This is a genomic window from Cellulomonas aerilata (assembly GCF_007991755.1).
Taxonomy (GTDB): Bacteria; Actinomycetota; Actinomycetes; order Actinomycetales; family Cellulomonadaceae; genus Pengzhenrongella; species Pengzhenrongella aerilata.
In genome coordinates, this window is record NZ_BJYY01000021.1 from 113,949 (window position 1) to 170,411 (window position 56,463).

The following is a 56,463-nucleotide window of genomic DNA, read 5'->3' on the forward strand; positions in this document are numbered from 1 at the left end:
CGCGGCACCCGCCCCCGACGGCACGGAGCGGACCGACCAGTGGGCCGCGGTGGAGGACGCCGGACGCCTGCGGGACGCGCTCGGGGTGGCGCTGCCGGTCGGCGTCCCGGAGGTCTTCACCGAGATCGTGCCCGACCCGCTCGGCGACCTGGTGCGACGGCACGCCCGGACGCACGGCCCGTTCCCCGCCGCCCAGGTCGCCGCCCGGTTCGGCATCGGTGTGGCGGTGGTGACCGACGTGCTGCGCCGCCTGGAGTCGTCCGGGGTGCTGGTGTCCGGACGGCTGCGCCCCGAGGTGCTCGGGGGCAGCGGCGAGGAGTACTGCGACACCGAGGTGCTGCGCACCCTTCGCCGGCGCTCCCTGGCCGCGCTGCGGGCCGAGGTCGAGCCGGTCGACCAGCGCGCCCTGGGCGTGTTCCTGCCCCGCTGGCAGGGCGTGGGCCGGCTGCGCGGCGTCGAGGGGCTCGCGCGGGCGATCGAGCAGCTCGCGGGCAGCGTCGTGCCGGCGTCCGCGCTGGAGTCGCTGGTGCTGCCGGCCCGGGTCGTGGACTACTCCCCCGCGATGCTGGACGAGCTGACGGCCGCCGGTGAGGTGGTCTGGGCCGGCCACGGCGAGCTCGCCGCGCACGACGGGCAGGTCAGCCTGCACCCCACCACCACGGCGGACCTCACGCTCCCGCCCGTCCCCGGCCTCGAGCCCGGGGGCCCGGTGGACACCCCGGAGCACCACGCCGTCCTGGCCGTGCTGGCCGACGGCGGCGCGTTCTTCCTGCCCGCCGTCGCCGCTCGGGTGGCCGACCACCTGCGGGCCGAGGCGCTGCTCGCCGGCGAGGACCCCGACACGGTGGTGACCCCGAGCCAGAGCCGGCTCGCCGGGGTGGTGTGGGACCTGGTGTGGGCCGGTCACCTGACGAACGACGGCCTGACCCCGCTGCGGGCGCGGCTGGCGGCCGGTGGCCCTCGCGGGTCCGGGACGGCGCACCGGGCCAAGGTCGCGGCACCACGGGCCCGCCCGTTCGCGCGCGGGACCCGGCTGGGTCTGCGGCCGGGGCTGGGACGCCCGACGTCCGCGGCGGCCGGCGGGTCCGGCGGGTCCGGCATGTCCGGCATGGTGTCGATCGCGGGCAACGAGGCCGGTGGCCGCTGGTCGCTGCTGCCCGCACGCGAGACCGACCCCACCGTGCGCGCGCACGCGCTGGCCGCGCAGCTGCTCGACCGGCACGGCGTCCTGACGCGTGCCGTCGCCCCGGCCGAGGGCATCGCCGGCCAGTTCGGGCTCGTCTACAAGGTGCTCGCCGCGCTCGAGCAGGCCGGCCAGGTCCGCCGCGGCTACTTCGTCGAGCACCTCGGCGGGTCCCAGTTCGCGCTGCCGGGGGCGGTGGACCAGCTGCGCGCGGACGCCAAGGAGGCATCCACCGACGCCGACGACGGTGGCGTGGACCTCGACGGTCCGGCGCTCGGCGGCCGTGCGCCCGGCGTCCCGATCGTGCTCGCCGCCACCGACCCGGCCAACCCCTACGGTGCCGCGCTGGCCTGGCCGACCGTGCCGCCACCGCCCGGCGCGGACGGGCGTGCCGCGTCGGGCGCGCCCGGCCGGCTGCCCGGCGACGCCGCCGCGGCGGCCGTCGCCGCGGGAGCCGCCGGCGACGGGGCACCCGGGACGCCCGTCCCCGCGACCGCCGACGGCGGCCGGCACCGGCCGGGCCGCAAGGCCGGGTCCGTCGTCGTGCTGGTGTCCGGGGCGCTCGTCCTCTACGTCGAGCGCGGAGGTCGGACGGTCCTGTCGTTCACGCACGACCCGGAGCCGCTGACCATCGCCGCCCGAGGGCTCGCCGACGCCGTCCGGGCGGGACGGCTCGGGCGCACCGCGATCCAGCGGGGGAACGGCACCGAGCTCCTCGGGGAGCTGCAGAGCCCGCTCGGGCGCGCGCTGGTCGGCGCCGGGTTCGCCCCGACGCCGCGCGGGCTGCGGCTGCGGAGCGCGTCGTGAGGGGGTGCGCCGGTGCCTGAGGGCGACACCGTGCGTCGCAGCGCGTCGAAGCTCGACCAGGCGCTGACCGGCCGGGTGCTCGAGCGGGCCGAGCTCCGCTGGCCGTCGGCCGTCGGCGTCGACCTCACCGGGCGCACCGTCCTGGCCACGGTGTCCTACGGGAAGCACCTGCTCACCCGGTTCGACGACGGCCGGACGCTGCACACGCACCTGCGCATGGAGGGGTCCTGGGCGATCGCCCGCACCGGCGCCCCGGGGGCCCGTGGCCGCGGGCCGTACATCCGTGCGGTCCTCGGCAACGCCGTCTGGACCGCGCTCGGCGACCGGCTGGGCATGCTCGACGTGGTGGACACCCGCGAGGAGCACACCGTCATCGGCCACCTCGGGCCGGACATCCTCGACGACGCGTTCCCGACCGAGGGCCTGCCGGAGGCGCTGCGGCGCTGGGCGGTGCGCGGGTCCATGCCGGTGGCCGAGGTCCTGCTCGACCAGACCGTGGTGGCGGGGATCGGCACCATCTGGACCGCCGAGCCGCTGTTCCTGCTGCGGCAGTGGCCGTGGACCCCCGCGGACGAGCTCGAGGACCCCGCCGGGCTGCTGCTCGCCATCCGCAAGCTGATGGTCCGCTCCGTGCTGTCGACGAAGCCGCCGGGTCAGACGGTCGACGGCGGGCGTGGCGAGACGAGCTACGTGCACAGCCGGATCGGTCGGCCGTGCCGCCGTTGCGGGACCCCGATCGAGCGCGGCACCGTCCGCAAGCCGCCGCAGGAGCGGCCGGTCTTCTACTGCCCGCGCTGCCAGGCGCCGCGCTGACCGGAGGCCGGACGGTGACGCGCCGGAGAGACGCCCACCAAAGGCCGGACCGTGACCGCCGGAGGGACGCCCACCGACGGCAGGGCACCGACCGTCGAGGACGCCGCCGGTAGGACGCCCACCGGCGAGGACCCCCACCGGCACGGACGCCGACCGCCGAGGACCCCCACCGGCACGGACGCCGACCGCGCGAGGACGCCCACCACCGACGGGCGGACCGAGCACCCACCGGACGCACGAATGCCGCGTCAGCCGGTGGCTGTCGCGGCGTCCCGCAAGAAGAAGGGTGACGACCGAGCGTGCCCGGCCGTCGTGGTGACAATCAGCCCGTCGGGGCCAGCTCGCCTCGTCCGCGCGCCCAGCCGAGCCCGGTGTCGTCGACCGGGCCCACCGACGTCGCGAGGTCGGCCGGGACGGTGTCGGGGATCAGCAGACCCTCGGCGACGGCGACCCGGTCGCTGACCTCACGCAGCACGAGCGACAGCGGGACGGCGAGGGCGTCGCAGATGCTGCCGAGCAGCTCCGACGACGCCTCCTTCTGACCACGCTCCACCTCGCTGAGGTAGCCCAGGGACACCCGGGCGGCCGAGGACACCTCGCGCAGGGTGCGCCCCTGTCGCTGGCGGGCATCCCGCAGCACGTCCCCGATCTCGCGGCGCAGTACCACCATCTGGCGTCCCCCTCCCGAGTCCCGCGCGGTCGTCGACCGCTGCTCCTGCGTAGCCACCTGGGGCGGTCGACCGGCGACCGCCGCGTTCACGCTTCCCCTGCTGGGGAGATTCCTACCGTACCCCGGAGCGACCAACCTGCCCTGCGGAGGCCCGCTCACGGGCCGGATGTTCTGCACACTTCACCCAACGTCACCCTGATGCCGGGTGTTCCCCACCGACGGCTCCAGAAACCACCAGGTTCGTCGCGCAGGCGAGCACGGCGCGGCAGGCACCGGCGCGCACCGCAGCGCGGTCGCCCGGCAGCCGCAGCGACTCCACCCGGACGGCGTCCGGGGTCACGACGGCGACGTGGACCTCACCGGCGCGATGACCGTCCTGGCTGCCCGGTCCCGCGACACCGGTGGTCGCGAGGCCCACCTCGGCCCCGAGCCGCCGGCGCACCCCGCGGGCCATGGCCTCGGCGACGTCGGGGTCGACCGGCCCCCGGGCGGCGAGGAGCGCCCCGTCGACGCCGAGCAGCGAGGCCTTGAGATCCGTCGCGTAGGCGACGACGCCGCCCCGCAGCACCCGGGAGGCACCGGGCACGTCGACGACCTCCGCGGCGACCATGCCGCCGGTCAGGGACTCGGCCACCGCCACCGTCCACCCCCGGTCGGCGAGCGCCCGGACGAGCACGGCGGCCGCGCCCTCCACTCCGTCCGCTGCCGCGCTCTCCGCGTCGGCCGCGCCGTCCGTCCCGAGCCGGGGACCGGGACGCGCAGAGCCGGACGAGGAGTCAGGCACGCCCGGCGTGACGCAGGCCGGCGGCCTGCCGGACGTAGTCGGCGCCGGTCACCAGTGTCACCAGCACCGCGGCGGCCATGGTGGCCACGGCGACGAGTCGCACGATGCCGGGCAGGTGGTCCAGCGGCAGCAGGAACAGCGAGATCGCCACCGCCTGCAGCACGGTCTTGAGCTTGCCGCCGCGCGAGGCCGCGATCACGCCGTAGCGCAGGACGACGAACCGCAGCGCGGTGACACCCAGCTCGCGGGCCAGGATGACGACGGTGACCCACCAGGGCAGCTCGCCCAGCATGGACAGGCCGATGAGGCCGGCCCCGATGAGGGCCTTGTCGGCGATCGGGTCGAGCATCTTGCCCAGGTCGGTGACGAGGTTGTCGCGTCGCGCGAGGTAGCCGTCCAGCCTGTCGGTGCTCGCGGCCAGCACGAAGATCGCCGTGGCGACCAGTCGCCAGGTGACCGACTCGCCGTCGGCGGCGAGGAGCGCGACCACGAAGAACGGGACGAGCGCGATCCGCGCGATCGTCACCGCGTTCGCGACGTTCCAGGGCGAGGGAGGAGCTTCGGTCACCACCCGACCAGCCTAGGGCTCCGGTGCGGCACCGCCCGTCGAGACGCCCCCGGATCGCCGATGGACCGTTTCACCGCCGGTCACACGGAGGTCACCCGCCGACCACCTCCGGGACACCCACCGACACCCACCGACCCGGCGGCGCCGCCCGGGCCGGCGGCCGCACGGACCACCGCACGACCACCGCACGACCGCCTCAGCGACCGCCCCAGCCGGGGCCCTCGTCGGCGTCGGCGTCGTCGTGGTAGTCCTCCGCGACCGGCGGCATCGAGTCGCCGATCACGTCGTCGTCGTCGGCCGCCGGCGGCTCGCCACGCAGCATCGCGAGCGTGCCCGGCAGGTCGTCCGGCTGGACCAGCACCTCGCGGGCCTTGGACCCCTCGGAGGGGCCGACGATCTCGCGGGACTCCAGCAGGTCCATCAGACGCCCGGCCTTGGCGAAGCCGACCCGCAGCTTGCGCTGCAGCATCGAGGTCGACCCGAACTGCGTGGTGACCACGAGCTCGGCGGCCTGCAGCAGCAGGTCCAGGTCGTCGCCGATGTCCTCGTCGACGGCCTTCTTCTCCACCGTCGGGGTGACGTCCTTGCGGTACACCGGCTTGAGCTGGGTCTTGACGTGCTCGACGACGGCGTGGATCTCGCTCTCGGACACCCACGCACCCTGGGTCCGCATGGGCTTGGACGCGCCCATCGGCAGGAACAGGGCGTCACCCTGGCCGATCAGCTTCTCCGCGCCCGGCTGGTCCAGGACGACGCGGGAGTCCGTGAGCGAGGACGTCGCGAACGCCAGGCGCGAGGGCACGTTCGCCTTGATCAGGCCGGTGACCACGTCGACCGAGGGCCGCTGCGTCGCCAGGACGAGGTGGATCCCGGCCGCGCGCGCGAGCTGGGTGATCCGCTGGATGGAGGCCTCGACGTCACGCGGGGCGACCATCATGAGGTCGGCGAGCTCGTCGACGATGACCAGCAGGTACGGGTACGGCGCGATCTTGCGCTCGCTGCCGGGCAGGGGGTGGACCTTGCCCGCGCGCACCGCGACGTTGAAGTCGTCGATGTGCTTGAACCCGAACATCGCCAGGTCGTCGTAGCGCGCCTCCATCTCGCGCACGACCCACTCCAGGGCCTCGGCGGCCTTCTTGGGGTTGGTGATGATCGGCGTGATGAGGTGCGGGATGCCCTCGTAGATCGTCAGCTCGACGCGCTTGGGGTCCACGAGCACCATGCGGACCTCGTCCGGGGTGGAGCGCATGAGGATCGAGACGATCATCGAGTTCACGAAGCTGGACTTGCCCGCACCGGTGGCACCGGCGACGAGCAGGTGCGGCATCTTGGCGAGGTTCGCCACGACGTAGCCGCCCTCGACGTCCTTGCCCACGCCGATGACCATCGGGTGCTCGGTGCGCCGGGCGGCCGACGACCGCAGCACGTCGCCCAGGGAGACGGTCTCGCGGTCGGTGTTGGGGATCTCGATGCCGATCGCCGACTTGCCGGGGATCGGGGACAGGATCCGGACGTCCGCGCTGGCCACCGCGTAGGCGATGTTCTTGCTGAGCGCCGTGACGCGCTCGACCTTGACCGCAGGGCCGAGCTCGACCTCGTAGCGGGTGACCGTCGGGCCGCGCATGAAGCCGGTGACCTGCGCGTCGATCTCGAACTGGTCCAGGACCGTCGTGAGCGCCTCGACGACCCGGTCGTTCGCGGCGGACCGCACCTTGTGCGGGGCACCCTTGGCGAGCACCTCGTCCGACGGCAGCGAGTAGACGACGTCGCCCTCGAGCATGGGCTGCTCGCCGCGCGGCACGCCCGTCGTCGGCGGGGCGGGCAGGTCGCGGGGGTCCGCGTGGCCGACGGCGGCGACGACGGCCGTGGGCGCGGTCGCGGCTGCGTCGGGGGCGTCGGGGGCGACGGCGCGGCTGCCGGGTGTCGTGGCGGCGGGCTCGTCGGCGTCGGCGGCGTCCTCCGGCGGCGCGACGATGGCCGCCCGCTCGAACGCCTCGTCCGCCTCGTACTGCGCCAGCAGGGCGGCGGCCTCCGCGGCCTCGGCCTCCTGCTGCCGCTTGCGCTCGCTGCGGCGCGGGCCGCGCTTGCGGGGCTCCGGCTCCTCGGGCAGCGCGGTGTGGCCGGCGTTGATGACCAGGGGTGCGTCGTCGTCGTCCGCGGCGTCGGGACGCTCGTGGCCGCCGGTGAGCTTGTGGTACGCGCCGGCCAGGCGCGGTCCGATCATGTGCACCGGCGTCGCGGTGATGACCAGCAGGCCGAAGAACGCCAGCATGAGCAGCAGCGGCACCGCCACCCACGGCGTCAGCGCGCTGGCCAGCGGCGTGGCGGTGAGGTAGCCGATGATCCCGCCGGCCTCGCGCAGGGCGGCGAAGCCGTCGGCGGGCGCCGGCAGCCCGGCGGAGAGGTGGACCAGCGCGCACACGGCCACGCCGAGCGCGGCGATCCCGATGGTGACGCGCGAGTTCTCCTGCGCGCGCTCGGGGTGCCGCATGACGCGCACCGCCAGCCCGAGCAGGACCAGCGGGATCACGACGCCGACCCGGCCGAAGGTGCCGGCGACCACGGCGTGGATGACGGTCCCGGCGGTGCCCGCCAGCCCCCACCACTCGCGGGCGGCGACGATCACCGCGAGCGCGAGCAGGGTGAAGCCGATGCCGTCCCGGCGCAGCGCCGGGTCCAGGTCGCGGGCACCGTGCCCGACGCGGCGAGCCGTCCCACCGACCACGTGCGCACATCCCATCCACAGACCGCGGACCATGCGCACGGGCAGCGCCGGGCGCGGCGGCGGCGGGGTCGGGGTCGCCTTGCTGGACCGGCCGGGGGGTCGCGAGGAGCCTCCGCCCGGCGTGCCGCGCGGGGACGAGGCCCGGGGCCGCCCAGCGGCGTCGGACCGGCCGGGAGAGGACGTGCTGGTGGCCATAGTGGCCTCAACGTAGCGGCCCGTCGTGCGGACGCGACCGGCGACACCCCGGCCCGGCACCGTGGCCGCCGTCTCACCCGGCAGCGAGGAGCCCCAGCCCGAGCGTCACGACGGCGGCGGCGAGCACCACGGCTCCCGCCACGAGGAGGGCGATCCAGCGGTTGGGCCGGTCCCGTCCCGCGCCCATGGCCGAGAGGAAGAAGCCCGCGGGCATGAGGATCGCCGCCACGAGCACGCCGGTGCGGGCGAACCAGCCGACGAGCCCGGTCAGGCCGGCGGCCTCGGAGAGCAGCAGGCACACCAGGCCCAGCGTCACCAGGACGCCGGCGTGCGCGTGCCCGGCCCGGTAGAACCGCCGCTGGAAGTCCGTGGCCGGGACCGCGCCGGTGACCACGCGCAGCATGAACGCTCCCCCGGACTCGATCGCCACGACGGTCAGCAGCACCACGCCCGCGGTCGTGCGGGCGGCATCGGTCAGCTCGAGCACGGGGCACCTCGTCCGGTCGGGAAAGTTCTGGAACACTGTTATAGAACACCGTTACCACTGGGCCGGTCAAGCCCTAGACTCCCCGCATGCCACGTCCCCGGGTGCACGACGACGCCCTGCGCACCCGCCTGCTGCAGGAGGCGTCCCGCGTCATCGCGGAGGACGGTCCCGCACGCCTGACCGTGCGGGACGTCGCCGCGCGCGCCGGGACGTCGGCGTCCGCGGTGTACGCGCTGTTCGGAGGTCGCGACGAGCTCGTCGCGGCGGTCGGCGCCGAGGCGTTCCGCCGGTTCGCGGCGCACCTGGGGTCGGCCGGGCGCACGGACGACCCGGTCGCCGACCTGCTCGCGCTCGGGCTCGCCTACCGCACGAGCGCGCTGGCGGACCCGCACTTCTACCGGGTCATGTTCGGCACCGGCGGCGTCGGGGCACGGACGGCGTCGGGCCCGCCGGTGACGGCCCGGCCGACGTACGTGGCGCTGCGCGACGCCGTCGCGCGCGTGCTCCGGGACGGCGGCGCCCCGGACGCCGCGGCCGACGAGGCCGCGGCGGCACCGGCCCTCGCGCTGTGGGGACTGGCCCACGGGCTCGTCGAGCTCGAGCTCGGCGGGCTGCTGCCGGGCTCACCGGACGAGCGCGCGCAGCGCTACGAGGCGGCGCTCCGGGCCGTCGGGGCCGGCGTCCTGGCGCCGTCCTGACCGTACAGGTCAGGCCTCGACGACCACCGGCATGATCATCGGCCGTCGCCGCAGCCGGGTGTTGACCCACCGCCCGACGACGCGGCGCACGACCTGCTGCAGCTGGTGGGTGTCCGCGCCGCCGCCGTGGGCGGCCTCCTCGAGCGTCGTGGTGATCTGCGGGAGGATGTCCTCGAACACCGCGTCGTCCTCCGCGAATCCGCGGGCCTGGATGTGCGGGCCGGCGAGGACCTTGCCGCTGGTGGAGTCCACCACCACGAAGATCGAGATGAACCCCTCCTCGCCCAGGATGCGGCGGTCCTTGAGCTCCGCGTCGGTGATCGCGCCGACGCTGGAGCCGTCGACGTACACGTAGCCGCACGGCACGGCACCGACCACCCGGGCACGGCCGTCGACGAGGTCGACCACGACGCCGTCCTCGGCCAGCACGACGTTCTCCGCCGGCACGCCGGTCTGCACCGCGAGCGCGGCGTTGGCGACGAGGTGCCGGACCTCCCCGTGCACCGGCATGACGTTGCGGGGCCGCAGCACGTTGTAGCAGTAGAGGAGCTCGCCGGCGGAGGCGTGCCCGGACACGTGCACCTTGGCGTTGCCCCCGTGCACGACCCGCGCACCCAACCGGGTCAGCCCGTTGATCACCCGGTAGACGGCGTTCTCGTTCCCGGGGATGAGCGAGGACGCCAGGATCACCGTGTCCCCCGGGCCGACCGAGATCCGGTGGTCCTGGTTGGCGATCCGCGACAGCGCCGCCATCGGCTCGCCCTGCGACCCGGTGCACATGAGCACGACCTGGTCGTCGGGCAGGTCACCGATCGCCTTGGCGTCCACGAGGATGCCGTCGGGCACGGTCAGGTAGCCCAGGTCCGCGGCGATCGTCATGTTCCGCACCATGGAGCGGCCGACCAGGGCGACCCTGCGGTCGTGCGCCGCGGCGGCGTCCAGGACCTGCTGGACGCGGTGCACGTGCGAGGCGAACGACGCGACCACGATCCGCCGGGTCGCCGCGGCGAACACCGCGTCCAGGACCGGGCCGATCTCGCGCTCGTGGCTGGTGAACCCGGGCACCTCGGCGTTGGTGGAGTCGACCATGAACAGGTCGACGCCGGCCTCGCCGAGCCGCGCGAACGCGCGCAGGTCCGTGATGCGCCCGTCCAGGGGCAGCTGGTCCATCTTGAAGTCGCCGGTGTGCAGGACCGTCCCGGCACCGGTCCGGACGGCGACCGCGAGCGCGTCCGGGATGGAGTGGTTCACGGCGACGAACTCGCACTCGAACGGCCCCAGCTGCTCGGTCTGCCCCTCCTTGACCGCCAGCGTGAGCGGGGCGATGCGGTGCTCGCGCAGCTTGGCCTCGACGAACGCCAGCGTGAGCTGCGAGCCGACCAGCGGGATGTCCCGCCTCAGGCGCAGCAGGTACGGGACCGCGCCGATGTGATCCTCGTGCCCGTGGGTCAGCACGATCGCCTCGATGTCGTCGAGGCGGTCGGCGATGTAGTCGAAGTCCGGCAGGATCAGGTCGACGCCGGGCTGGTGGTCCTCCGGGAACAGCACGCCGCAGTCGATGACGAGCAGGCGACCGGCGTGCTCGAGCACCGCCATGTTGCGCCCGATCTCGCCGAGCCCACCCAGCGCCACGACGCGCAGCGCGCCGTCGGCGAGGGCGGGCGGCAGCCCGAGGTCGGTCAGGTGCGGCTGGGTGGGCTGGGACATGGGGCTCCGGTGCTGGGACGGCGGATCGGTGCGGTGCGGGTGCGGGTGCGGGTGCCGGGCGGTCGTGCGGTGCGGTCGCGGGTCCGGCAGCCGGGGTGGGCCCGGTCAGGCGGCGTCGAGCAGGCCCGCAGCGGTCATCGCGGCGCGCACGACGGCGACCTCGTCCTCGTCCGCGGTGGCCTGCGGCAGGCGCATCGTGCGGTGCGGGATGAGGCCGAGGAGCTCCAGGGCCACCTTGGAGCGCAGCGCCCCGTTGCCCGAGCCGCAGACGAGGTCGATCGCCGGCAGCATCCCGACCATGACCGCCCGCGCGCGCACGAGGTCGCCCGCGTCGACGGCCGCCACCAGGGCGGCCAGGTCGTCGCCCACGAGGTGGCCGGCCATGCTGACCACGCCCGCGGCGCCGTGGGCGAGGAACGCCAGGTTGAGCGGGTCGTCCCCGGAGTAGAAGGCCAGCCCGGTGCGCTGCATCGTGCGCAGCGCGGCGAAGACGTCCCCGGTGGCGTCCTTCACCGCGACGACGCGGTCGTGCGCGGCGAGCCGGTCGAACGTCTCGGGGGCGTAGCGCACGACCGTCCGGCCGGGGACGTCGTAGAGCATCACCGGCAGGTCGGTGGCGTCCGCGACGGCGACGGTGTGCTGGACGATGCCCCTCTGCGAGGGCCGGGAGTAGTACGGGGTGACGACGAGCAGCCCGTGCGCACCCGCCTCGGCGGCCTGCTCGGCCATCCGCACGGCGTGCTTGGTGTCGTTGGACCCGGCGCCGGACACCACGACCGCCCGGTCCCCCACGGCCTCGACGACCGCGGCGACGAGGTCGACCTTCTCCGGGGCGTGCGTGGTGGGCGACTCGCCGGTGGTGCCGTTGAGCACCAGGCCGTCGTGCCCGTGGTCGACGAGGTGCCGGGCGAGGCGGGCGGCCGCCTCGAGGTCGACGTCTCCGGCGGGGTCCATCGGCGTGACCATGGCGGTCAGCACCGCGCCGAACGGCCGGGCCGGGGTCGTGGGGGCAGGCATGGGCCGAATCTACCGTCCCGGCCCGGTGCGGCCGGCGTCCGTCCGGGGCCGCGCGGGCGGTGCGGGGGCGTCGGCGGCAGGGATGCGGGGTGCCGGGTCGCCGGTCCGCAGGTACCGGACGAAGCGGTACCGCGGGCCGGTGCGCGACCGGCGCCACTCGGACGGGGCGCCGGCGTCCGCCGTCCACACGGCCGGGTCGACGGCCGGGGCGAACGCGTCGCCGGGGACGTCGAGGTCGATCTCGGTCACCTCCAGCCGGTCGGCGCGGTCCACCAGCAGGGCGTACACCTGCGCCCCGCCGATCACCCAGGCGTCCCGGCCCGCCAGGGCGGCCTCGGCGTCCGCCAGGTCCCTGACGACGACGGCGCCCGGGGCGGCCCACCCCGGCGTCCGGGTCAGCACGAGGTTGTCGCGCCCGGGCAGCGGGCGGAAGCGGTCCGGGAGCGAGTCCCAGGTGGCCCGCCCCATGAGCACCGGGTGCTCGCGCGTGACCTCGCGGAAGTGGGCCAGGTCCTCCGGCACGTGCCAGGGCATCGCGCCGTCGTGCCCGATGACCCCGCCCCGTGCCTGCGCCCAGACCAGCCCGAGGGTCACACCGCGACCGGCGCCTTGATCGCGGGGTGGTGCTGGTACCCCACGACCTGGACGTCCTCGAACGTGTAGTCGAACAGCGACGGCGCGGGCCGCAGCTCCAGGCGCGGCAGCGGGTACGGCTCGCGGCGCAGCTGCTCGGTCACCTGCTCGACGTGGTTGTCGTAGATGTGGCAGTCGCCACCGGTCCAGACGAAGTCGCCGACCTCCAGGCCGACCTGCTGGGCGACCATGTGGGTCAGCAGCGCGTAGCTGGCGATGTTGAACGGCACCCCGAGGAACAGGTCGGCGCTGCGCTGGTAGAGCTGGCACGAGAGCCGCCCGTCGGCGACATAGAACTGGAAGAACGCGTGGCACGGCGCGAGCGCCATGGCGTCGAGCTCGGCGACGTTCCACGCCGAGACGATGATCCGGCGGGAGTCGGGGTCGGTCCGCAGCTGGTCCAGCACGCGCGTGATCTGGTCGACGTGCCCGCCGTCGGGCGTCGGCCACGAGCGCCACTGGACGCCGTAGACCGGGCCGAGCTCGCCGTCGGGCGCCGCCCACTCGTCCCAGATCGTCACGCCCTGCTCGCGCAGCCAGCCGACGTTGGAGTCCCCCCGCAGGAACCACAGCAGCTCGTACACGATGGACTTCAGGTGCACACGCTTCGTGGTGACCAGCGGGAAGCCCTCGCGCAGGTCGAACCGCATCTGGTGGCCGAACACGCTGCGCGTCCCGGTCCCGGTCCGGTCCGCCTTGGGCGTCCCGTGCTCGAGCACGTGGCGCAGCAGGTCCTCGTACGGGGTGGGGACGGGCATGGCGGCCATCCTAGGCGTCGCGTCGCCCCGTCGGGCCGCTCGCCCACGGCGCCGGAGGGGCCCGCACGCGTCCCCCGGACCGCGGCTAGGGTGGCCCGCGTGCCCGGCCGCCCCGCCCCCTCCCGGACGCCGGAGCAGCGCGCCGCCGTCCGCCAGGCGGTCAGCGTCGCGGTGCCGACCGGCCTGTACGGCGTGTCCTTCGGGGCGCTGTCCGTGGCCGCCGGCCTCGACGTCCTGCAGACCATGGCGCTCAGCCTGCTGATGTTCTCCGGCGGGTCCCAGTTCGCGTTCGTCGGCGTGGTCGGTTCCGGGGGCGCGCCGCTCGCGGCGGTCGCGACGGCGGGCCTGCTCGGCGCCCGCAACGGCCTGTACGGCGTCCAGGTGGCGCCGCTGCTCCGCGCTCGAGGCTGGCGCCGTCCCCTCGCCGCCCAGCTGACCATCGACGAGTCGACCGCCGTGGGCACCGCCCAGCCGACGACGGCGGCCATCCGCACCGGGTTCTGGTGGACCGGTGTCGGCGTCTTCCTGCTGTGGAACACGTTCACACTGGTCGGCGCCGTGCTGGGCGACGCCCTCGGTGACCCGACCCGGTACGGCCTGGACGCGGCGGCGGCTGCGGCGTTCCTCGCCCTGCTGTGGCCCCGGCTGGCGGGCCGGCTCGCGCAGGCGACCGCGGCGGCGGCGATCGTCGTGGCGCTCGCCCTGACGCCGTTCGTCCCGGCCGGGATCCCGGTGCTCGCGGCCGCCGTCGTCGCGGTCGTGCTCGGCTGGACCGCCGGCGCGCGGCCGGCCGCGGACGGCCCCGGGGTGGGTGGCCGGTGAGCCCGGACGCGATGACGTGGCTGGCGATCCTCGCGGCGTCGGCGGTCTGCTTCGCCATCAAGCTGCTCGGGCACCTCGTGCCCGAGCACTGGCTCGCCGAGCCCCGGGTGGCCCGGACGGCGTCCCTGGTCACGGTCGGCCTCCTCGCTGCCCTGGTCGGGGTGCAGACCGTGACGACCGGGCAGCACGTGACCCTCGACGCCCGCCTGCCCGCGCTGGCCGTGGCGGCGGTCGCCCTCGCGCTGCGCGCCCCGTTCGTGGTCGTCGTCGGGCTCGCCGCGGCCACCGCCGCGGGGCTCCGGGCGCTCGCGGGCTGACCGGCGGATAGCCTGCGCTGACGTCCTCCGCGGGCCGCGCCCCGCTGGTGGGACCGCCGCGTCGTCCGTCCCGCCCGCCCCGACCTCCGTCCCCGTCCCGCCCCGTTCCCCACCCGCCCCGTTCCCCACCCGTCCCGCCCAGGAGCCGCTCGTGCGTCCGACCCCCTGCCGCCTGCCGGGCCTCCGGGCCGCGGCCCCCGCCGACCGCAGCCCGCGCTGATGGCGCTGTTCCGCGAGCAGGCGGACGTCTCCGTGCGCCCCGCCGTCCCCGGCGACGAGGTGGCGATCACCGACGTCCAGCTCGCCGCGTGGCGCGCGACCCACGCCGACGTGGTCGGCGCCGAGGTCCTGGCCGGCCTGGACCCGAGCGCCCTGCACGAGCGCTGGCGCGCCGCGATCGTCCGGCCGCCCACGCCCGAGCACCGCGTGCTCACCGCGTGCGAGGGGGCGACGGTCGTCGGCTTCGCCGCCGTCGCCCCGCTCCCGGCCGCCCCCGGGCCCCCGCCGGCCGGCCCGGGTGGTGAGCTCGTGGCCCTGGAGGTCGCCCCCGGGTCGCGTCGCACCGGGCACGCGTCCCGGCTGCTCGCGGCGGTCGTGGACGGGCTGCGCCAGGACGGTGGGGAGCACCTCGTGGCCTGGGTGCTCGACGGCGACACCGCCCGCGGCCAGTTCCTGCGCTCCGCGGGGCTGGGGCCGGACGGCGCCGTCCGGCAGCTGGCGACCGGCATGGTGGTCGACCGGTCGGCCCCCGACGGCTCGCCCGCCGTCGAGCGGACCGTCTCCGAGCACCGCTGGTCCGCCGCGATCTGACGGCGCCCGGGCCCGCTCCGGGCCGTCGTCGTCCGGCGAGGTCGCCCGGCTCCTGCGATGGGACGCTCAGGACATGACCGCGTCGGACGACCCCGACCCTCGACGGGCCACCGTCTTCGGGCGGCACGCCGAGGACTACGACCGCTGGCGACCCGGGTACCCGGACGCTGCGGTGGACTGGATGCTCCCGGCCGGCGCACGCGAGGTCGCCGATGTCGGAGCGGGCACCGGGAAGCTGACCGGCGCGCTGCTGGCGCGGGGCCTGCACGTGGACGCCGTCGAGCCCGACCCGGACATGCTCGCCGTGCTCCGGCGCCGGCACCCCGCCGCGCACGCGCACCTCGCCGGCGCGCAGGCCCTGCCGCTGGCGGACGCCGGCGTCGACGCGGTCCTCGTCGCCTCGGCGTGGCACTGGTTCCCCGCCGGGCAGGCGGTGGCCGAGGTCCGGCGCGTGCTGCCGCCCGGCGGCCGGCTCGCGGTCGCCTGGAACGGACCCACCCCGACGGTCGGCGGCTGGACGTCCGAGCTCGCCGCGCTCGACCCGGACCGTGGCCGGAAGGACTGGACGGGGCGGCTCCGCGCGACGGGTCTGCCCCCGGACGAGCTGGAGGAGGCACGCGTCCCGTGGACGTGGGACGTGTCGGCGGACGACGTCCGCGGCACCCTGGCCACCCACTCGGCACTCACCCTGATGGACGCCGACGACCGCGAGCGGCTCCTCGACGCCGCGCACGGGATCGTCGCCGCGGCGTGCGCCGCAGCCGGGACGGCGACCGTCCCATGGCCGCAGACCTGCGTGTGCGTGCGCTGGACACCGGACCGTCGCACCACCTGAGGCCTCCCGGCCCGGGGCTCGAGGTCCGGGGCTCGGTTCGTCGGGCTCAGACCCCGCGGTGCCCGTCACGGCGCAGCTTCGCCGCCAGCCGGAGCGACGCGCGGGCCCGGCGACGGTCCCCCGCCGCGTCGTAGGCGAAGCCCAGCCGGTACCGCGCCGCCCAGTCCCCCGGGTGCGCCTCGGCGTCGAGCCGGGCCGTCTCGAACGCCTCGCGTGCCGCAGCCCGGTCGATGCGTCCGCTCGGTGACCGGGGCAGCTCGTCGACGGGCAGCTGCCCGGCCGCGGCGAGCTCGTCGGCCATGCGCTGCACGGCGACCGCGAGCACCCACTCGCGGGCGACCAGCGCCACCGCCAGCAGCGGCAGGACGAGCACGCCCAGCCCGAGCACGACCCCGACCGGCTCGCCGGTGCGGATCAGCGCGACGCCGCGGGACGCCACCACGACGACGTAGATGGTCAGCAGCGCGGTCAGCGCCACCGCACCCAGGACCGACCGGATCCGCACGGCCGCCTCAGCCCAGCCCGAGCAGGTGCTCGAGCCCCACGGTCAGCCCGGGCCGGGACGCCGCCTGCCGCACCGCCAGCAGGACGCCCGGCATGAACGACGTCCGGTCGAACGAGTCGTGCCGGACGGTCAGCTGCTCGCCGGGGTTGCCGAGCAGGATCTCCTCGTGCGCGACCAGGCCCCGCAGCCGGACGCTGTGCACCCGCACGCCGTCGACGTCGGCCCCGCGTGCACCCTCCAGGCCCGAGGCGGTGGCGTCCGGCATCACGCCCAGCCCGGCGGCCGCCCGTGCCCCGGCGATCGCCGCCGCGGTGTGCCGAGCCGTGCCGGACGGGGCGTCCACCTTGTCCGGGTGGTGCAGCTCGACCACCTCGGCGGACTCGAACCACCGCGCGGCCTGGGCCGCGAACGACATCGCGAGCACGGCCCCGAGCGCGAAGTTGGGGGCGACGAGCACGGACACCCCGGGGGCTCCGTCGAGGTGCTCACGGACCCGGTCCAGCGACTCACCGGTCCAGCCGGTCGCGCCGACGACGGCGTGCACACCCGCGTCGACGAGCGCGTGCACGTTGGCCTCGGTGACGCCGGGGACCGTGAAGTCGACCGCGACCGAGGCGCCGGCCGCGACGGCGTCGGACACGGCATCCGTTCGGTGCAGCGCCGCGACCAGCTCCAGGTCGGCGGCACCCCGCACGGCGTCGCACACCGCGGCGCCCATCCGCCCACCGGCTCCGAGGACGGCCACCCGGGTCTGCTCGCTCACGGGACGCAACCCTAACCGTCCGGGCCCACGCCGCCCCCCGCGCCGCCGCCGCACCGGCTCAGCGCGACCCGACCCGCCCACCGCACGCGGGAGGGGCGGTGCCCACCACCGGTCGGCGGGCACCGCCCCTCGGGCAGTTCGGGTGGTGCGGTCAGTCGCCGAACGGGCCCACGAGCACGCACGACCGCGGCAGCGCCGCCAGCTCACCGGCCAGCTCGCGGACCTCCTCGGCGGTGACCGCCCGGATCCGCTCCAGCGACTCGTCCAGGCCGAGGAGCTCGCCGTGCACCAGCTCGGACTTGCCGAGCCGGCCCATTCGCGAGCCGGTGTCCTCCATGCCGAGCACGAGCCCGCCGGACAGCTGGCCGATGCTGCGCTCCAGCTCGCCGGGCATCAGCCCGTCCTGCGCGAGGCGGTCCCACTCCTGCTCCAGCAGCCGGGTGACCTCGTCGACCTTGGCCGGGGTGCACCCGGCGTACAGGCCGAACACGCCGGTGTCCGCATGACCGGAGGAGAAGGAGTACGTCGAGTACGCCAGCCCGCGCTTCTCGCGGATCTCCTGGAACAGGCGCGAGGACATGCCGCCGCCGAGCGCCGCGTTGAGCACCGAGAGCACGAAGCGCCGCGGGTCGGTGGCGGTCAGGCTGGCACCGCCGATGATGACGTTCGCCTGCTCGGTGGACCGCCGGACGGTCAGCTCCGTCCCGGCGGACGGCGCCAGGACCTCGCCGGGCCCGTCGTCGCCGCGCCGCCCGAGCGGCGCAGCCGGGGACGAGGTGTCCCAGCCGCCGTCCTCCAGCGCCCGCAGCACCTGCGCGCACAGGGTGTCGTGGTCGACGCCGCCCGCGGCGGTGACCACGAGCGTGCGCGGGCCGTAGTGCTCGCGGTAGTGCTGCCAGACGGCGTCGCGCGGCACCGCGAGGATGGTCTCCGGGGTGCCGCCGATCGGCCGGCCCAGCGGGTGGGCGCCGAGGACGGCGGCGGCGAAGTGCTCGTGCGCGACGTCCGACGGGTCGTCGTCGTTCATCGCGAGCTCTTCGAGGATGACGCCGCGCTCGGTCTCGAGCTCGTCCGCGTCCAGGCGGGCGGAGGTCACCATGTCGGTGATGACGTCGACCGCCATCGGCAGGTCGTCGTCGAGCACCCGCGCGTAGTAGCAGGTGTGCTCCTTGCCGGTGGCCGCGTTGGCCTCGCCGCCGACGGCGTCGAACGCCTCGGCGATGTCCATCGCGGAGCGGCGGTCGGTGCCCTTGAACAGCAGGTGCTCGAGGAAGTGGGTGGAGCCGTGGTGGCCGTCGCGCTCGTCGCGCGAGCCGACCCCCACCCAGGCACCGACCGTGGCCGACCGCAACCCGGGCATGCGCTCGGTGAGCACCCGCACCCCGCCGGGCAGGACGGACCGACGCACGAGGGCGTCGCCGTCCTGCCCGGCGCTCAGCTCGCTGCCCGGCTCACCGGGCGGCACGAGCGGAAGGGCGAGCGGCACGTCAGGCGTCGGCGCCGGCCGCGGGAGCCACGGCCGTCTCGGCGTCCACGGACGCGACGCCGTCGCCGGCCTCGCCGCCCTCGGCCGACTCCTCGACCACCGCGTGCAGCGACAGCTTGCCGCGCGGGTCGATCTCGCCGATCTCGACCTGGACCTTCTGGCCCACCCCGAGGACGTCCTCGACGTTCTCCACGCGCTTGCCGCCGACGAGCTTGCGGATCTGCGAGATGTGCAGCAGACCGTCCTTGCCCGGGGAGAGCGACACGAACGCGCCGAAGGTCGTGGTCTTGACCACGGTGCCGACGAAGCGCTCGCCCACCTCGGGCATGTGCGGGTTGGCGATCGCGTTGATCGCCGCCCGCGCGGCCTCCGCCGACGGACCGTCGGTGGCGCCGATGTAGACCGTGCCGTCGTCCTCGATCGAGATGTCGGCGCCGGTCTCCTCCTGGATCTGGTTGATCATCTTGCCCTTCGGCCCGATGACCTCGCCGATCTTGTCGACCGGGACCTTCACCGCGATGACCCGCGGGGCGTTCGGCGACATCTCGTCCGGGACGTCGATCGCCTCGGCCATGACGTCCAGGATCGCCAGGCGCGCGTCGCGTGCCTGGGTCAGCGCGCCGGCCAGGACCGACGCCGGGATGCCGTCGAGCTTGGTGTCGAGCTGGATGGCGGTGACGAACTGGCGCGTCCCGGCGACCTTGAAGTCCATGTCACCGAACGCGTCCTCGGCACCGAGGATGTCGGTCAGCGCGGCGTACCGCGGCTCGCCGTCCACCTCGTCGGAGATGAGGCCCATCGCGATGCCCGCGACCGGAGCGCGCAGCGGCACACCGGCGTTGAGCAGCGACAGGGTGGACGCGCAGACCGAGCCCATGGAGGTGGACCCGTTGGAGCCCAGCGCCTCGGAGACCTGACGGATCGCGTACGGGAACTCCTCGCGGCTGGGCAGCACCGGCATCAGGGCACGCTCGGCGAGCGCGCCGTGGCCGATCTCGCGGCGCTTGGGCGAGCCCACGCGACCGGTCTCCCCGGTGGAGTACGGCGGGAAGTTGTAGTTGTGCATGTAGCGCTTGCGCGTCTCGGGCGCCAGGGTGTCGAGCTGCTGCTCCATGCGGAGCATGTTCAGCGTCGTGACGCCCAGGATCTGGGTCTCGCCGCGCTCGAACAGCGCCGACCCGTGCACCCGCGGCAGGACCTCGACCTCGGCGGACAGGGTGCGGATGTCCGCGAGCCCCCGGCCGTCGATGCGGACGCCGTCGGTCAGCACGCGCTGGCGGATGAGCTGCTTCTGCACGCTGCGGAAGGCGGCGGACAGCTCCTTCTCGCGGCCCTCGAACTGGCCCGCGAGCTGCTCGACGACGGTGGCCTTGATCTCGTCGATCCGGCCCTCGCGCTCCTGCTTGCCCGCGATGGTCAGCGCACCGCGCAGGTCCGCGCCGACGGCGACGGACTCCACGGCGGCGAGGGCGTCGTCCTGGTAGTCCAGGAAGCGCGGGAAGTCCTGCACCGGCTTGGCGGCACGGCGGGCGAGGTCGGCCTGCGCCTCGCACAGCGCCCGCAGGAACGGCTTCGCGGCCTCGAGGCCCTCGGCCACGACGGCCTCGGTCGGCGCGGTCGCACCCTCGGAGATGAGGTGCCAGGAGCCCTCGGTGGCCTCGGCCTCGACCATCATGATCGCGACGTCGTCACCGACGACCCGGCCGGCGACGACCATGTCGAAGACGGCGCGCTCCTTGTCGGAGTACTTGGGGAACGCGACCCACTGGCCGTCGACCAGGGCGATGCGCACACCGGCGATCGGGCCGGTGAACGGCAGGCCGGACAGCTGGGTGGACAGCGACGCCGCGTTGATCGCCAGCGTGTCGTACGCGTCGTCCGGGTGCAGGGCCATGACGGTGATGACGACCTGGACCTCGTTGCGCAGCCCCTTGGCGAAGGTGGGGCGCAGCGGGCGGTCGATCAGGCGGCAGGCCAGGATCGCCTCGGTCGAGGGGCGGCCCTCGCGGCGGAAGAACGAGCCGGGGATGCGGCCCGCGGCGTACATGCGCTCCTCGACGTCCACCGTGAGCGGGAAGAAGTCGAACTGGTCCTTCGGGTACTTGCCGGCCGTGGTGGCCGACAGCAGCATCGTCTCGCCGTCCAGGTACGCGGCGGCGGAGCCGGCGGCCTGGCGCGCGAGGCGGCCGGTCTCGAAGCGCACCGTGCGCGTGCCGAACCGGCCGTTGTCGATGACGGCTTCGCTGAACTCGATCTCGGGACCCTCCATGGGTGCCCTCCTCTTTCGTGACGGCGCCCCCGCCTCGGCGGTCTTCGATCGAGACCCGCGGAGCTGCTGGTCGTTCGCAGCGCTCCGCGGACCGCTACCGAGGACCGGACGTGGCCGGGCGGCGCGTGGGTGGTTCCTTCGCGGTCGTGCAGGTCCCCCATGCACACCAGCCCGGACCTGCGAGCAGGTCCGGGCTGGGGCGTGAGGGCTAGCGGCGCAGGCCGAGGCGCTCGATCAGGCTCCGGTAGCGGTTGATGTCGACCTTCTGGAGGTAGCCCAGGAGGCGACGGCGCTGGCCGACGAGGAGCAGCAGACCACGACGGCTGTGGTGGTCGTGCTTGTGCTCCTTCAGGTGCTCGGTGAGGTCCTTGATGCGCTGCGTGAGCATCGCGATCTGGACCTCGGGGGAACCGGTGTCGCCCTCGTGCGTGGCGTACTCGGTCATGATGGCCTGCTTGGTGGCTGCGTCGAGGGGCACGGCTCTCCTTGGTTGGTCTCGCTGCGCGGTGCTCCGGGGCATGTCCACCCGGGCGCTCTGGGTCCGCGGCCGTTCTGACGGCGACCCGAGTTTACCAGCCCGCGACCGGCGCGGTGGCCTGGGCGAGCGCGGCTCGGACGCGCTCCACGTCACCGTCCATCGTCGCGACGAGCTCATCCACCGACTCGAACCGCAGCGTCGCGCGGATGCGGGTGACGAACTCCACCAGCACCTCGCAGTCGTAGAGCTCGAGGTCGTCGCGGTCCAGCACGTACGCCTCGACCCGTCGCTCGGCTCCGTCGAAGGTCGGGTTGGTGCCCACGGAGATCGCCGCCGGCATCCGGCCCGCCTCCTCGCCGTGCGGCACCCCGCGGTGCGCGGGGTCGTCGCGGTGCACCAGCCCCCCGCGCCCGGTGGCGTCGGCCGCCCTGACGGCGTCGACCTCGGGCGTGCACCCGGTGACGCCGGGCAGCGGACGGTGGGTGACCCGCAGCCAACCCGCGTACACCCCGTCGGCCGGGACCATGCCCGCGGACGCCGGCGAGAGGTTCGCGGTCGGGTAACCGAGCTCGCGCCCGCGGGCGTCGCCGCGCACGACGACGCCGCGCATCCGGTGCGGCCGGCCCAGCACCTCGGCCGCCTCCGCGACCCGCCCGGTCGCCAGCAGCTCCCGGGTCCAGGTCGACGACCACCGCCGGTGCAGCGGGTCCGCGACGTGGCGCAGGTGCTCGGCCGCCGCGCGCGCGACGTCGTCCGCCACGCCGTCCGGGGCCGCACCGGGGGCCGGCTCGGGCTCCGACGCCTGGTCCTCGATGACCTCGACCGAGAACCCGTGCCGCCGCCCGAGCTCGGTCATCGTGGCCAGGTCCCCGGCGTTGCCCCACCCGAACCGGACGTCGCGGCCGACGACCACGGTGCGGGCGGCGAGGCCCTGCACGAGGTACCGGACGACGAACTCCTCGGGGGTCTGGCGGGCGAAGTCGAGGGTGTAGTCCAGCAGCAGGACGGCGTCGAGGCCGGTCTCCGCGAGGAGCTCGAGCCGGTCGGTCACCCCGGTGAGCAACGGCGGCGCGGTCTCGGGATGGTGCACCTGGGCCGGGTGCGGCGCGAACGTCACGGCGACGGCGTGCGCGCCGGCGTGGCGGGCGTCGGTCACCATGCGGGTGAGCACGCTGCGGTGGCCCCGGTGGACGCCGTCGAAGTTGCCGAGGGTCACGACGGACGGCCCGAAGCCGGCCGGCACCTGGGCGAGATCGGTCCAGCGGTGCACACGGGCTCCTGTTCTGCGCTCCGCCGGGTCGGCGGTGGTCGTGTCGGGCGCGCCGTCCGGGCCCGGCGCCCGGACCGGGTTGCCGGAGCGGGGCGGGTGCGGATCAGCGGACGCGCCGGGCCCACCGTGCGACGGGCCCGGTCAAGCGTGCCACGGCGTGCGACCCGCGCTCGACCGCAGCCACGGCGCTCGGGGCCCGCGCGCGTCAGGCGGGTGCGAACACGACGACGGGCCGCATCTGCGGCCCCGCCGCGGTGAGCAACGCCACCAGGGTCCCGTCCGGGCCGATGGCCGCGACCGGCTCGCTCGCCGGGGCGGCGTCGCCCGGGGCGATGCGGTGCCCGAACGACAGGGCCCGCGCCTCGTCGGCCGTCAGCTCGCGGACGGGGAAGGTCGCGCGGGCGGCGTCGGCGAGGGACGTGACCTCCAGCGGGACGTCGGCCGGCCACGCCTCGAGGTCCTCCAGCGTGCGCGCCCCCGCCAGCGCGTACCCGCCCACCCGCGTGCGGCGCAGCGCGGTCAGATGCCCCCCGACGCCCAGGTCCGCGCCGAGGTCCCGCGCCAGCGCCCGGACGTACGTGCCGGACGAGCAGACGACCGTCACGTCCACGTCGAGTGCGGCGGGCGCGCCGTCGCCGGCGGGCACGGGTCGCACGTCGTGCACCGTGAGCTCCGACACGGTCACCGTGCGGGCCGCGAGGGCGACGTCCTGCCCGGCGCGGACCAGGGCGTACGCCCGCTGCCCGTCGACCTTGATCGCGCTGACCGAGCTGGGCACCTGCTGGATCCGGCCGGTGAGGCGCTCCACGCCCGCGCGCAGGGCCTCGGCGGTGACCGCGGTGGCGTCCGTGCGGGCGACCGTCTCCCCCTCGGCGTCGTCGGTCGTCGTCGCGACCCCCAGGCGGATCGTGGCGGTGTACTCCTTGTCGGCTCCGACGACGTAGGTCAGCAGCCGTGTGGCGCGGCCGACGCCGATGACCAGCACGCCGGTCGCCATCGGGTCCAGGGTCCCGGCATGGCCGACCTTGCGCGTGCCCGCCAGCCGGCGCAGGCGCGCGACGACGTCGTGGCTGGTCCAGCCGGCGGGCTTGTCGACGACGACGACGCCGTCGGCCGCTGTGGGGCGTCGCTCGGGGCGGGGCTGCCCCTCGACGCGCCGACGGTCGCGCGGGGCCCCGGGTGCGGACGGCGGTCGGGCGGGCGGGTCGTCCATGGGGTGGAGGGTATCCGCGACGTGGGCGGGGTCCGCGACGCCGGTCGCCCGGTGCCGGCACGACGACACCTGTCGTGCCGGCACCACGGGGCCCGGGGCGCCGCCACGACGGGGCCCGGGCGGGTCTCCCGCCCGGGCCCGGTGGTGGCGCCTCAGGCGCCGGGCTCGTCCTCGTCCGAGTCGGGACGGCGGTACGGGTCCGCCTCGCCGGCGTGCGTCGCGCGGGCCGCCAGCGCGGCGACCTCGGCGTCGCGCCGGGCCGCCTCCTGCAGCGCCGCGTCCAGCTGCGCGGCGGTCTCCGGGACCGCGTCGAGGAAGAAGTCGAGCGACGGCGTCAGCCGGATGCCGGTCTGCCGGCCGACCTCCGTGCGGAGCATGCCCTTGGCGCTCTCCAGCGCGGCCGCGGTGCCGGCGCGTGCCTCGTCGTCGCCGAACACGGTGTAGAAGACCGACGCGTGCTGCAGGTCACCGGTCACCCGGACGTCCGTCACCGTGACGAAGCCCAGCCGGGGGTCCTTGACCCGCGTGTCGAGCTGCTGGGCGATGATCTGCTTGATCCGGTCGGACAGCTTCCGGGCGCGTGCGGGGTCAGCCATGGTCGTTCCTCCTTGTGCTCCCGCCGACCGTAAGGCGTGGCGGGACGGGACGCGCGGCGCGGGTGACGCGCGCGTGCGTGCATGGTGCGGACGGCGAACGGGGCCGGGTGCGCACGTGCGCCCCGACCCCGTTCGCCCGTCGGCCGCGCGCCCCACCCGCGGGCGCGGCCGACCTCACTGCTTGCGTGCTCAGCCGCGGGGCTTGACCCGCATCTCGAACGTCTCGATGACGTCGCCGATCTCGACGTTGTTGAACGAGCCGAGACCGATACCGCACTCGTAGCCGTCGCGGACCTCGGTGGCGTCGTCCTTGAACCGCTTGAGCGACTCGACCGTGAGGTTGTCCCCGACCACGACGCCGCCCCGCAGGACGCGCGCCTTGGAGTTGCGGACGATCGACCCGGACCGCACCAGCGAACCGGCGATGTTGCCGAACTTGGAGGAGCGGAACACCTCGCGCACCTCGGCGGTGCCGAGCTGGGCCTCCTCGTACTCCGGCTTGAGCATGCCCTTGAGGGCCGCCTCGACCTCGTCGATCGCCTGGTAGATGACCGAGTAGAACCGGACGTCCACCCCCTCGCGCTCGGCGAGGGCCTCGACGCGCTCCGCGTACTTGACGTTGAACCCGATGATGATCGCGTTGTCGACCGTCGCCAGGTTGACGTCGTTCTGCGTGATCGCACCGACGCCGCGGTGGATGACCCGCAGGTCCACCTCGTCGCCGACGTCGATCTTGAGCAGGGCGTCCTCCAGCGCCTCGACGGCACCGGACACGTCGCCCTTGAGGACCAGGTTGAGCGTGTCGACCTTGCCGAGCTGCAGCGCCTGGGTGAAGTCCTCCAGCGAGATGCGCTTGCGACGCTTGGCCAGCAGAGCGGCACGCTCGGCGGCCTCACGACGCTCGGCGATCTGCCGCGCGGTCCGCTCGTCCGGCGCCACCAGGAAGGTGTCGCCGGCGCTCGGGACGGACGCCAGACCCAGGACGAGGACCGGACGCGCCGGACCCGCCTCGGTGACCGTGTTGCCGTGCTCGTCGAACATCGCCCGCACCCGACCGTGCGCCGTGCCGGCCACGATCGCGTCGCCGACGTGCAGCGTCCCGGTCTGGACCAGGACGGTCGCCACAGCACCGCGTCCCTTGTCCAGGTTGGCCTCGACGGCGACGCCGCGGGCGTCCTTGTCGGGGTTGGACCGCAGGTCCAGAGCGGCGTCCGCGGTGAGCAGCACGGCCTCGATGAGGTCGTCGATGCCCATCCGCCGCAGCGCCGAGATGTCGACGAACATCGTGTCGCCGCCGTACTCCTCGGCCACCAGGTTGTACTCGGTGAGCTGCTGGCGGATCTTGGCGGGGTTGGCCCCCTCCTTGTCCACCTTGTTGACCGCGACCACGATCGGGACACCGGCGGCCTGGGCGTGGTTGAGCGCCTCGACCGTCTGCGGCATGACGCCGTCGTCCGCGGCGACCACGAGGATCGCGATGTCGGTGACCTGGGCACCACGGGCACGCATGGCGGTGAACGCCTCGTGGCCCGGGGTGTCGATGAAGGTGACCGCGCGGTCGACGCCCTCGTGGGTGGTGTGCACCTGGTAGGCACCGATGTGCTGGGTGATGCCACCGGCCTCACCCGCGACGACGTCGGTCTGCCGGATGGCGTCGAGGAGCTTGGTCTTCCCGTGGTCGACGTGGCCCATGACGGTCACGACCGGCGGACGGGCCACCAGCTGGGAGTCGTCCTCGTCGGCCAGCTCGGCGTCCAGGTCGATGGAGAAGGCCCCGAGCAGCTCGCGGTCCTCCTCCTCGGCCGAGACCATCTCGACGACGTAGCCGAGCTCGGTCGCGAGGGTCCCGAAGGTGTCCTCGTCGAGCGACTGCGTCGCCGTGGCCATCTCACCGAGGTGGAACAGCACGGTGACGAGGCTGGCCGGGTTGGCGTCGATCCGGTCCGCGAAGTCGTTCAGCGAGGAGCCGTGGCGCAGGCGGATGACGGTCGTGCCGTCCCCGCGGGGGACCTGCACGCCACCCAGCGAGGGGGCCTGCATCTGCTCGAACTCCTGGCGCTTCGCCCGCTTGGACTTGCGCCCCCGGACGGGACGACCGCCGGCGCGACCGAACGCACCCTGGGTCGCACCGCGACCGGCGCCACCGGGACGGCCACCGCCACCGGGACGACCGGCGAAGCCGCCGCCACCACCGGGCGCACCGCCGGGACCACCGGGGCCGCCACCGGGACGACCGGCGTACCCGCCACCGCCACCGCCGGGACGACCACCCGGGCCGCCACGACCGGGCGCGGCCGGACGCTCACCGGGACGGCCGACGCCGCTGGCGCTGCGACCGGGCATCATGCCGGGGTTGGGACGCGGGCCACCCGGACGGGGTCCGGCCGGGGGACGCGGGCCGCCGGGACGCTCGCCGGCGCCGGCGGGAGCCGCAGCGCCCGTCGCGGCCGGGTCGGCCGGACGACGGTCGCCGGGACGGGGCATGCCCTGGCTGGGCGCGAACGGGTTGTTGCCCGGACGGGGACCACCCGGACGCGGGCCGGCGCCACCGGCACCGGCACCCGGGCGCGGGTTGGCGCCACGGTCCGCGCCGCCACGGGGCATGCCCTGGCTGGGCGCGAACGGGTTGTTGCCCGGACGCGACGCGGCCGGACGTGCCGGGGCGGGAGCCGCCGGACGCGGGGCGGCCGGACGCGGACCCGGGGTCGTGGGCGCTGCACCCGTGGTGGGGGCAGCACCGGATGCCGGAGCGGCCGGAGCCTGCGCCGCGGGGGCGACGGGAGCCGCCGGTGCCTGCGGGGCAGGGGCCGCCGGGGACGCCGCGGGCGTCTGCGCAGCCGGGGCGACGGGCGCGGCCGGAGCCGGGCGGGTGGGCGCGGCGGTCGGCGCGGGCGCCGGCGTCGCGGGGGCAGCCGGCGCGGGGGCCGGAGCCGGGACCGGGGCGGTGGGCGCGACGGCCTTGGGCGCGGCGGAGCCGTTCCCGTTGCTGCCGCCACCGGCGGGGTACAGGTCGCGCAGCTTGCGCACGACGGGCGGCTCGATGGTCGAGGACGCCGAGCGGACGAACTCCCCGAGCTCGCCCAGCTTGTTCATGATGGTCTTGCTCTCCACACCGAGCTCTTTGGCGAGCTCGTACACGCGGACCTTGGCCACGTCTCTCCCTGTTCTGGTCCGCCCAGGACAGGGTCGGACCGTGGTTAGTGCTGGGTACTCATCGCTGGGTACTCATCGGTCGGTGCTCATCGGGCAGCCATCGGCTCGGTGACCCGCTTCCCATGTCGCAGTGGACGTGCGTTCGACCCGCAGCTCGCCCAGGGGCGGCTCGGCCGTCATGGTCCGGGTGCGGACCCGGACTGTCGTGCTAACCCCGCCACGCCTCGAGATACTCCCCGATCGGGCCGGGGTCCAGCGGTCCCGCATGACGCAGGGACCGCCCGAACGCCCGGCGGCGCTCGGCGAGCTCGAGGCAACGACGGTCGGGGTGCAACCAGGCACCCCTGCCCGGCAGGCTCCGGGCGGCGTCGACCACCAGGGCCGGCTCGAGGGAGCCGCCGCCGGTGACCACCACACGGAGCAGGTCGGACCTGGACCCGGTGCGGCGGCACCCCACGCACGTGCGCACCGGGCCCGTGACGGGCTCGGGGGACGGTGTGCTGGGAGGCCGAGCGCCGGGCTCAGCGGACCTCACTCTACCGCCCCGACCCACCGGCCGTCACCGCTCGCGACCCGCACCACCTGCGCCACCGCCGGCCGGGCCCCCGCCACCGGGCTCCGCGGTGGCCGCATCCGAGCGGATGTCGATCCGCCAGCCGGTGAGCTTGGCCGCCAGCCGCGCGTTCTGCCCCTCCTTGCCGATGGCCAGGGAGAGCTGGAAGTCCGGCACGACGACGCGGGCGGCGCGCGCGGCGGCGTCGACGACCTCCACGGACAGCACCCGCGCCGGGGACAGCGCGTGCGCGACCATCCGGGCCGGGTCGTCGCTGTGGTCGACGATGTCGATCTTCTCCCCGTGCAGCTCGGCCATCACGGCCCGCACGCGGGCGCCCATGGGGCCGATGCACGCACCCTTGGGGTTGAGCCCGGGCACGTTGGCGCGCACGGCCATCTTCGTGCGGTGCCCCGCCTCCCGCGCGATCGCGGTGATCTCCACGGTGCCGTCGGCGACCTCGGGGACCTCCAGCGCGAACAGCTTGCGCACGAGGTTGGGGTGGGTCCGGGAGAGCACGATCGACGGGCCCTTGGGCCCGCGCGTGACCTCGAGCACGTAGGCGCGCAGCCGCTCGCCGTGCACGTACCTCTCCGTCGGCACCTGCTCGTGCGCGGGCAGCACGGCCTCGGTGCCGCCGACGTCCACCAGCACGACCCGGGGGTCCCGGCCCTGCTGGATGACGCCGCCGAGGACCTCGCCCTCCTTGCCGCGGAACGCACCCAGCACCTGGTCGTCCTCGGCGTCGCGCAGCCGCTGGACGATCACCTGGCGCGCGGTCGCCGTGGCGATGCGCCCGAAGCCCTCCGGGGTGTCGTCGTACTCGGGCCCCGGGTCCGCCGCGACGCCGTCCTCGCCGACCACCGGCGGGTCGGTCGCCCACACGGTGACGTGGCCGGTCTTGCGGTCCACCTGCACGCGTGCCTTCTGCCGCGCCCCGGGGGTCCGGTGGTACGCCGAGAGCAGCGCCTGCTCGATCGCGGAGACCAGGACGTCGAGGCTGAGGTCGCGCTCGCGCTCCAGCAGCCGCAGCGTCGTCATGTCGATGTCCATCTCAGCCCTCTTCGTCGGTGTCGTCGTCGTTCGTCACCCGGGAGAGCTCGACCTCGACCGTGCCGCGCGCGACGTCCGCGAGCGCCACGCGGGTCGGCTCGCCCGCGGTGTCACGGCCGGTGGCCTGGTCGACCGGGCCCAGCTCGAGGGTCCCGCCGTCGACGGCGCGCAGCCGGCCGAAGGCCGTGGTGCCGTCCGTGAGGCTCAGGCGCACGAGGCGCGTGCGGGCCCGCTTGAAGTGGCGCAGCTCCGTCAGCGGGCGCGACGTGCCGGGCGTCGACACCTCGAGGGTGTACTCGCCCTCGACGGCGTCCACCTCGTCCAGCCGGGTGCCCACGTCGCGCGAGACGTCGGCCAGCGTGTCCAGGTCGAGGCTCCCGACGGCGTCGTCGTCGAGGTCGATGACGAGCCGCACCACCGACCGCCTGCCGGCCCGTGTCACCACCACGTCCTCGAGCACCAGGCCCGCCGCCCGGACCACCGCCTCGGCTGCCTCGCGGACCCGCTGCGTACCGGCTGGCGCCACCATCGATCTCCCCTGTCGTCTCCAGCGCAACACCGTGCGTGGAACAGACCGTGTGGTGTTGTGCGACCCCAGCCTAACGAGTCCTGCGGGACCGGCCGCATGGCAGGATCGCGGCGATGCCCTCGCCCCGCACCCCCGCCCCGCGCGCGGTCCGGACGGCCCTCGCCGTCGCTCTCGTGCTCGTGCTGTCCCTGCTGGCGGGGTGCGGCGTGCGGCTCGAGACACCCCCGCCCGCCCCGCTCGTCCCGGACGTGAACGAGGTGGCACGGCAGCGGGCGTCGGCCGACTCGGTGGCCCTCGAGGTGCTCGCGGGCGCCCCGGTGGCACCGGCCGACCCCGCCGTGGACCCCGTCGGCGCGGCCCGGGCGGACGTCGCCGCGGCGGCGTCCGCGCACCTGGACCTGCTCGGCGGCCTGTACGACGCCGGCCCGGGCGCCACCGCGGGCACGCCGGGGCCGGACGGGGACCGACCGGACTCCCCCGCGGCCACGCGCGGGCCCACCCCCGCGGCCGCCACCCCGGACGCCCTGGTCACCGCTCTCACCGACGCCGCCTCCGCCGCACGCGCCGACACCGCCACGGTCACCGACGGGCCGCTCGCCCGGCTGCTCGGCTCGATCGCCGTCAGCCGCTCGCTCGCGGCCGCCCGCCTCGCCGCCGCGGCAGGACTCGGCGCCCCGTCGCCCCCGACCGTGGACCTGCCGGGCGAGCGGCCGGACGGGCTGACCGACGCCGACCTGTCCGCGATCGTGGCCGCCGAGGACTCCGCCGGGTACGGGTACGAGGTCGTCGCCGCCAAGCACGCCGACGAGGTGCGCCGCCGGGCCGGCGAGCGGGCCGTCGCGCACCGGTCGCGGGCCCAGACCTGGGCCGAGCTCGGTGAGGTCGACGGGACGGGCCTGGACCCCCGTCGGGTCGCGTACGCGGTGCCCGGGGGGCTCGAGGACCCCGCCGCGGCCGCCGCTCTCGCGCAGTCGCTGGAGACGGCGCTGGCGGCGCACTACACCTCGCTGGTGGCCGACGTCGCGGCGGACGCGCGGCCGGCCATGGTCGACGCCGCGGCGGAGGCGACGCAGCAGGCGGTCGCCTGGGGCGCCTCGCTGCCCGCACTGCCCGGCATGCCGGACCAGTCGGCCGGCTGACCGGGGCGGCCGGCTGCCCCGGGCGGCCGGCAGTCACAGGGCGGCCGGAACCACCAGGGCGCCGGCCGCCGGTGCCGTCAGCCCTCGGCCAGCAGCTTCTCCACCAGGGTGGACACCCGGTCGGTCACCGCGTCGACCGGCACCTGCTCTGCACCGAGGCCCGCCACGCCCGCACGCCGGGGGCGCACCTCGACGACGCCCTCGGCGAGCCCCCGACCCACCACGACGAGCAGCGGGACGCCCAGCAGCTCGGCGTCGGCGAACTTCACCCCCGGGGACACCTTCGGGCGGTCGTCGTACACGACCTCCACACCGCGGGCGGACAGGTCACCGGCGATCGTCTCGGCGGCTGCGAAGACGGCCGGGTCCTTGCCGGTGGCCACGACGTGGACGTGCGCGGGCGCGACCTGGACGGGCCAGGCCAGGCCGGCGTCGTCGTGGTTGGCCTCGGCGAGCGCGGCCATCACCCGGGTGACGCCGATGCCGTAGGAGCCCATGGTGACCACGACGGACTTGCCGTTGCGGTCGAGAACCGTCAGACCCAGCGCCTCGGCGTACTTGCGGCCGAGCGCGAAGATGTGGCCGATCTCGATGCCGCGGGCGAGCTCCAGCGGGCCCGAGCCGTCCGGCGCCGGGTCGCCGGCGCGGACCTCGGCCGCCTCGACGGTGTTCGCGGCGCCGTCCTGGCCGGCCGCCTGGAAGTCCCGTCCCGCGACGAGGTCGAACACGTGCCGGCCGGGCTCGTTCGCGCCCGTGATCCACCGGGTGCCGGTCACGACGCGCGGGTCGAGCAGGTAGCGCACCCCCAGCGGGGCGCCGTCGTCGTCCACCCCGCGGTTGGTGCCGAGCGCAGCGGGTCCGATGTAGCCCTTGACCAGCTCGGGGTGCGCCGCGAAGTCCGCCTCGGTCGCCGTCTCCACCTCGGCCGGAGCGAGGCCTGCCTCGAGCCGCTTGAGGTCCACCTCGCGGTCGCCGGGCAGCCCGACCACGAGCAGCTCGCGCTCGCCGGTGGGCAGCACCGCGACCAGGACGACGTTCTTCAGCGTGTCGGCCGCCGTCCAGGGACGGTCGGGACGGGGGAAGCGCTCGTTCGCCACCGCGACGAGGGTCTCGATCGTCGGGGTGTCGGGGGTGTCCTCGACGTGCGCGGCAGGGGCGTCGTCGAACGGCACGTCCGGCGGGACGACCGTGGTGACCGCCTCGACGTTCGCCGCGTAGCCCCCCGGGGACCGGACGAACGTGTCCTCGCCGATCGCCGTCGGGGTCAGGAACTCCTCGCTGCGCGACCCGCCCATGGCCCCGGACGTCGCCGCCACCACCACGTACTCCAGCCCCAGGCGCTCGAAGATCCGCTGGTAGGCGCCGCGCTGGGCGAGGTAGGAGGCCTCCAGCCCCTGGTCGTCGACGTCGAAGGAGTAGGCGTCCTTCATGACGAACTCGCGACCGCGGATGAGGCCGGCGCGCGGGCGGGCCTCGTCGCGGTACTTCGTCTGGACCTGGTAGAGCGCGAGCGGCAGGTCCTTGTAGGACGAGTACAGGTCCTTGACGAGCAGCGTGAACAGCTCCTCGTGCGTGGGTGCGAGCAGGTAGTCGGCGCCCTTGCGGTCCTGGAGGCGGAAGATGTTCGGCCCGTACTCCGTCCACCGGCCGGTCGCCTCGTAGGGCTCCTTCGGCAGCAGCGCGGGGAAGTGCACCTCCTGCGCGCCGATCACCTCCATCTCCTCGCGGACGACGGCCTCGACCTTGCGCAGCACCCGCAGACCCAGCGGCAGCCAGGTGTAGACCCCGGGGGCGGCGCGGCGGATGTACCCGGCGCGCACGAGCAGGCGGTGGCTCGCCACCTCGGCGTCCGCGGGGTCCTCCCGCAGGGTCCGCACGAACAGGGACGACATCCGCAGCAGCATGGCCGCCAGCCTAGTTGGCGGCGGGGGCACCTCCGTGCGGCGGGGCACAGCGGGCAGGTGCCGCGGTGGTGCGGCGGCGACGCGGCCCGGTGCGGCGGCGGTGGGCGGGCGGGCGGTACCGGCGGGTGCACCGGTGCGGACCCCGGCCCACCGCGCGTGCCACGTCGAACCCGGTGGACAACCCGGCGCGGTGGGCCACGATGGGCCCATGCCTGAGCTGCCCGAGGTGGAGGCGCTCGCCGGATTCCTCCGCGAGCGCACGGTGGGTGTCGCCGTCGCCGCGGTCGACGTCGGCGCCGTGAGCGCGCTCAAGACGTTCTCCCCCGCCCCGACCGACCTCGGCGGACGTCCGGTCACCGGGGTGACGCGACGCGGCAAGTGGCTGGACGTCGCCACCGGCCCGCGCGCCGGGGCGGACGACGGCGCGGGGGGACCCGAGGCGCCGCACCTGGTCTTCCACCTCGCGCGCGCCGGCTGGCTGCGCTGGTACGACGCGGTGCCGAAGACGGCCGTCCGGCCCGGCCGGTCGCCGATCGCCCTGCGGGTCCGCCTCGCCGACGGGTCCGGGTTCGACCTCACCGAGGCCGGGACGCGCAAGCGGCTCGCCGTGCACGTCGTGACCGACCCGCAGCAGATCCCTGCGGTCGCGACGCTCGGGGTCGAGCCGCTGTCGCCGGCGTTCACCGAGGAGGTGCTCGGCCGCCTCCTCGCGGCCCGCAACAAGCAGATCAAGTCGCTCCTGCGCGACCAGTCCACGATCGCCGGGATCGGCAACGCCTACTCCGACGAGATCCTGCACGCGACCCGGACCAGCCCGTTCGCGCTGACCCGGTCGTTCGACGAGGCGGCCACCGACGCCCTGCACGCGGCGATCCTGCGGGTGCTGCGCGAGGCGGTCGACGCCGCGGCCGGCAAGCCGGCCGCCGAGCTCAAGGACGCCAAGCGCCAGGGCATGCGCGTCCACGGCCGCACCGGGCTGCCGTGCCCGGGATGGGACGGGGTGCCCTGCGGGGACACGGTGCGCGAGGTGTCGTTCGCGGACTCCTCGCTGCAGTACTGCCCCACCTGCCAGACCGGGGGGCAGCCGCTCGCGGACCGCCGGCTGTCCAAGCTGCTGCGCTGAGCGGCTGGTCCGACCCCTAGAACAGGACGGTCGCGAAGGTGCCGACCTGGCGGAAGCCGACCCGGCGGTAGGAGGCCAGCGCCCGGGCGTTGTAGTCGTTGACGTACAGCGAGACGGTGGGCGCCACGTCGCGGCGCGCGAGCTGGACGACGGCGGCCATCCCGATCTCCGACAGGCCGCGTCCCCGGTACGCCGGCTCGACCCACACGCCCTGCACCTGGGCCACGCCGCCGGCCACCGCGCCGAGCTCGGCCTTGAACGACACCTGCGGACCGCGCGACCCGGCGACGAGCCGCACGTAGGACCGTCCCTCGGCGATGAGGCCGCGCACGCGCTCCTCGTAGGGCCCGTTCGGCCCGGACGCCGGCGAGTACCCGACCTCCTCGGCGAACATCGCGACGCACGCCGGCAGGACGATGCCGTACTCGCCGGGAGTGGAGCGCCGCACGAGCTCGTCGACCCGCACGAGCGGGTCGTGGTCGATGACCAGCGAGGGCTGGTTGGCGCGGATCTCGCGCGGCGCGGACCAGGTGCCGCTCAGGCGGTCCCACAGGCCCAGGGCGGCGTCGGCCTGCCCGACGATCGAGGACGACCGGCGACCCTGGGCGCGGGCGATGCGCGCGAAGGCGTCCAGCGCGCCGGGGTCGCCGTCCGGCACGACGGGCACGATGTTGGCGCCGGCCCAGCAGACGGCGACGAGCTCGCCACCGCGGTCGTAGCCCCACAGCTGCCCACCGGCGGGTCGCAGGCCCGACCGGGCGGCCACCTCGATGCGGCTCGCCGCGAGCACGGAGTCCACGGGGACGCGCGCGCAGACGGCGAGTGCGGCGTCGACGTCCGCGTCGCCCAGGATCCGCCCCTCGGCTGCCTTGCCGCTGAGGGTGGCGCCGTTCCAGCGTCCCATGCGTGTGATTCTGCCCCACCCGGGCGGGTGATGCGCTTCCTCGTCCAGAGCAGCGCTCGGCACGCCGTCCGCACCCTCCACGGGTCGGGTCGGCAGGAGCGGGGACGAGGCGGTGTCGGGCAGCGGGATCTACAGGACGGTGACGACGGGGGCGGCGTCCTCGACCGGCTCCATGGAGTCGGCGATGCGCATCGCCTCCTCGATCAGGGTCTCGACGATGAGCGCCTCGGGCACGGTCTTGACGACCTGGCCCTTGACGAAGATCTGGCCCTTGCCGTTGCCGGACGCCACGCCGAGGTCCGCCTCGCGTGCCTCGCCGGGGCCGTTCACGACGCAGCCCATGACGGCGACGCGCAGCGGCACCTCCAGGCCCTCCAGGCCCGCGGTGACGCGCTCGGCAAGCGTGTAGACGTCGACCTGGGCCCGCCCGCAGGACGGGCAGGACACGATCTCGAGCTTGCGCGGGCGCAGGTTCAGCGACTGCAGGATCTGGATGCCGACCTTGACCTCCTCCACCGGAGGCGCGGACAGGGACACCCGGATGGTGTCGCCGATCCCCTTGCTCAGCAGGGCGCCGAACGCGGTGGCGGACTTGATCGTGCCCTGGAACGCCGGGCCGGCCTCGGTGACGCCCAGGTGCAGCGGCCAGTCGCCGCGCTCGGAGAGCATCTCGTAGGCGCGGACCATGACGACCGGGTCGTTGTGCTTGACCGAGATCTTGAAGTCGTGGAAGCCGTGCTCCTCGAACAGCGACGCCTCCCACACGGCCGACTCCACGAGCGCCTCCGGCGTCGCCTTGCCGTACTTGGCCAGCAGGCGCGGGTCCAGGGAGCCGGCGTTGACGCCGATGCGGATCGACACGCCCGCGTCCGACGCGGCCCGGGCGATCTCCTTGACCTGGTCGTCGAACTTGCGGATGTTGCCCGGGTTCACGCGCACCGCGGCGCAGCCGGCGTCGATGGCGGCGAAGACGTACTTCGGCTGGAAGTGGATGTCCGCGATCACCGGGATCTGCGACTTGCGCGCGATGGCCGGCAGCGCCTCCGCGTCGTCCTGGGTGGGGACGGCGACGCGCACGATGTCGCACCCGGACGCGGTCAGCTCGGCGATCTGCTGCAGCGTCGCGTTGATGTCCGTCGTCGGGGTCGTGCACATCGACTGGACGCTCACGGGGGCGTCACCGCCGACGGCGACCTTGCCGACCTGGATCTTGCGGGTACGGCGACGCGGTGCCAGGACGGGGACCGGCGCCTCGGGCATGCCGAGGCTGATCGGGGTGCTCACCGTCCCAGTATCGCCCCGGCTGCGGCACCGGCCCCTCGCCGGGGCCTGTGATCCGCGTTTCACCCGGGTTCCCTCACGCGACCTCCACAGCCGCGCGACGGCGGACGGGGCGCCGTGACCGTGCTCCGGCCACGCCCTGAGGCCGCGCCCTACGGTGTCCCGGTGCACATCGCCGTCGACCCCGCGTCCCCCGTCCCGCCGTACGAGCAGGTGCAGCACCGGATCGAGGCGCTCATCGCCGACGGGTCGCTGCCGCCCGAGCACCGCCTGCCGACCGTGCGCGCCCTCGCCACCGACCTGGGCCTGGCGGCGAACACGGTCGCCCGCGCCTACCGCGAGCTCGAGCAGGCCGGCGCCGTGGTGACCCGTGGCCGGCTCGGCACGTTCGTCGCCACCCGCGGTGCCGACCGCGAGCGCGAGGCGGTCGTGGCCGCGCGGCAGTACGCGCACCGGCTCCGCGAGCTCGGGTTCGACGCCGACGCGGCCGCACGGTTCGCCCGGGACGCCTTCGGCTGAGCCGCCGCGGATACCCCGGTCGCCGGGCCCGTCCGTCAGCCGCCGAGCGTCACCGGGCGCACGAGGTCCGCGTACACCAGCAGCGCCCCCATGCCGAGGAACACCACGACCATCGCCAGCGTCAGCGGGGTCATCCGGGCGATGTCGGCCGGACGCGGCCGCGGCAGCCCGCGCATCCGGGCGACCTGCCGCTTGGCGCCCTCCCACAGCGCCCCGGCGACGTGGCCGCCGTCCAGCGGCAGGATCGGGATGAGGTTGAAGACGAAGAGGGCGATGTTCAGCGACGCGACCAGCGTCAGCAGCGTGAGGACCTGCCCCGTCAGGCCGAAGGTGCCGCCGCCGTCCGCGGCCACCTCGCCGGCGACCCGGCTGATCCCCACGACGCCGATCGGACCCTCGGGGTCCCGGGGCGCGGAGCCGAAGGCGGCCTGGGCGACGTCCGCGATCCGGGTGGGCAGGGTGACCACCACGCGCATGGTCTGCACGACGGCGTCCCCCAGCACGGCCGGCATCGCGGTCACCGGCTCGCGGACCAGGACGGTCGTCGGTCCGACGCCCAGGAAGCCGACCGGCTCGGTGACGAGCTCGCCGTCGTCGCCGACGACGGGCGCACCCAGGTCGTCCAGCGCCGGCCGCTCAGTGATCAACGGGGTGACGGTCAGGGTGACCGGCTCGCCGTCGCGCTCCACCACGAGCGGGACGGGGTCGCCGTCGGACGCGCGGATCGCCGTCTGCAGCTCGTCCCAGGAGGACACGTCGGCGCCGGCGTAGGCCACGATCGTGTCGCCGGGCTCGACGCCGGCCGCGGCCGCGGGCGCCACCGGGTCGCCCGGCCCGCACTCGGTGGAGTCGTCGGTCGCGGGCACGACGCAGTCGGACACCGAGTCGACCGTCGTGCTCGGCCCGGGCAGGCCGAAGCCGACCATGACCGAGGTGAGCAGGACCGCGGCGATCACCAGGTTCATCACGGGCCCGCCGAGCATGACGACCAGCTTCTTGGGGGTGCTCAGCCGGTAGAACGCCCGGTGGTCCTCGCCGGGGCGGATCTCCCGGGCGCTGGACTCGCGCGCGTCCTGGATCATCCGGCCGAGGTAGCCGCGCACCGGCGGGTTGCCGACGGCGTCCGGCGGGGGGTACATGCCGACCAGGCGGACGTAGCCACCGAGCGGGATCGCCTTGAGGCCGTACTCGGTCTCCCCCCGCGTGCGCGACCACAGCGTCGGGCCGAAGCCGACCATGTACTGGCTGACCCGCACCCCGAACCGCTTCGCCGGCACCATGTGACCGACCTCGTGCAGGGCGATGGAGACGAGCACGCCGACCACCATCACGAGCACACCGACCGCGTACGCCATCACCGCTCCGTCCCGAGGCGGGCGCGACCGCGCCCTGGCCCCATCATCCCCCGCCGACCCGTGCCACGGGCCGGGCCGCCGGCCGACCGGCCCGCACGCGACCCGGCGCCCCGGTCCACCGGTCGGCTACCGGCGCGCGAGCAGCTCGTCGGCGCGGGCGCGGGCCCAGCGCTCGGCCTCCAGGACGTCGCCGAGCGTGAGCCCGTCGGCGGCGACGCCGTCGTGCTCGCCCAGGACGGCGGCGACCGTGTCGACGATGTCGAGGAAGCCCACCCGTCCGGCCAGGAACGCCGCGACGCACTGCTCGTTGGCGGCGTTGAGCACCGCGGGGTGCGTCGCGGACGCGGCGACCGCGTCGCGGGCGAGGCCGACGGCGGGGAAGGCGGCCTCGTCCAGCGGCTCGAACGTCCAGGACGTCGCCGACGACCAGTCGCACGCCGCGGCGACGTCGGGCAGGCGGTCCGGCCAGGACAGGCCCAGGGCGATCGGCAGGCGCATGTCCGGCGGCGACGCCTGGGCGATCGTCGAGCCGTCGACGAACTCGACCATGGAGTGCACGACCGACTGCGGGTGGACGACCACGGTGATCCGGTCCGTCGGCACGCCGAACAGCAGGTGCGCCTCGATGAGCTCCAGGCCCTTGTTCATCAGCGTCGCGGAGTTCACCGTCACGACCGGCCCCATGGACCACGTGGGGTGGGCGAGCGCCTCGTCGGGCGTCACCGGCTCGAGGTCGTCACGCGTCCGGCCGCGGAACGGTCCGCCGGAGGCGGTGAGCACGAGCCGGCGCACCTCCGACGGCTCCCCCGGGGCACCGTGCCGTCCGGACCGCAGCGCCTGTGCGATCGCGGAGTGCTCGGAGTCCACCGGCACGATCTGGTCGGGCCGCTGCAGGGCGGCGGCCACCAGCCCTCCCCCGACGACCAGCGACTCCTTGTTGGCCAGGGCGAGCGTGCTGCCCGCGCGCAGCGCGGCGAGGGTCGGCCCCAGGCCCACCGAGCCGGTGATGCCGTTGAGGACGACGTCGGCGCCGCGCGCGGCGAGCCGGCTCGCGGCGTCCGGCCCGCTGAGCACCTCCACGCCGGCGAACGGGCGCCCGCTCGCGAAGGCGGCGTCGGCCACGGCCGCGAAGACGGGCCCCGCGGCGTCCGGGTCGGCGACGGCGACGGCCTGCGCGCCCAGCTCGACCGCCTGCCGGCCCAGGGTGCGCGGGTCCGCGCCGCCCGCGCTGATCCCGGTCACCCGGAACCTGTCGGGGTGGCGGCGCAGCACGTCGATCGCCTGGGTGCCGATGGAGCCGGTGGAGCCGAGCAGCACCACGCTGCGAGGCTCGCCCGGGCCGGTCCCCGTCAGGTCACTCGACACCGAGCAGCACCTCGACGGCGCGGTCGCAGAAGGCGTCGACCGGGCCCTCGGCGTACCCGGCGGCGCCGCGACGCCGGCCGAACGTGGCGGAGCGGACCTCCTGGGCCGTGAGCGCCTGCCCGTGGTCGAAGTACGCGACGAGCCGCCGGCACAGGGCGTCGACGTCGGCCGGGTCGTAGGCCGGCTCGCCACGACGGGCCGGGGCGAACCGCTCGCCGTCCGGACGGGTCAGGCGGCCGTACAGCGTGCGCGCGCTGTCGGCGAGCTCGGCCATCCAGGCGCTCTGCCCGTTGCGGGCGATGAACTGCTCGCGGGCCCGGGCGACGAAGGCCGCCTCGAGCCGGTCCAGCGCCGCGTCGACCGCCCCGGTGACGTACCCGCCCCGGACGAGGTCGAACGCGGTGGAGCGGACCTCCCGCCCGGTGAGCGGCTCGTCGACCGCGCCCTCGTAGACCTGCCGGGCGTGGTCGAAGAACTCGTCGACCTCCTTCGGGTCGTACCCGGCGTGCAGCCGGGACACCGTGCGGAACATCCTCTGGTTCACTCGGACGGAGCCTCTTCCGCGGCGAGCTGGCCGCAGGCACCGTCGATGTCGCTGCCGCGGGTGTCCCGGATCGTGGTGGGGATGCCGTGGGCGCGCAGGCGGTCCACGAACTCCTGCTCGACCGCGGGCTCGCTGGCCGTCCACTTGGAGCCGGGGGTCGGGTTCAGCGGGATCGGGTTGCAGTGGACCCAGCCCTTGCCGCGGGCGTTGAGCTTCTCCCCCAGCAGGTCCGCCCGCCACGCGTGGTCGTTCATGTCCTTGATCAGCGCGTACTCGATCGACACCCGGCGTCCCGTGACGTCGAAGTAGCGGCGCGCGGCGTCCAGGGTCTGGTCGACGCTCCACCGGGTGTTGATCGGGACCAGCTCGTCGCGCAGCTCGTCGTCCGGGGCGTGCAGCGACACCGCGAGGGTCACCGGGATGCCCTCGTTCGTCAGCTTCTCGATGGCGGGCACCAGGCCGACGGTCGACACCGTGATGTTCCGCGCGGACATGCCGAAGCCGTCCGGCGTCGGGGCGACCAGGCGCCGGACGGTCTCCATGACGGCCTTGTAGTTCGCCATCGGCTCGCCCATGCCCATGAACACCAGGTTCGACAGCCGGGTGGGGCCGCCGGGGACCTCGCCGTCGGCGAGCGACTTGGCCGCGGTGCGGACCTGCTCGACGATCTCGGCGGTCGACAGGTTGCGGGTCAGCCCGAGCTGGCCCGTCGCGCAGAACGGGCACGCCATCCCGCAGCCGGCCTGGCTGGAGACGCACAGCGTGGACCGGTTCGGGTAGCGCATGAGGACGGACTCGACCTTGGCGCCGTCGAACAGGTGCCACAGCGTCTTGACGGTGGTGCCGGCGTCGGCCTTGAGGGTGCGCACGGGCGTCAGCAGCGGCGGGAACAGGTCCTCGACGAGCCGGTCGCGGCTCGCGGCGGGCAGGTCCGTCATCGCCGCGGGGCTCGGGTCCAGGTGCGTGAAGTAGTGCGTCGCGAGCTGCTTGGCCCGGAACGGCTTCTCGCCCAGGGCGGTGACCGCGGCCACACGCTCGGGCGGCGTGAGGTCGACGAAGTGGCGCGGCGGCTTGCCGCGGCGGCCGCGGGTCGGCGCGGCGAGGTTGAGCGGGATCGGCGTCTCCGGGCGCGGGGACACCTGGACGGTGCCGCCGGGGGCGCCGGTCGGCATGCCGAGGGGGACCGCGCGGGGGGCGGTCGGCGTGCCTGTGGTGCTCGGGGTCATCGCTGGTCTTCCATCCGTCAGTCACCCACCGGCAGGAACGCCAGCAGGACGAGGTGCACGACCGGTGCGGTGAGCAGCAGCGAGTCGAGCCGGTCGAGTACTCCACCGTGCCCGGGCAGCAGCGTGCCCATGTCCTTGAGCTCCAGGTCGCGCTTGATCAAGGACTCCGCGAGGTCACCCAAGGTCGCCGTCCCGACGGTCGCCAGGGCGAGACCCACGCCGACCAGCGGATCGCCGCCGAGCAGCCAGGTGATCCCTGCCGCCCCCACCAGGCAGGACAGCAGGACGGACCCGGCGAGCCCCTCCCACGTCTTCTTGGGGCTCACCGAGGGCGCCAGCGGGTGACGCCCGAACAGCACGCCGGCGGCATATCCCCCGACGTCGCTGGCCACGGCCAGCAGGACGAAGAGCAGCACCCGGCGCGCACCGTCCGGCATCGCGAGCATGAGCATCACGAAGCCGGCGAGGAACGGCAGCCAGGCGGCTGCGAACACGCCCGCCGTGCTGTCGCGCAGCGCGTCGACCCCACCGGAGTCGATGACGCGCCACACGACGACGCCACCGGCCGTCAGCATGAAGGAGACGAGCAGCGCCTCCTCCCCCGCGACGTACGAGGAGACGAGGATGCCGACCGTCCCTACCAGCAACGGCAGCACCGGCAGGTTGATTCCCCGGCGTGCGAACGCCTGGGACACCTCCCACAGGGACGCGCCGACGGCCAGCACGGCGACCCCGACGAAGGCCTCCTTGACCAGGAACAACGACGCCCAGACGAGCGCGAGCAGCCCCAGGCCGACGGCGACCGCGGCCGGGAGGTTCCGGCCGGCGCGCGTCGCCTGGGGCGGCGCCTCGGGGCTGGCGAGCTCTGCCATCAGACCGCCAGGAGCTCGCTCTCCTTGGACGCGAGCACGGTGTCGATCATCTCGATGCGCTTCTTGGTCAGCGCCTCGAGCTCCTTCTCGGCCCGCGCCACCTCGTCCTCGCCGGCCTCGCCGTCCTTGACGATGCGGTCCAGCTCCTCCTTGGCGCGCCGGCGGATGTTGCGCACCGAGATCCGGGCGTCCTCCGCCTTGGTCTTGGCGAGCTTGACGTACTCCTTGCGGCGCTCCGCGGTCAGGACCGGCAGGTTGATCCGGATGACGTTGCCGTCGTTGGACGGGTTGACGCCCAGGTCCGAGTCGCGCAGGGCCTTCTCGATCGCCGTCGTCGACGTCTTGTCGAACGGGGAGATGAGGATCGTGCGCGCCTCCGGCGTCTGGAAGGACGCGAGCTGCTGCAGCGGCGTCGGGCTGCCGTAGTACTCCACGACGATCTTGGTGAACATCGCCGCGTTGGCGCGCCCGGTCCGGATCGTCGCGAAGTCCTCCTTGGCGACCTCGATCGCCTTGTCCATCTTCTCTTCGGCCTCGAAGAGGGTCTCGTCGATCACCGGTGCTCCTTCATGGTTCTGCGGGTCCGCCGTCGGGGGCGGGGACTCGGTCGCGGGCGCGGGTCGAGCGGGGGTGGTCGCTCAGCCGGCGGTCACGAGCGTGCCGATCTTCTCACCCTCCAGCGCCCGCGTGACGTTGCCGGGCTCGTTCATGCCGAACACGCGCATCGTCACGTCGTTGTCCCGGCACAGGCTCATCGCGGTGGCGTCCATGACCGTGAGGTCGCGCACGAGCGCGTCGGTGTAGGTCAGGTGGTCGAGCTTGACGGCGTCGGGGTCGCGGCGCGGGTCGGCGGTGTAGACGCCGTCGACGCCGTTCTTGCCCATGAGGACCTCCTGGCAGTGCGTCTCGAGCGCACGCTGGGCGGCCACGGTGTCGGTGGAGAAGAACGGCATGCCCGCGCCGGCGCCGAAGATCACGACGCGACCCTTCTCCAGGTGCCGGATCGCCTTGAGCGGGATGTACGGCTCGGCGACCTGCCCCATCGTGATCGCGGTCTGCACGCGCGTGACGACGCCGGCTTGCTCCAGGAAGTCCTGCAGGGCCAGGCAGTTCATCACGGTGCCCAGCATGCCCATGTAGTCGGCGCGCGCCCGGTCCAGTCCGCGCTGGGACAGCTCGGCGCCGCGGAAGAAGTTCCCGCCGCCGACCACGACCGCGACCTGCACGCCCGCACGCACGGCGACGGCGATCTCGGCCGCCACCCGCTGCACGACGTCCGGCGCCAGCCCGATCGACCCTCCGCCGAAGGTCTCCCCGGAGAGCTTGAGCAGCACGCGACGCGCGGGGCTGCCGCCGCGCTTCTGGCTGGTGCCGACGTCCGTGCCTGCCTCGAGACCCTGGGTCACGTGCCCTCCTCCTGCTCGTCCTGCCGGGGGTTGCCGGGGCGCGTGCCCATCGGCGCGCCGGGGGCGCGTGCGCCCCTCGACGGTCCTGCTGCAGAAGTGGCCCCGGCCCCGAAGGACCGGGGCCACCCCCTGTGGTGCGTGAGCGCTCAGGCGCCGACGCGGAACCGGACGAAGCCGGTGACCGTGCCGCCGGCCTCGGTGAGCACCTGGCCGACCGTCTTCTTCGGGTCCTTCGCGAAGGCCTGCTCGACGAGCACGTTCTCCTTGAAGAAGCCGTTGAGGCGGCCCTCGATGATCTTCGGCAGGGCGGCCTCGGGCTTGCCCTCGTTGCGCGAGGTCTCCTCGGCGATGCGGCGCTCGGAGTCCACGACCTCGGTCGGGACGTCCTCGCGGGTCAGGTACGTCGGGGAGTACGCCGCGATGTGCATCGCGATGTCCTTGGCCACCGAGGCGCCGCCGGCGTCCGCGGCGACCAGCACGCCGACCTGCGGGGGCAGGTCCTTGTTGACCTTGTGCAGGTAGGTCGCGACGTTGTCGCCGGTGACGCGGGCGACGCGACGAACGGCGATCTTCTCGCCGAGGGTCGCGGCGGCCTCGTCGACGACCGTCTGGAGCGTGCTCCCGTCGACCTGGGTGGCCGCGAGCTCGGCGGCGTCGGACGCCCCCGAGGACACGGCGGCCGCCAGGACCTTGTCCGCCAGCGCGAGGAAGGTGGCGTTCTTCGCGACGAAGTCGGTCTCGGAGTTGATCTCGACCAGCACGCCGGTCTGGCCCTCGCCCGAACCCTGCACGTCGGCGGCCACGAGGCCGTCCGAGGCGGCACGGCCCTCGCGCTTGCTGACGCCCTTGAGGCCCTTGACGCGGATGATCTCCAGCGCCTTCTCGGCGTCACCGTCGGCCTCGTCCAGCGCCTTCTTGACGTCGAGCATGCCCGCACCGGTGCGCTCGCGGAGCGCCTTGATGTCAGCGGCGGTGTAGTTCGCCATAGGTGTTCGTGTCCTTACGTCGTGGGGAAGACGGGTGCTCAGGCCTGGTCGGCGTCGGCGGCCGGCGTCGCGTCGTCGACCAGCGGGGCCAGCGCGGCCTGGTCGGTCGGGGCGTCGTCGGACGCGGCGGCCGCGGCGATCTCCGGCGCGGCACCCGCGGCGGCGGCGTCGACGGCCGGAGCGGCGTCGTTCCCGGGGGGCGTGGCGGCCTCGGCCGCACCGGCCTCACCGGGGGTGGTCTCGGTCAGGTCCGCGACGACCTCGGGGGCCGGGGCCTGCGGGGTCGTCAGCACGGAGTCCGCGGCGTCCGTCGTGGTGGTGTCGACCGGGGCCTGCGTGGCCTCGACCGAGCCGGCCGCGTCGGACGTGGCGGCGAGCTCGGCCTCGGAGCCGGCGAGGAGCTCGCGCTCCCACTCCGCCAGCGGCTCGGCCGCGGCGTCCGCACCCGTCGCACGGCCCGAGTGGCGCTGCATGAGCCCCTCGGCGACGGCGTCCGCGATGACGCGGGTGAGCAGGGTGACGGCGCGGATCGCGTCGTCGTTGCCCGGGATCTTGTAGTCGACGACGTCCGGGTCGCAGTTCGTGTCGAGGATCGCGACGATCGGGATGTTGAGCTTGCGCGCCTCGTCGACGGCCAGGTGCTCCTTGTTGGTGTCCACGATCCACACGGCGGAGGGGACCCGGGCCATGTCGCGGATGCCGCCGAGGGTCTTGGCGAGCTTGTCGCGCTCGCGGCGCATGATCAGCAGCTCCTTCTTGGTGAAGGAGGAGCCGGCGACGTCGTCGAAGTCGATCTGCTCGAGCTCCTTGAGGCGCTGGAGCCGCTTGTTGACCGTGGTGAAGTTGGTGAGCATGCCACCGAGCCACCGCTGGTTGACGTAGGGCATGCCGACGCGGGCGGCCTGCTCGGCGACCGGCTCCTGCGCCTGCTTCTTCGTGCCGACGAAGAGGATCGTGCCGCCGTGGGCGACGGTCTCCTTGACGAAGTTGTAGGCGGTGTCGATGTAGCCCAGCGACTGCTGGAGGTCGACGATGTAGATGCCGTTGCGCTCGGTGAAGATGAAGCGCTTCATCTTGGGGTTCCAGCGGCGGGTCTGGTGCCCGAAGTGGACACCGCTCTCGAGCAGCTGGCGCATGGTCACGACGGCCATGGCACGTCCTCTCGACGCACGCCGACGGGCGTGCGCTCTCGGCAGGCGGGCCCGCGGGCCCGCACTCGGTTGTCGGCTCCGGCCGGGTGGTCGGGGCCCCTGGCGCCCGGCGGCTGACGCCGGCCGGAGCCGGACCGCTGTCAGCACGTCCCCGTCTGCCCGCGACTGGACCAGGTCCGGTGGCGGGATCGCGGGAGTGGGCGCGCGAAGTCGACCGGCGCAGGCCGGTCGCGGCGCCTACTGTACCCGAACCCGCAGGGCGGTCCGGGTTCTGCCGGTGAGGCGTCGGTGTGAGCCCGTGCACAGCGGTCGGGCCGACGTGGACGCGGACGTGGTGCGCGGACGCGACGCCCCCTGTCCCGTGGTCGGGGTCGCGTGCGTGGTCAGGGTCGCGTGCGTCCCGCGGGACGGCCCGCTCACGAGGACGGCGTCACCCGTCCCCAGGCGAGAGGTGCGGCCTGTCGTCCACCGGCGCGCGGCACGGACCTCCGCGGAGCCGTCGTCGCCCCCGCACGCTCGGGTCCATGGTGCGGGCGACGGTCGTGGCGGGTCTGCTGGCTCTGGGCACGGCATGGGCCGTGGCCGACCTGGCCGGGGCCGGCGGCTCGGGACCGCCGGCAGTGGTGACGTCCAGGGTCGGGCCGGCGTCGGACCGCCCGGCCGCGCTGATGTCCCCGCCGCTCGACGCCCCGGTCACCGTCGCCCGCCCGTTCGACGCGCCACCGCAGCCGTGGGCGCCGGGCCACCGGGGCGTCGACCTCGCCGCGTCGCCGATGCGGGCGGTCCGGGCACCGGCGGCCGGCGTCGTGACGTTCAGCGGCACCGTCGTGGACCGCGGGGTCCTGACGATCACCCACGACGACGGGCTGCGCTCGAGCCTGGAGCCGATCGTGCCCGGGGTCACCGTCGGGCAGCGGGTGATCGCCGGCCAGGTCGTCGCCACGGTGGCGGGCACGCCGGGGCACTGCGCGCCGGCCACCTGCCTGCACTGGGGGCTGCGGCGCGGGGAGACGTACCTCGACCCGATGCGCTGGGTGCTCGACCGCGGTCCGGTCGTCCTGCTGCCCGGATGAGCGTCGACGGGAGCGGCGCCCCCTCGGCGTCAGGCGCGCTCGGACTCCAGGAGGGTCGTGCGCAGCCGCGCCATGGCGGCGCTGTGCATCTGCGAGATGCGCGACTCGCTCACCCCGAGCACGCGGCCGATCTCGGCCAGCGTCATGTTCTCGTAGTAGTAGAGGACCAGGACGATCTTCTCCCGCTCCCCCAGCTGCTCGATCGCCCGGGCCAGCAGGTACTTGGTCTCGTGGCTCTCGAACGAGCCGGCCGGGTCCGGTGTCCGGTCGTCCCGCAGCGTGTCTCCGAGCGACAGCGAGTCGCCCCGCTCGCTGCCGGCGCCGAGCAGCTCGTCCAGCGCCGCCACGTTGACGGTCGAGATCTGCGCGAACACCGAGCGGAGCTCCGCGACGCCCAGGTCGAGGCGGGCGGCGACCTCCGACTCGTGCGGTCGGCGGCGCAGCTCGCCCTCGAGCTCGGCGTAGGCACGGTCGACGGCCCGGGCCTTGGCCCGCACCGAGCGCGGGATCCAGTCCGTCGCCCGGAGCTCGTCGATGATCGCGCCGTGGATACGCGAACCGGCGTACGTCTGGAACTTGACGCCGCGCCCGGGCTCGAACTTCTCGATCGCGTCGATGAGGCCGAACATCCCGGCCGACACGAGGTCCGCGTGCTCGACGCTGCTGGGCAGCCGCATCCCGACCCGGCCGGCGACGGCGGCGACCAGGGGTGCGTAGTGCAGGATCAGCCGCTCGCGCTGGAGACGGTCCCCGGTCGCCTTGTACGCCTCCCACGCGGCCGCGATGAGGTCCGCGACGGGCGAGTCGGACAGGTCGAGCTCGATCTCCTCCTCGAGCGCGTCCCCCTCGAGGACCGCGGCGACCTCCGCGACGACGTCGTCCTCCACGACGACGACGTGGTGTGGGGGTCGCGGTCGAGGCACGCCGAAGCCGACGCCGCGAGGAGCCGGGCTCATCCCTGCCCCTGTCCCTGTCCCTGTCCCTGTCCCTGGCACGCGTCCCCTGGCGGCGTCGGTCATGCGCGCGGATGGGCCTGGCGGAAGGAGTCGCGCAGCCGCTCGGCGGAGACGTGCGTGTACCGCTGCGTGGTGGCCAGGCTCGAGTGCCCGAGGACCTCCTGCACGCTGCGCAGGTCCGACCCGCCGGCCAGGAGGTGCGTCGCCGCGCTGTGGCGCAGGGCGTGCGGGGCAATGTCGGCCACCCCGGCGGACCGCGCGACGTCGTGGGAGGCGCTGCGCAGCTGGCGCTGGTCCGCCCGGTTGCCGCGGCGGCCCAGGAACAGCGCCGGCCCGGACCCGTCGACGGCCAGCCGGGGGCGCCCCGTCGCGAGCCAAGCCCGCACGGCACGCGCGGCCGGGACGCCGAACGGGACCACGCGCTCCTTGCCACCCTTGCCGAGGACGCGCAGGGTCCGCTGGTCCAGGTCCACGTCGTCCACGTCCGCGCCGGCGATCTCACCGACGCGCGCCCCGGTCGCGTACAGCAGCTCCAGCGCCGCCCAGTCGCGCAGGTGGATCGGGTCGCCGTCGTCGGCCCTGGTCCGGGCCGCCTCGAGCATCCGGGCGGCGGGCTCGACGTCGAGCACGGTCGGCAGGTGGGCGGGGATGCGCGCCGAGGCCAGCCGGAGGGACGGGTCCTGGGACACCCGTCCGGTGCGCTGGGCCCACGCGAAGAAGACCCGGACCGCGGCCGAGCGGCGTGCGATCGTCGAGCGGCTCAGGCCCCCGCCGACCATCGACGCGAGCCACCCGCGCAGCACGCCGAGGTCGACCGCGTCCCACGTCGGGCACCCGTGCTGCGTGGCGTGGTGCCACAGGTGCGTCAGGTCGCCCACGTAGCCGCGGACGGTGTGGGCGGACAGGCCCCGCTGCAGTGCGAGGTGGTCGGCGAAGTCGTCCAGCGACGGCGGCGGTCCGGCGTCCCCGACCGGGTGAGACGCGCCGTCGGCTGGTCGCGGGGCGTCGCCCGCCGGCCGCATGGTGTCTTCGCTCCCGGAGGACGCCCCGGCCGACACGGGTGCGGCGGGTCCAGCGAGCGGCTCGGTGGGTCCGTCCTGCCGTGTCTCCGTCCCCTGCACGGAGCCAGTGTGACTGACGTCATGGCGTGCGCCGACACACGTCCCACGGTGCGGGCTCCGCGATGCCTGTGCTGCACGGTCACGGCGCCCGCCGTCCTCCGGCCCGGCGCACCCGTACCCAGCCGCCGTCCCGCTGCGCCGCCAGCCCGGCCAGCTCGAGCATGCCGAGTGCGCCGCGCACGTCGTGCTCCCCCAGGCCGGCTGCCCGGCAGATCGAGCCGACGGGCGCCGGCCGGACGACCGGCAGGGCGTCGACGACCCGGCGTGCGTCTGGGTCCAACCCGTCGGTGTCCCGAGCGTCGGCGCCTCGCCCGTCGGGGCCCCCGCCGGCGGAGCCCAGGGCGCCGGGTTCGGGCGACCCCGAGCGTCTCTCCGGCGCGAGGTCGGCGCCGAGGTCGCCGGCCAGCTCGGCCACCTCGGCGGCGTCCGTGACGCACACCGCGGACCCGTCGCGCAGGATCCGGTGGCACCCGGCCGAGGCCATGGACGTCACCGGACCCGGCACCGCACCGAGCGGGCGCAGCAGCCCGACCGCGTGCGCGGCCGTGCTGAGCGCCCCGGACCGCCAGGCCGCCTCGACGACCACCGTCGCCCGGCCGGCGGCCGCGATGAGCCGGTTGCGCTGCAGGAACCGCGTCCGGCTCGGCACGCTGCCCGGTGGCACCTCGCTCACCACGGCGCCGCCGGTCTCGAGCACCTGCCGGAGCAGTGCGGCGTTCCCGACCGGGTACGGCCGGTCCACGCCGCCGGCCAGCAGCACCACCGTGGCGGCACCCGCGGCGACCGCCCCGCGGTGCGCGGCCGCGTCGATCCCGTACGCGCCGCCCGACACCACCGTGAACCGGCGGTCTGCCAGGCCGACCGCCAGGTCCGTGGCGACGTGGTCGCCGTAGGCGGTCGAGGCACGCGCCCCGACCAGCGCGACCGAGCGGGTGACCAGCGGGCCGACGTCCGCGGCCCCCCGCACCCACAGGCACGGCGGTGCCGCTGCGCCCAGGTCGTCCAGCCCGACCGGCCAGGTGGCGAGGCCGGGGTAGGTCACCGTCCCGCCGAGGGACTCGAGCCGGTCCAGGTCGCGGTCCGGGTCGAGGTCGTGCCACCGGGTGGCCCACCGCGCGACCGCCGCGGCCAGCCGTCGACGCGTCCCCTGGTCGAGCGCACCGACCACCTCGACCAGGTGCTCGACCGAGCGGCGCGGCAGGCGGACCGCGGCGGCCCCGTCCCCCTCGCCGGTCGGGACGGTCGCCGGGCCCAGCACCTCGCCGACCCACCGCAGTGCCCCCGGCGCCCCGAGGGCGGACACCAGCGTCCCGGCCGCGGTGTCCCCCGGCTCGGCGAGACGGCTCCACGCCGCCCGGGCACGACGCTCGTCGTCGGCGGCGGGGACCTGGCCCCGGGAGTCTGCCGGCGTGGACGGGGTGGCTGCCGTGGTCATGCGCTCACCTGCCCCCGGGTGCGCAGGAGCAGGCCCTGACCGATGTCGGACCGGCGGGGCGTGGGGCGTCCGGCCAGGTCGGCGAGGGTCCACGCCACCCGCAGCACCCGGTCCACCCCGCGCAGGCTGAGCGCTCCGCGGTCCAGGGCCCGGTCCAGGTCGGCCATGAGCGACCGGTCCGCTCCGAGCGAGGCCCGCAGCCAGTGCCCGGGCACCTCGGCGTTCGTCCGCCACGGGGTGCCGGCCAGCCGCTCGGCCTGCCGGGCCCGGGCCGAGCGGACCCGTGCCGCGACCGCGTCGGTCGCCTCGCCGGCCTCGGTCCCACCGATCTGCACGCGGGAGACGGCGTGCACCTCCACCTGCAGGTCCACCCGGTCCAGCAGCGGCCCCGACAGGCGCGACCAGTACCGGCGCCGCACGACCGGCGGGCACACGCAGCCCAGACCCTTGCCGACCGCCTTGCCGCACGGGCACGGGTTGGCGGCCAGCACGAGCTGGAACCGCGCCGGGTACCGCGCCGCGCCGCCGGCACGCTGGATGACCAGCTCGCCGTGCTCGAGCGGCTGGCGCAGCGTCTGCAGGACGCCCGGGGAGAACTCCGGCGCCTCGTCCATGAACAGCACCCCCCGGTGCGCCCGCGACGCCGCACCCGGCCGGGGCACCCCCGACCCGCCGCCGATGATCGCGGCCGCGGTCGCGGTGTGGTGCGGGTCCTCGAACGGCGGCCGGCGCAGCAGCCCGCCGGCCGGGTCGAACGTGCCCGCGACGGAGTGGACCGCGGTGACCTCCACCGCGTCGTCGTCGGACAGGTCCGGCAGCAGCCCGGGCATCCGGGCGGCGAGCATCGTCTTGCCGGCCCCCGGTGGGCCGACCATGAGCAGGTGGTGCCCACCCGCGGCCGCGACCTCCAGCGCGGCGCGCGCCTCGTGCTGGCCCAGCACGTCCGCGAGGTCCGGGACGGGGGGCCGCTCCGGTGGCGGGCCCGGTGGTGGTGCGGCGGTCCGCTCGGGCCGCGGGATGTCGGCGCCGTGCCGGAAGGCCACCTCCGCGAGCGTCTGGGCGGCGACGACGTCCGCGCCCGGGACGAGCAGCGCCTCGGCGGCGTTGGCCTCCGGGACGACGACGCGCGGTCGCCCGGCCGCCACGGCGGCCGACACCGCGGGCAGCACGCCGCGGACCGGACGCAGCCGGCCGTCCAGGGCGAGCTCGCCGAGGTGGACGACCCCGGCGGTGCGGGACGCGTCGACCACACCGGCCCCGGCGAGCATCGCGACCGCGATCGCGAGGTCGAACCCGGACCCGGCCTTGGGCAGGGACGCCGGCGAGAGGTTGACGGTGATGCGCCGCTGCGGCCACCCCAGGCCCGAGGACGTGATCGCGGCCCGGACCCGGTCGCGGGACTCGGCGAGCGCGGTGTCCGGCAGGCCGACCAGCGTGAACCCCGGCACGGACGCCGCCAGGTGCGCCTCGACCTCCACGAGGTGGCCGGACATGCCGAGCGGGCTCACCGCGAGCGTGCGGCCCAGCGCCATCAGACCGGCCCCGTCGGACGGTCCACCGCAGCAGTCCCCATCAGACGATCCCCACCAGGTGCTCCACCTGCGCAGGTCCGCTGCGGGGCAGCACCACGGCGATCACGTCGATGCGGATGGACCGCGGGCGCACGTCGTGGACGGCGACCCACTGGGCCGTCAGGCGCCGCAGCCGGGCGACCTTGCGCGCGGTGACCGCCTCGGCGGGGTGCCCGAACCCGACGCCGCTGCGCGTCTTGACCTCGACGGTGACCAGGGCGCCGTCGTCGAGGGCGACGATGTCCAGCTCGCCGTCGGCGCCGCGCCAGTTGCGGTCGAGCAGGCGCCACCCCGCGTCCTGCACGTAGCGAGCGGCGACGTCCTCCCCGTGCCGCCCGACGGCGTCCTTGGCGCGCATGCGACCACCTCCGCGAGGCAGCCTGCCGCCAGGTCCCGTCGCGCCGGACGTGCGCAGGGGACGGGGTGTGGACGTGGTCGCCGGTCAGCCGACCGAGGTCGGGCGGACCGGGGTCGCGTGGAGCCGGGTCGCGCGGAGCAGGGTCGACCGGCGGACCCGGCTCAGTGCCGGAAGCCGCCCCCGCCGGGGACGTCGAGCTCCGCCTTGGCCAGCTCCTCGACGTTGACGTCCTTGAAGGTGACCACCCGGACGGACTTCACGAAGCGCGCCGAGCGGTAGACGTCCCACACCCAGGCGTCCGCGAGCCGGAGCTCGAAGTAGACCTCGCCCGCCGCGGACCGCACCTGCAGGTCCACCTGGTTCGCGAGGTAGAACCGTCGCTCGGTCTCCACGACGTACGCGAACAGGCCCACCACGTCGCGGTACTCACGGTAGAGGGCGAGCTCCATGTCGGTCTCGTAGTTCTCGAGGTCCTCCGCGCTCACCGGTCCATCATGGACCATCCCCGCAGGTGGTGCGGTCGCCGGCCGGTCAGCGAGCGGCGTGCGCGAGCCACCGGTTGGCGTCCCCAAGCTCGGCCATCTCGGGACCGGCGCGCTCCGCCCGGTCGTCGTCGCCACCCTCGCCTGCGACGTCGTCGCGACCCTCGCCGGCGTCGTCGTTCTCAGCTTCGCCGAGGTCGTCGTCCGGCAGGTCGTCGCCGTCCTCGTCCGCGCCGTCCTGCAGGTCGTCGCCGTCCTCGTCCTCGTCACCCAGGAGGTCGCCGACGTCGTCCCCGAGCCCCCGGGCGAGGTCGTCCGGGTCCCCGCCCAGCACCTCGTCGCCCGCGGGCCCGAGGAGGTCGTCCGCCGACACGGACCCACCGTCGCCGGCCACCGCGCCGCCGAGCACCACGTCGCCGCCCACCGCGCCGTCGGCCACCGTGCCGCCGGCCACCGCCGGGACGTCGAACAGCCCGTCGCAGGCCGGGCCGACGAGCCCCGGCAACCGCCAGCTCTGCCGGTGGTGGACCGACGGTCCCAGCCGCCGCAGCGCCTCGACGTGCGCCGCCGTCGAGTAGCCCTTGTTGACCTCCCACCCGTACCCGGGGTGGGACACCGCGAGCTCGGCCATCAGGGCGTCCCGCGTCGTCTTCGCGAGCACGCTCGCGGCGGCCACCGACGAGCACTGCAGGTCGGCCTTGATCATCGTGCGCACCACCGGCGGCGGGACCTCCGCGAGCGGGGTGCCGTCGAACAGGGTCGGCTGCTGCGGGCGGGAGAGCCAGTCGTGGTTGCCGTCCAGCAGGACGACGTCGGGCCGCACGGGCAGCGCCGCGAGCGCCCGGGTGCCCGCCATCCGCAGCGCGGCGATGATCCCGTGCTCGTCGATCTCCTCCGCGGTCGCGTGGGCGACGGCGTGCCCGACCACCCACCGCCGGATCCGCGGCACGAGCGCGACGCGGGCCTGCGGGGTGAGCAGCTTGCTGTCCCGCACACCGGCGAGGGGACGCTGGACGCTCGCGTCGACCAGCACGATCCCCACGGTCACCGGACCGCCGAGCGCGCCGCGGCCCACCTCGTCGCACGCGCCGACCAGCGTGTGACCCGCGCGCAGCAGCGACTTCTCGACGCGCAGACCCGGCACGCGGGAGCGCGGGGTCCGGGTCGCCGTGCGCGTCGGCGTGCTCGCCGGCGTGCGGGTCGGTGCCCCCACGGCTACGGCTCCGGGACCGGCTCGAACGTGGCGCCCGGGTTGCGCAGCAGCGTGAACCGGTCGGCCGGCCAGACGGTCACGAACGCCACCCCGACCACGTTGTCGACCGGCACGCTGCCGCCGCCCGGGTCACCGAGGTGGTAGCGCGAGTCCTGGGAGTTCTGCCGGTTGTCGCCCATGACCCACAGGTTGCCCTCGGGCACGACGACGTCGAACTGCACCTCGCTGGGGATCGAGCCCTCCCGCACGTACGGCTCGGAGACCTCGACGCCGTTCACGGTGACCGGAGCCCCGCCACCGTCGGACGCCACCCGGTCCCCCGGCAGCCCGATGATCCGCTTGATGAGGTGCTCGCCGGAGTCCTGCGGCAGCAGGCCGACGTACGTCAGCACCGACGTCGTCCACTCGGCCAGGGGCGACTGCTCCTCCGCGACGACCGGCGGGAGCCAGCCGCCCGGGTCCTTGAAGACGACGACGTCCCCGCGGTGCACGTCCAGCGGGCCCGGTGCCAGCTTGGTGACCAGGACGCGGTCACCCTCGATCAGCGTGTCCTGCATGGACGCGCTGGGGATGTAGAACGCCTGGAACAGGAAGGTCTTGATGACCAGCGACAGCAGCAGCGCGCTGGCCAGGATCACCACGGTCTCGCGGAGCCAGGCGCCCCGGGAGCCGGTGGGGTGACCGCCGGTGCCGGGCTCCCCTGACGGGCTCGTCTCGGGAGCGGGCATGGGCTGGTCCTTCACGCGAACACTGTGCCATCCCGCGCGCCGCGGGCCTAACGAGCGGCCCCGTGCCGCCGCCCACGCGAGGCCGGACCGGCCGACACCCCCAGGTACGCCAACGGGCGGCCACCCCAGGGGTGACCGCCCGTCGAGGGACAGCGTTCAGCGCACCGGACTACTTGGCCGGGACGGCGTCGCGCTTCTCCTTGATCTTCGCCTTCTTGCCGCGCAGCTTGCGCAGGTAGTACAGCTTCGCGCGGCGGACGTCACCGCGGGTCACGACCTCGATGGACTCGAGCGTCGGGGAGTGCACGGGGAAGGTGCGCTCCACGCCGACGCCGAAGCTGACCTTGCGGACGGTGAAGGTCTCCCGCACGCCGCCACCCTGGCGCGCGATGACCGCGCCCTGGAAGACCTGGATGCGGGAGCGGTTGCCCTCGACGACCTTGACGTTGACCTTGAGGGTGTCCCCGGGCCGGAAGGCCGGGATGTCGGTGCGCAGCGATGCTGCGTCGACCGCGTCGAGCGTGTGCATGTCGTGTCACTTCCTCGCGCTGCCACAGGTCAGGCGCGTGTGTCGAGGGCGCCCTCGAGGGGCGCCTGATGAGTGTCCAGCGGTGGTGCGGCGGGCGTGGGCCCGCAGGTCGTGACCATCCCCCCTGTGGCAGGGACGAGACCGGCGCACACCGACCGACCAGTCTGCCACACGGCCGGCCCGGGGCAGAACCGGCGGCCCCTGTGCCGTGCACCTCAGGCGCTCTGCTGTGCACCTCGCGCGCTGCGCCGTGCACCTCAGCGCGGTGCTCTGCACCCGGCCTCAGGCGCTGTGCCGTGCCCCCGCGGTGCGCCGGGCCCCGGCGCGTCAGGCGTCCGGCGACGTCGGCCGCACCCCGTCCGCGGTGACCGTCCAGCCGGCGTCGGCCAGCACCGCGACGTCGTGCCGGTCCAGGGAGGCAGGATCCAGCGCGGCGACCAGGTCGGGGCGGCGCGACGCCGTCCGGCGCAGCGCCTCGTCGCGCCGCCAGCGCTCGATCCGCGCGTGGTGCCCGGACGTCAGCACCTCGGGCACGTCCAGCCCCGCCCAGCTCGGCGGGCGGGTGTAGACGGGGTACTCGAGCAGGCCGGCGGCACCGTGCGACTCCTCCACGAGCGAGTGCGGGTTGCCCACCACCCCGGGCAGCAGGCGCGCGACCGCCTCGACCACCACGAGCGCGGCGACCTCACCGCCGTTGAGCACGTAGTCCCCCAGGGACACCTCGGTCACCCGGACGTCGTCACGGGAGCGGTAGTGCTCCATCACCCGGGCGTCGATGCCCTCGTACCGCCCGCAGGCGATGACCAGGTGCTGCTCGCCGGCCAGGATCTCGGCCGTGCGCTGGGTGAACCGCTCCCCCGACGGCGTGGGGACCAGCAGGTGCGCGCCGGGGGTCAGCACGTCGTTGAGCGCCGATCCCCACACGTCCGGCCGCATGACCATGCCCGCCCCGCCGCCGACCGGGGTGTCGTCCACGGTGCGGTGCCGGTCGCTGGTCCAGGTCCGCAGGTCGTGCACGCGCACGTCGAGCAGCCCGGACGCACGGGCCTTGCCGACGAGGGACAGCTCCAGCGGCGCCAGGTACGCGGGGAAGATGGAGACGACGTCGATCCGCACGTCAGTCCTCGTCGGCGTCGGGCTCGCCGGCGGCCGACCGGGCGCCAGCCGGGCCGACCGTCTCCTCCGAGACGACGAGGTTCTCCACGTCCGACGCGAGCAGCCCGCCGGGCGGGTCCAGCACCACGCGTCCGCCCGGGACGTCCACGACGGGGACGATCGCGTGCACGAACGGCACGAGGGTGCGAACACCGGAGCCCTCCTCCACGAGCACGAGCACGTCGTGCGCGGGCAGGTGCTCCAGCCCCGCGATCGTGCCGAGCAGCCGCCCGTCGACGTGCTCGGCGCGCAGCCCGGTGAGCTCGTGCGGGTACCAGGCGTCCTCCTCGTCGTCGTCGTCCGCCTCGACGACGAGCACGACGCCCTGCAGCGCCTCGGCGCCGGTGCGGTCGGCGACCTCGACGAAGCG

At 75.1% G+C, this 56,463-nt stretch carries 55 protein-coding genes (2 of these 55 running past the window's edge); 11 read left to right on the plus strand and 44 right to left on the minus strand.

Features of this window, described 5'->3' with window-relative positions; all coding sequences use genetic code 11:
• Together CAE01nite_RS16635 and CAE01nite_RS16640 are read left to right on the plus strand one after the other, a co-directional pair.
• Positions 1–1,990, plus strand: partial view of an Lhr family helicase gene (locus CAE01nite_RS16635; protein ID WP_186816640.1) — the 3' end only. It extends 3,176 nt beyond the left edge of the window; only the last 1,990 of its 5,166 coding nucleotides appear in the window; its start codon lies off the left edge, out of view; its stop codon occupies positions 1,988–1,990.
• 12 nt (positions 1,991–2,002) lie between these two features.
• Positions 2,003–2,803 (plus strand): DNA-formamidopyrimidine glycosylase family protein, encoded by an 801-nt coding sequence (locus CAE01nite_RS16640; protein WP_146906636.1) that lies wholly within the window; start codon positions 2,003–2,005, stop codon positions 2,801–2,803.
• A 322-nt stretch (positions 2,804–3,125) separates the two neighbouring features.
• On the opposite strand, the gene CAE01nite_RS16645 is transcribed toward CAE01nite_RS16640, so the two are convergent.
• The 5 genes from CAE01nite_RS16645 to CAE01nite_RS16665 all read right to left on the minus strand — a co-directional run bounded on the left by CAE01nite_RS16645 (position 3,126) and on the right by CAE01nite_RS16665 (position 8,232).
• Complete coding sequence (locus tag CAE01nite_RS16645) at positions 3,126–3,608, minus strand: helix-turn-helix domain-containing protein (protein WP_371862918.1); 483 nt, start codon at positions 3,606–3,608, stop codon at positions 3,126–3,128.
• Positions 3,609–3,663: 55 nt separating this feature from the next.
• Positions 3,664–4,167 carry a CinA family protein gene (locus CAE01nite_RS16650; protein ID WP_146906722.1) on the minus strand — a complete coding sequence of 168 codons (504 nt, stop codon included), beginning with the start codon at positions 4,165–4,167 and terminating at the stop codon, positions 3,664–3,666.
• Positions 4,168–4,249: 82 nt separating this feature from the next.
• The gene (gene pgsA / locus CAE01nite_RS16655) at positions 4,250–4,825 is read right to left on the minus strand and encodes a CDP-diacylglycerol--glycerol-3-phosphate 3-phosphatidyltransferase (RefSeq protein WP_146906723.1); all 576 of its coding nucleotides are present in this window, start codon (positions 4,823–4,825) and stop codon (positions 4,250–4,252) included.
• Between the two features lie 196 nt (positions 4,826–5,021).
• On the minus strand, positions 5,022–7,745 hold the full coding sequence (locus tag CAE01nite_RS16660; RefSeq protein ID WP_371862916.1) for an FtsK/SpoIIIE family DNA translocase: 2,724 nt from the start codon (positions 7,743–7,745) through the stop codon (positions 5,022–5,024).
• Positions 7,746–7,818: 73 nt separating this feature from the next.
• Positions 7,819–8,232: a hypothetical protein gene (locus tag CAE01nite_RS16665; RefSeq protein WP_146906639.1), complete on the minus strand. Its 414-nt coding sequence runs from the start codon at positions 8,230–8,232 to the stop codon at positions 7,819–7,821.
• A gap of 86 nt (positions 8,233–8,318) precedes the next feature.
• On the opposite strand from CAE01nite_RS16665, the gene CAE01nite_RS16670 reads away from it, so the two are divergent.
• A complete protein-coding gene (locus tag CAE01nite_RS16670; protein ID WP_146906640.1) occupies positions 8,319–8,930 on the plus strand; it encodes a TetR/AcrR family transcriptional regulator in 612 nt (203 codons plus the stop codon).
• A 9-nt stretch (positions 8,931–8,939) separates the two neighbouring features.
• Here the strand turns inward: CAE01nite_RS16670 and CAE01nite_RS16675 are convergent, their stop codons facing one another.
• The 4 genes from CAE01nite_RS16675 to CAE01nite_RS16690 all read right to left on the minus strand — a co-directional run bounded on the left by CAE01nite_RS16675 (position 8,940) and on the right by CAE01nite_RS16690 (position 13,054).
• Complete coding sequence (locus tag CAE01nite_RS16675; RefSeq protein ID WP_146906641.1) at positions 8,940–10,637, minus strand: ribonuclease J; 1,698 nt, start codon at positions 10,635–10,637, stop codon at positions 8,940–8,942.
• 105 nt (positions 10,638–10,742) lie between these two features.
• Positions 10,743–11,654, minus strand: a complete 912-nt coding sequence (gene dapA, locus CAE01nite_RS16680) for a 4-hydroxy-tetrahydrodipicolinate synthase (protein ID WP_146906642.1) — start codon at positions 11,652–11,654, stop codon at positions 10,743–10,745.
• Positions 11,655–11,663: 9 nt separating this feature from the next.
• Positions 11,664–12,248, minus strand: a complete 585-nt coding sequence (locus CAE01nite_RS16685; RefSeq protein ID WP_146906643.1) for a dihydrofolate reductase — start codon at positions 12,246–12,248, stop codon at positions 11,664–11,666.
• Positions 12,245–13,054, minus strand: coding sequence for a thymidylate synthase (locus CAE01nite_RS16690; protein ID WP_222595965.1), 810 nt, complete (start codon positions 13,052–13,054; stop codon positions 12,245–12,247). The genes CAE01nite_RS16685 and CAE01nite_RS16690 overlap by 4 nt, the downstream gene beginning before the upstream one ends.
• Before the next feature lie 90 nt (positions 13,055–13,144).
• Between CAE01nite_RS16690 and CAE01nite_RS16695 the strand changes: the two genes are divergently transcribed.
• From CAE01nite_RS16695 to CAE01nite_RS16710, 4 genes are all read left to right on the plus strand, one after another.
• Positions 13,145–13,867 (plus strand): AzlC family ABC transporter permease, encoded by a 723-nt coding sequence (locus tag CAE01nite_RS16695; protein WP_246131292.1) that lies wholly within the window; start codon positions 13,145–13,147, stop codon positions 13,865–13,867.
• A gap of 11 nt (positions 13,868–13,878) precedes the next feature.
• Positions 13,879–14,184 carry an AzlD domain-containing protein gene (locus tag CAE01nite_RS16700; RefSeq protein WP_146906724.1) on the plus strand — a complete coding sequence of 102 codons (306 nt, stop codon included), beginning with the start codon at positions 13,879–13,881 and terminating at the stop codon, positions 14,182–14,184.
• Positions 14,185–14,403: 219 nt separating this feature from the next.
• Positions 14,404–14,994 carry a GNAT family N-acetyltransferase gene (locus CAE01nite_RS16705; RefSeq protein ID WP_146906646.1) on the plus strand — a complete coding sequence of 197 codons (591 nt, stop codon included), beginning with the start codon at positions 14,404–14,406 and terminating at the stop codon, positions 14,992–14,994.
• 73 nt (positions 14,995–15,067) lie between these two features.
• Positions 15,068–15,829 carry a class I SAM-dependent methyltransferase gene (locus CAE01nite_RS16710; protein WP_146906647.1) on the plus strand — a complete coding sequence of 254 codons (762 nt, stop codon included), beginning with the start codon at positions 15,068–15,070 and terminating at the stop codon, positions 15,827–15,829.
• Between the two features lie 46 nt (positions 15,830–15,875).
• Here CAE01nite_RS16710 and CAE01nite_RS16715 read toward each other — a convergent pair whose 3' ends face one another.
• The 12 genes from CAE01nite_RS16715 to rimP all read right to left on the minus strand — a co-directional run bounded on the left by CAE01nite_RS16715 (position 15,876) and on the right by rimP (position 29,697).
• Positions 15,876–16,334, minus strand: coding sequence for a hypothetical protein (locus tag CAE01nite_RS16715; RefSeq protein WP_146906648.1), 459 nt, complete (start codon positions 16,332–16,334; stop codon positions 15,876–15,878).
• A 7-nt stretch (positions 16,335–16,341) separates the two neighbouring features.
• Positions 16,342–17,097, minus strand: a complete 756-nt coding sequence (gene dapB, locus CAE01nite_RS16720; RefSeq protein WP_146906649.1) for a 4-hydroxy-tetrahydrodipicolinate reductase — start codon at positions 17,095–17,097, stop codon at positions 16,342–16,344.
• A gap of 151 nt (positions 17,098–17,248) precedes the next feature.
• Positions 17,249–18,583 carry a M16 family metallopeptidase gene (locus CAE01nite_RS16725; RefSeq protein WP_146906650.1) on the minus strand — a complete coding sequence of 445 codons (1,335 nt, stop codon included), beginning with the start codon at positions 18,581–18,583 and terminating at the stop codon, positions 17,249–17,251.
• A gap of 1 nt (position 18,584) precedes the next feature.
• The gene (locus tag CAE01nite_RS16730) at positions 18,585–20,852 is read right to left on the minus strand and encodes a polyribonucleotide nucleotidyltransferase (RefSeq protein WP_146906651.1); all 2,268 of its coding nucleotides are present in this window, start codon (positions 20,850–20,852) and stop codon (positions 18,585–18,587) included.
• A gap of 208 nt (positions 20,853–21,060) precedes the next feature.
• Complete coding sequence (rpsO, locus tag CAE01nite_RS16735; protein ID WP_146906652.1) at positions 21,061–21,330, minus strand: 30S ribosomal protein S15; 270 nt, start codon at positions 21,328–21,330, stop codon at positions 21,061–21,063.
• A gap of 91 nt (positions 21,331–21,421) precedes the next feature.
• On the minus strand, positions 21,422–22,600 hold the full coding sequence (locus CAE01nite_RS16740; RefSeq protein ID WP_146906653.1) for a bifunctional riboflavin kinase/FAD synthetase: 1,179 nt from the start codon (positions 22,598–22,600) through the stop codon (positions 21,422–21,424).
• Between the two features lie 205 nt (positions 22,601–22,805).
• Positions 22,806–23,813 carry a tRNA pseudouridine(55) synthase TruB gene (truB, locus tag CAE01nite_RS16745; RefSeq protein ID WP_146906654.1) on the minus strand — a complete coding sequence of 336 codons (1,008 nt, stop codon included), beginning with the start codon at positions 23,811–23,813 and terminating at the stop codon, positions 22,806–22,808.
• Positions 23,814–23,965: 152 nt separating this feature from the next.
• Positions 23,966–24,409, minus strand: a complete 444-nt coding sequence (gene rbfA / locus CAE01nite_RS16750) for a 30S ribosome-binding factor RbfA (RefSeq protein WP_146906655.1) — start codon at positions 24,407–24,409, stop codon at positions 23,966–23,968.
• Positions 24,410–24,598: 189 nt separating this feature from the next.
• Positions 24,599–27,562 (minus strand): translation initiation factor IF-2, encoded by a 2,964-nt coding sequence (gene infB / locus CAE01nite_RS16755; protein WP_146906656.1) that lies wholly within the window; start codon positions 27,560–27,562, stop codon positions 24,599–24,601.
• Positions 27,563–27,770: 208 nt separating this feature from the next.
• Entirely contained in the window at positions 27,771–28,115 is a 345-nt protein-coding gene (locus tag CAE01nite_RS16760) for a YlxR family protein (protein ID WP_186816641.1), read from the minus strand.
• Positions 28,116–28,121: 6 nt separating this feature from the next.
• Positions 28,122–29,168, minus strand: a complete 1,047-nt coding sequence (nusA, locus tag CAE01nite_RS16765) for a transcription termination factor NusA (RefSeq protein WP_146906658.1) — start codon at positions 29,166–29,168, stop codon at positions 28,122–28,124.
• 1 nt (position 29,169) lies between these two features.
• Positions 29,170–29,697, minus strand: a complete 528-nt coding sequence (gene rimP, locus CAE01nite_RS16770; protein ID WP_146906659.1) for a ribosome maturation factor RimP — start codon at positions 29,695–29,697, stop codon at positions 29,170–29,172.
• A 113-nt stretch (positions 29,698–29,810) separates the two neighbouring features.
• On the opposite strand from rimP, the gene CAE01nite_RS16775 reads away from it, so the two are divergent.
• On the plus strand, positions 29,811–30,836 hold the full coding sequence (locus CAE01nite_RS16775) for a DUF4439 domain-containing protein (protein ID WP_146906660.1): 1,026 nt from the start codon (positions 29,811–29,813) through the stop codon (positions 30,834–30,836).
• Between the two features lie 77 nt (positions 30,837–30,913).
• On the opposite strand, the gene CAE01nite_RS16780 is transcribed toward CAE01nite_RS16775, so the two are convergent.
• Complete coding sequence (locus CAE01nite_RS16780; RefSeq protein ID WP_146906661.1) at positions 30,914–32,740, minus strand: proline--tRNA ligase; 1,827 nt, start codon at positions 32,738–32,740, stop codon at positions 30,914–30,916.
• A 208-nt stretch (positions 32,741–32,948) separates the two neighbouring features.
• On the opposite strand from CAE01nite_RS16780, the gene CAE01nite_RS16785 reads away from it, so the two are divergent.
• Positions 32,949–33,863, plus strand: coding sequence for a DNA-formamidopyrimidine glycosylase family protein (locus CAE01nite_RS16785; protein ID WP_146906662.1), 915 nt, complete (start codon positions 32,949–32,951; stop codon positions 33,861–33,863).
• A 16-nt stretch (positions 33,864–33,879) separates the two neighbouring features.
• Here CAE01nite_RS16785 and CAE01nite_RS16790 read toward each other — a convergent pair whose 3' ends face one another.
• Both CAE01nite_RS16790 and ispG read right to left on the minus strand, forming a co-directional pair.
• Positions 33,880–34,767 carry a GNAT family N-acetyltransferase gene (locus CAE01nite_RS16790; RefSeq protein WP_146906663.1) on the minus strand — a complete coding sequence of 296 codons (888 nt, stop codon included), beginning with the start codon at positions 34,765–34,767 and terminating at the stop codon, positions 33,880–33,882.
• Between the two features lie 129 nt (positions 34,768–34,896).
• Positions 34,897–36,051, minus strand: a complete 1,155-nt coding sequence (gene ispG, locus CAE01nite_RS16795) for a flavodoxin-dependent (E)-4-hydroxy-3-methylbut-2-enyl-diphosphate synthase (RefSeq protein WP_146906664.1) — start codon at positions 36,049–36,051, stop codon at positions 34,897–34,899.
• Positions 36,052–36,213: 162 nt separating this feature from the next.
• On the opposite strand from ispG, the gene CAE01nite_RS16800 reads away from it, so the two are divergent.
• Positions 36,214–36,567: a GntR family transcriptional regulator gene (locus CAE01nite_RS16800; protein WP_246131294.1), complete on the plus strand. Its 354-nt coding sequence runs from the start codon at positions 36,214–36,216 to the stop codon at positions 36,565–36,567.
• Between the two features lie 35 nt (positions 36,568–36,602).
• Here the strand turns inward: CAE01nite_RS16800 and CAE01nite_RS16805 are convergent, their stop codons facing one another.
• The 9 genes from CAE01nite_RS16805 to rpsB form a co-directional block, all read right to left on the minus strand.
• Positions 36,603–37,922 carry a M50 family metallopeptidase gene (locus CAE01nite_RS16805; protein ID WP_146906665.1) on the minus strand — a complete coding sequence of 440 codons (1,320 nt, stop codon included), beginning with the start codon at positions 37,920–37,922 and terminating at the stop codon, positions 36,603–36,605.
• Between the two features lie 126 nt (positions 37,923–38,048).
• Positions 38,049–39,275 carry a 1-deoxy-D-xylulose-5-phosphate reductoisomerase gene (gene dxr / locus CAE01nite_RS16810; RefSeq protein ID WP_146906726.1) on the minus strand — a complete coding sequence of 409 codons (1,227 nt, stop codon included), beginning with the start codon at positions 39,273–39,275 and terminating at the stop codon, positions 38,049–38,051.
• A gap of 1 nt (position 39,276) precedes the next feature.
• The gene (locus tag CAE01nite_RS16815) at positions 39,277–39,831 is read right to left on the minus strand and encodes a DivIVA domain-containing protein (RefSeq protein ID WP_146906666.1); all 555 of its coding nucleotides are present in this window, start codon (positions 39,829–39,831) and stop codon (positions 39,277–39,279) included.
• Positions 39,828–41,003, minus strand: a complete 1,176-nt coding sequence (gene rlmN / locus CAE01nite_RS16820) for a dual-specificity RNA methyltransferase RlmN (RefSeq protein WP_146906727.1) — start codon at positions 41,001–41,003, stop codon at positions 39,828–39,830. Before rlmN ends, CAE01nite_RS16815 begins: the two co-directional genes overlap by 4 nt.
• A gap of 71 nt (positions 41,004–41,074) precedes the next feature.
• Complete coding sequence (locus CAE01nite_RS16825) at positions 41,075–41,929, minus strand: phosphatidate cytidylyltransferase (RefSeq protein ID WP_146906667.1); 855 nt, start codon at positions 41,927–41,929, stop codon at positions 41,075–41,077.
• The gene (frr, locus tag CAE01nite_RS16830) at positions 41,929–42,486 is read right to left on the minus strand and encodes a ribosome recycling factor (protein ID WP_146906668.1); all 558 of its coding nucleotides are present in this window, start codon (positions 42,484–42,486) and stop codon (positions 41,929–41,931) included. Before frr ends, CAE01nite_RS16825 begins: the two co-directional genes overlap by 1 nt.
• Before the next feature lie 81 nt (positions 42,487–42,567).
• Entirely contained in the window at positions 42,568–43,263 is a 696-nt protein-coding gene (gene pyrH, locus CAE01nite_RS16835) for a UMP kinase (protein ID WP_222595973.1), read from the minus strand.
• 218 nt (positions 43,264–43,481) lie between these two features.
• Positions 43,482–44,321 carry a translation elongation factor Ts gene (gene tsf / locus CAE01nite_RS16840; protein WP_146906670.1) on the minus strand — a complete coding sequence of 280 codons (840 nt, stop codon included), beginning with the start codon at positions 44,319–44,321 and terminating at the stop codon, positions 43,482–43,484.
• A gap of 38 nt (positions 44,322–44,359) precedes the next feature.
• Positions 44,360–45,472, minus strand: a complete 1,113-nt coding sequence (gene rpsB, locus CAE01nite_RS16845) for a 30S ribosomal protein S2 (protein WP_146906671.1) — start codon at positions 45,470–45,472, stop codon at positions 44,360–44,362.
• Between the two features lie 524 nt (positions 45,473–45,996).
• Here rpsB and CAE01nite_RS16850 point away from each other — a divergent pair.
• A complete protein-coding gene (locus CAE01nite_RS16850; RefSeq protein WP_146906672.1) occupies positions 45,997–46,545 on the plus strand; it encodes a murein hydrolase activator EnvC family protein in 549 nt (182 codons plus the stop codon).
• 29 nt (positions 46,546–46,574) lie between these two features.
• On the opposite strand, the gene CAE01nite_RS16855 is transcribed toward CAE01nite_RS16850, so the two are convergent.
• The 11 genes from CAE01nite_RS16855 to rimM form a co-directional block, all read right to left on the minus strand.
• The gene (locus CAE01nite_RS16855; protein WP_146906673.1) at positions 46,575–47,501 is read right to left on the minus strand and encodes a FliA/WhiG family RNA polymerase sigma factor; all 927 of its coding nucleotides are present in this window, start codon (positions 47,499–47,501) and stop codon (positions 46,575–46,577) included.
• Positions 47,502–47,560: 59 nt separating this feature from the next.
• On the minus strand, positions 47,561–48,523 hold the full coding sequence (locus CAE01nite_RS16860) for a tyrosine recombinase XerC (RefSeq protein ID WP_146906674.1): 963 nt from the start codon (positions 48,521–48,523) through the stop codon (positions 47,561–47,563).
• 178 nt (positions 48,524–48,701) lie between these two features.
• The gene (locus CAE01nite_RS16865; RefSeq protein ID WP_146906675.1) at positions 48,702–50,057 is read right to left on the minus strand and encodes a DNA-processing protein DprA; all 1,356 of its coding nucleotides are present in this window, start codon (positions 50,055–50,057) and stop codon (positions 48,702–48,704) included.
• Positions 50,054–51,589, minus strand: coding sequence for a YifB family Mg chelatase-like AAA ATPase (locus tag CAE01nite_RS16870; RefSeq protein ID WP_146906676.1), 1,536 nt, complete (start codon positions 51,587–51,589; stop codon positions 50,054–50,056). The genes CAE01nite_RS16865 and CAE01nite_RS16870 overlap by 4 nt, the downstream gene beginning before the upstream one ends.
• 40 nt (positions 51,590–51,629) lie before the next feature.
• Positions 51,630–51,986: a YraN family protein gene (locus tag CAE01nite_RS16875; RefSeq protein WP_146906677.1), complete on the minus strand. Its 357-nt coding sequence runs from the start codon at positions 51,984–51,986 to the stop codon at positions 51,630–51,632.
• 161 nt (positions 51,987–52,147) lie between these two features.
• Positions 52,148–52,471, minus strand: a complete 324-nt coding sequence (locus CAE01nite_RS16880) for a DUF2469 domain-containing protein (protein ID WP_146906678.1) — start codon at positions 52,469–52,471, stop codon at positions 52,148–52,150.
• A 46-nt stretch (positions 52,472–52,517) separates the two neighbouring features.
• On the minus strand, positions 52,518–53,681 hold the full coding sequence (gene rnhB, locus CAE01nite_RS18880) for a ribonuclease HII (RefSeq protein ID WP_222595967.1): 1,164 nt from the start codon (positions 53,679–53,681) through the stop codon (positions 52,518–52,520).
• Positions 53,682–53,683: 2 nt separating this feature from the next.
• Positions 53,684–54,424: a signal peptidase I gene (gene lepB / locus CAE01nite_RS16890; RefSeq protein WP_307725010.1), complete on the minus strand. Its 741-nt coding sequence runs from the start codon at positions 54,422–54,424 to the stop codon at positions 53,684–53,686.
• Between the two features lie 154 nt (positions 54,425–54,578).
• Complete coding sequence (gene rplS / locus CAE01nite_RS16895) at positions 54,579–54,938, minus strand: 50S ribosomal protein L19 (protein ID WP_146906679.1); 360 nt, start codon at positions 54,936–54,938, stop codon at positions 54,579–54,581.
• 327 nt (positions 54,939–55,265) lie between these two features.
• The gene (gene trmD, locus CAE01nite_RS16900; RefSeq protein ID WP_146906680.1) at positions 55,266–56,054 is read right to left on the minus strand and encodes a tRNA (guanosine(37)-N1)-methyltransferase TrmD; all 789 of its coding nucleotides are present in this window, start codon (positions 56,052–56,054) and stop codon (positions 55,266–55,268) included.
• 1 nt (position 56,055) lies between these two features.
• Positions 56,056–56,463 carry the 3' portion of a ribosome maturation factor RimM gene (gene rimM, locus CAE01nite_RS16905; RefSeq protein WP_146906681.1) on the minus strand. Its footprint extends 183 nt past the window's final position, so only the last 408 of its 591 coding nucleotides appear in the window; the start codon falls outside the window, past its right edge; the stop codon is at positions 56,056–56,058.

Coding starts and splice junctions, on each gene's coding strand:
- CAE01nite_RS16705 (WP_146906646.1), top strand. CDS start 14,404: ATGGCGCTGTTCCGCGAGCAGGCGGACGTCTCCGTGCGCCCCGCCGTC.
- CAE01nite_RS16870 (WP_146906676.1), bottom strand. CDS start 51,589: ATGGCGCTGGGCCGCACGCTCGCGGTGAGCCCGCTCGGCATGTCCGGC.
- CAE01nite_RS16855 (WP_146906673.1), bottom strand. CDS start 47,501: ATGAGCCCGGCTCCTCGCGGCGTCGGCTTCGGCGTGCCTCGACCGCGA.
- CAE01nite_RS16865 (WP_146906675.1), bottom strand. CDS start 50,057: ATGACCACGGCAGCCACCCCGTCCACGCCGGCAGACTCCCGGGGCCAG.
- CAE01nite_RS16875 (WP_146906677.1), bottom strand. CDS start 51,986: ATGCGCGCCAAGGACGCCGTCGGGCGGCACGGGGAGGACGTCGCCGCT.
- CAE01nite_RS16825 (WP_146906667.1), bottom strand. CDS start 41,929: ATGGCAGAGCTCGCCAGCCCCGAGGCGCCGCCCCAGGCGACGCGCGCC.
- CAE01nite_RS16790 (WP_146906663.1), bottom strand. CDS start 34,767: ATGGGACGCTGGAACGGCGCCACCCTCAGCGGCAAGGCAGCCGAGGGG.
- CAE01nite_RS16805 (WP_146906665.1), bottom strand. CDS start 37,922: ATGGCGTACGCGGTCGGTGTGCTCGTGATGGTGGTCGGCGTGCTCGTC.
- CAE01nite_RS16660 (WP_371862916.1), bottom strand. CDS start 7,745: ATGGCCACCAGCACGTCCTCTCCCGGCCGGTCCGACGCCGCTGGGCGG.
- CAE01nite_RS16785 (WP_146906662.1), top strand. CDS start 32,949: ATGCCTGAGCTGCCCGAGGTGGAGGCGCTCGCCGGATTCCTCCGCGAG.
- CAE01nite_RS16850 (WP_146906672.1), top strand. CDS start 45,997: ATGGTGCGGGCGACGGTCGTGGCGGGTCTGCTGGCTCTGGGCACGGCA.
- nusA (WP_146906658.1), bottom strand. CDS start 29,168: ATGGACATCGACATGACGACGCTGCGGCTGCTGGAGCGCGAGCGCGAC.
- rpsB (WP_146906671.1), bottom strand. CDS start 45,472: ATGGCCGTCGTGACCATGCGCCAGCTGCTCGAGAGCGGTGTCCACTTC.
- CAE01nite_RS16860 (WP_146906674.1), bottom strand. CDS start 48,523: ATGCGGCCGGCGGGCGACGCCCCGCGACCAGCCGACGGCGCGTCTCAC.
- truB (WP_146906654.1), bottom strand. CDS start 23,813: ATGGACGACCCGCCCGCCCGACCGCCGTCCGCACCCGGGGCCCCGCGC.
- CAE01nite_RS16670 (WP_146906640.1), top strand. CDS start 8,319: ATGCCACGTCCCCGGGTGCACGACGACGCCCTGCGCACCCGCCTGCTG.
- CAE01nite_RS16780 (WP_146906661.1), bottom strand. CDS start 32,740: ATGCTGCTGCGGATGTCGTCCCTGTTCGTGCGGACCCTGCGGGAGGAC.
- CAE01nite_RS16690 (WP_222595965.1), bottom strand. CDS start 13,054: ATGGCCGCCATGCCCGTCCCCACCCCGTACGAGGACCTGCTGCGCCAC.
- CAE01nite_RS16775 (WP_146906660.1), top strand. CDS start 29,811: ATGCCCTCGCCCCGCACCCCCGCCCCGCGCGCGGTCCGGACGGCCCTC.
- tsf (WP_146906670.1), bottom strand. CDS start 44,321: ATGGCGAACTACACCGCCGCTGACATCAAGGCGCTCCGCGAGCGCACC.
- rplS (WP_146906679.1), bottom strand. CDS start 54,938: ATGCACACGCTCGACGCGGTCGACGCAGCATCGCTGCGCACCGACATC.
- CAE01nite_RS16675 (WP_146906641.1), bottom strand. CDS start 10,637: ATGTCCCAGCCCACCCAGCCGCACCTGACCGACCTCGGGCTGCCGCCC.
- rimP (WP_146906659.1), bottom strand. CDS start 29,697: ATGGTGGCGCCAGCCGGTACGCAGCGGGTCCGCGAGGCAGCCGAGGCG.
- dapA (WP_146906642.1), bottom strand. CDS start 11,654: ATGCCTGCCCCCACGACCCCGGCCCGGCCGTTCGGCGCGGTGCTGACC.
- CAE01nite_RS16710 (WP_146906647.1), top strand. CDS start 15,068: ATGACCGCGTCGGACGACCCCGACCCTCGACGGGCCACCGTCTTCGGG.
- rbfA (WP_146906655.1), bottom strand. CDS start 24,409: ATGGCTGACCCCGCACGCGCCCGGAAGCTGTCCGACCGGATCAAGCAG.
- CAE01nite_RS16730 (WP_146906651.1), bottom strand. CDS start 20,852: ATGGAGGGTCCCGAGATCGAGTTCAGCGAAGCCGTCATCGACAACGGC.
- rlmN (WP_146906727.1), bottom strand. CDS start 41,003: ATGCCGACCGGCGCCCCCGGCGGCACCGTCCAGGTGTCCCCGCGCCCG.
- CAE01nite_RS16700 (WP_146906724.1), top strand. CDS start 13,879: ATGACGTGGCTGGCGATCCTCGCGGCGTCGGCGGTCTGCTTCGCCATC.